Below are 56,140 nucleotides of genomic sequence, written 5' to 3' on the forward strand. Positions count from 1 at the left end.
TGCCGGCGCCTCTCCAAAGACTTCGAACGCACTGCCGCTACCGAGCTCGCTTGGCTGCTCGCCGCCCATCTAAGGCTCCTAATTCGCCGTCTAGCCAGACCTTGATAGCGTCCACGCGCTTTTTGAGTCAGGCTCTCAGGAGGCTCACGCAAATCGAGTTGCCGCCGCGCGGCCTTCCAAGCCACGTCATTTTCCGTCTTTGAAATGTTCAGCATGCGTACCAATATCTCAAAGTGCTTGCGAAAGCGGGCAATCGCGGTTGTGCTGACCGTGGTATTGGCGGACTTCTCCAGCAGCACCGGGTCGATAAACAGCGGTATGTCAACGTCTAGGAAAGGATCGATTAGCCCGGCAGCCGATAGAGCTTGTGAGGGAATGCCGAAATAGACTGAAAAAAGTATCGGGTTCTGGACGCGAGCCATAATTGACTGTAACTCGCGTGCAGATTGAACAAAGACGTCGATGCCAAATTGGTGTGGATAAGCCGCCAACCGGCGTATGGTCGGGCTGCTACCGCGAGCCGTGGCTCTATCGCGCCTGCATCCGAGCGAGCGGACGCCCAGCGGACTGTTCGGATGATACCAACGCGTATCCCTAAGGTGCGCGACATTCCCGGTTCCTCGTCCGAATGGAACAGCCGCGTCGCGATCAGATATCGGAACGAAAGCACCTGACAGGTTTTAGAAACACATGAGACCGCCGCTCGCCGGTACTAACACGGCGCATGTCGCGGGATAGCCAAAGGTCGCTGTGAGCGACCCGCTGTCCTGAATACAAGCGCTCGCGCAGATAGCCAAAAGCGGCGGTCTCCGGTTCTTTTAGTAGGGCAGCCGTGCTCGCGGGCGGAGAAGCTGCGAAAGGGGCAGGCAGGAGGTTTTGTTGTGCCCCGCCGCATTGACATAGACCACAAACACAGCCGAGCCATAGCTAAAGAAATTGCCGAGAAATTGCGCGCAGCGCTAAAGCCTGAGCGCGCAGCGCTAAAGCCTGAGCCGGACCCACCGGAGAGGCTTAAAAAGCAAATCGACCGGCTCCGGAACTTAGAGGAGCGCTCACCGTCAATCGTTCCCGGGGTAGAGCATAGGAAAAAACCTCGTCGTTGAGCCGCAGATGGCTCGCCGAACATGGACGAGCAATGCCATCGGTGAAACGCCGTGCATCAAGAATTTTGAGTGAGTACGGTGAGGCGCAGTCCGAATTGATCGGCAAAGCTGTCGTGCTCACCGATGGAAAGGCAGGCACGGTGAAAATGTTTGGCTGGATGAATTGCACGGGCTTCGGATTTCGATCAAAGGCCATGACGGAAGATGGCCGGTCTCAACCATCAAGCTTGTGGAGGGCTAGAGACCTCAGATGGGCTCCGAGCCTTGCATCCGGCTATTCGTTGAATGCTTGCAGCGCCGCTTCTAATTCTGCGAGGATGTCGTGTAGGAGACCGAGTGCGAGTGGATCGGTGACGTCGTGCTCATCATACGGTACCGCATGATCTGATCTTGAAGCTCTTGCTGCTCTTCGTCGGCGTCCATAATCCGCTCCGCAATTGAGCAAGAGCCGAAGGGGGCCGACCCGATTAGGCGAAGAAAGTCGTGGGCGTTTGTCACGCAGGCTAGACGCCCTCAAGCGTGATCAGCATATCGAGATCACTCGTGCTCTCTTTGCGTAGCTTTATGAGCGGCTGATACTCAGGCGAGTTGTACCAAGCATCGAGCGATTGCTTGTCCGGGAATTCGATGATGACAACTCGATCCGGCTCCCAATGGCCGCCTTCGGGAAATTGATGTGCGCCGCCCTTTGTCAGATACCGTCCGCCATATTTTTCGATCATTGGCCCGACCTTGACCCGGTACTCCTCAAACACGGCGGGCTCGGTGATGACGTGCTCAGCAATCAAGTAAGCCTTCGGCATGGCCGCTCTCCGGCATGGTCTTCGGTCAGAAGCCTATCACGGATCGCGGAGAGCCGTGATTTCCGCTGCACGACCATTCAGAACATCCCGATCAAGATAGAAAGGCCGATCTCGACCATGAAGGTCACGGCCATGATTGCGATCGTGAGAAACACATCGCCCACCGGGAGAGGGGTCATTGGCGCGCCTCGCGCGTTGCGAAGCCCCCGAAGCCCAATAGCCAACCTCCCGTCGGTGAGAAATGTTTCGGTTCCAAGCGCGCGCGGGATGCCTAACGCATTTCAAGTTCCTTGATCGCCAAAGCCGCAATTTCTGCCGGATCACGGATGTCGGTTTGCGCAATCTCGATGATCTTCCTAGCGACGGCTTCCGCAAGGGGATCATTGTCGCCGCGATCCTCGATGCAGATGAGATAGAGCGCCTGCTCGTAAGCTGCCGTAACGCGGCTGACGATTTCCGGCTTTAAATCGGCGGTTTGTAATCGCAGGTAGGTAGACATTTCTTGCCTCCCAATCCCACGCGGGAGAGCATGATAGCATGGGAACCGGGTTGGCGATCGTAGAACTTCTGCTCGGAGCAGCGGGATCAAGGTGGGCATGTCGCACGTTACTAGGACGGCGGCAGGACACCCGTGCACGGCAACGAGGCGGTGCACGTTAAGAACAACGGTGGCAGCCATGGCAGTTACCCCTCAACTGCGCCCGTGGTCCAATCCGCCCGGTTTAGGTCATCCGGAGCATCGCCGGGCGATCTGCAACGAGATCGGTGAGCAACTTCGAAGCACCCTCACGGACAATCTCACCCCGCTACCACCGCGACTAGAAGGAATGGTGGAGCGGCTGACCGAATTGGACAATGAGGCAACGTCGGCCGCGCCGGATAGCGAGGACGATGCACCGTCCCGGCCACTCTGGAAGCTTGTGTCGGCGCTTTGGCGGGTCCTCCGAAACGGGCGTTGAGGGCCGGGACGCGCGACAGCCCGCTCTCCGCATATCTGGCGGCGACCTTTTCCGATTTTGGTGCATCCGGTACTCTCGCGAATTCAACGGGATAGGGCCGATGACCGAGCTAGAACGGGCATGGCGGGAGTGGCGGGCGCTTTCTCGGCGGGATCGGGCCGTATTCCTCGCGCTGTTGCGACAGGACTACGCCAGACAGCGCGCGGCAGCGCTGCGGCGACGCGGCTGCGCGCATGGCCTCACGGTATCGCGGCTCGCAGACTTGGCTCTGAGCGAGGCGGACCTCAACGGCACCGGCCATAAACCGCCGCCCATGCGTTCTAACGGCGAGGGCTACTCCGGGCCGACCCATTTGCGTAAATCGCGGTAAACGGCCTGCAGGTGATTTACCGGGACGGATGGCAAGTAGCCCCGTTACGGACAGGAGGTCGGCCTTTTCCGACCTCGCTGATCAGCTCGCCCTTAGACTGTTAATCAGATGCGAGTGCCCGCAATCGGGACTGCGAAAGAGACGAGCCGCGAGCGTGGCCTGCGGCACGCGCCGATGGTTCTCGTCGAGTACGCCAATCGCACCTGCAATCCGTCTTACGAAAAAACGAGCCTTAAGCCTTCAGGTCCGTGATCCTCATAATTGCGACCACATTCCCATCATTGAACGCCTGCTCTTTTGTATCCTTGTTGCAGGTCCACACGAAGTTCTTCTTGGCTGTAAAGGTCTTTCCGTCCTGATCAAGCCGAAGCTCCCCTTCGGTGATATGGCAGATCATGGCATTCATCATCGGCGGCCCCATGGTCTTCGATCCCGGCTGCATGATGATGTCGCGCATCGAGACGATCTTAAAGCCAGGGATGAGGGACGGTGTCTCGCCATTATAAGCGCGCACTACGACACCCGGCCACGGTGTCTCGTCTTTGTAGCCCGTGGTCTGAGCGGCGGCTGGCTTTATCATGGCCGCCGAAGCCGCTGCCAACCCGATACCCAACGCTGACCTTCTATCGATCTTGTTCATCGCTTTCTCCTGAGATTACAGCAACGAGCCGCCACAGAAGCGGCGCGCGCATTTCGTGGAATGTGAATTGTCGTGCGAACAGCAAAAAAAGCGTCGGTTTCTTAAGAGAGCGTGCCTGCCGATGACATCAATACCGCTCGTTCGCCCGGACGGCGATTTCGGCTGTCCCGTCTTATTCAAGGGCAACTAAATTATACGCCACCCGACGCGCCTTAGAAACAGCGTCGAAAATGCACAATGTCTCAAATTGGTTAGAGCCCAGGGACCGTAGACTGGATCGGGCTCGGCAGCTTCACTCCGACGACGGATATAGCAAGTCAGCGTAACTGACCGGGTCCCGCGCGGCTCATGCTCTTGCTAGATGATCCTGCACTCGACACCGTACGCGGCGGACAAGGAGCAACCGCCCACCCGCCGCGCCGAACGCGCCGCCTGCCCATGCGCAAAACCGGCGGCGCATCTCAGAACCTACGAGCCAATATGACGAACGATGCCAGCCTCGCCCGCATCTGCGCGCGGCTCCGGCGGCGGCGCGGCGGCCCACTCGATCTGCAAGATCGCGCGCGCGTCGCAATCGTCCCGGTAATCGGCCGGTAGACCCTGCTGCTTCGCGATCTCGATCAGCGCGCACTCCTCGCGCTCGACGAAAAGCAGGTCCGCGAGAATTTGCGTGATCCGCTCTCGCCGCTCCTCGTCACCGAGCGCCGCCTCATCGTCGGCACATTCGTCGATCTCGACGGATAGACGATCGATCAGTTGATCCTTGAACAACCACGCAATGAGCGCCTTAGGATCGATAAGCCGCCCGAACGCAACAGCGCCAGGAGCGACGTTGTGCACTTCGAACTGCCAGTTTGCGAGCGGCCACTCGATCGGCTCGCCATGCTCGATGCTGCTAGCCGCATCCGGCCGCCCTTGCTCGGCCAATGCTTCGACTTGAGCGACCATGGCAGCCTTGCGAACCGCGCTCGGACGGGGCGCGCAGCGTGCGCGGGCCTCATCGGCCCGCAGTTCGCGAGCGCGAGCGCGACGGCGCTCGATGGCATCGATCAGGTCGCCTTTGAACGACGGACGCTCGATCTCGATCATCCTGCCAACGGTCCCTGCTGGACGCGCCGTGATCATCTGCTCGATGTTGCGCAGCAGGGTGCCGAGCCGCTGGCTTTCGGTACCCCGCGCCTCCTTCGTGGCTAGCAAGCGGGCAAGGTCGCTGCGCTTCTGATCAAGCTTTGCCTGTTCGGTCGTGACCCGCATGTCATCGCTGCCGAGACCGAAGCCACCCCGTCCGCGCGGCTCCATCAATTCCGCAATGCGGGCCTCGTGCTTGAAGATTTCCGCGCGCAACATCTGCTCGTCCTCGAAAGCCGACCTGTACAGCGTGGTCACATCTGCGCGGCGGCGTTGCAGGTCCGCAACTTTCTCGCGGGCTTCCGCCGGAAGCACTTCCAGCGGATCACCGGCATTGATCACCATCATGCCGGTAGTGGGCCGGAGACAATGCTGCTGCTGGCGTCACCTGCCGGAAAGCTCGCCGCCTCGTTCCTAATCGGCGGCCGATCGCCGCCGAAGCCGAAATCCTGAAACCGATTGCGCGTCATGGCGTGCCTCGCTGAGAATTGTGAGCGGATCACACCACGTCTCGTTTGCAGCGAAATCAGTTAGCTCGCTGCAATGAGGCCAAAGCGGCATTTCTCCGACTAGGGCGCACGAGCCGATCAGCACGCGCAGAATGTGCGCTGTGGTGAGGGCCCGCCATATGTTGCGGTGACATCGGCGCTTCGAACACGATCAGCCGAATGTCGGCATAGATCTCCTCCAACTTATTTGGGCGAGGAGATCGGGCCTATCATTACTAGCTCTAGTAAAGATAAATCTGCATCTCCGTCGTCTAACGCCGCGCGCGATCGTAAGGTCAAGGTGGCGGAAGGCCTGAGCGAGCCGCAGTGCTAGCCGCGCCAAGCCAAGATATCGTTGATCGTCCGCACCGCCGGGACGTGGCCGCCACGCATTTTCAGGATTTGCCAGATTAGGCGGCGGCGATCGTCGCGGTGACGACATACGAGATCGGCCCGCGTCCTCGTCCACGTCGTCGAGGCATAGCGCGCAAGCTCGTCGTGGATGCGCATGGATTGTTGATGGCGGCAAAGACCGGGATAGCACCTTGCCGCCAACTCGCGGACCAACCGGTCGCGCTCAGCAAGCGCGGCCAAGGTTTCCGGCGTCCGCTGACCCGGCCGGGTCCGCAGCGCGTCCCGCAAGGCGGCCAACTCGTTTGCCGAGAGCGCGGCGAGATCGATCCGGACGGGCGCGGTCATGGCGTTCGCGAACCTCGATGCGACTAAGGTTCGTAAAGCTCGGGAACAGCGAAACAGCGACGACGCAAGGCCAATGTGCTCATGAACCGCCCCCTACCACCGCGCGATCTTTCGAGGAGTGTGAGTGCGAAACCATCTGCGACATAGAACGGGCCATTGCTTGCTCCTCTTATTTGTGGCGCGACAGTGTTGAACGAATTCATCCGCTAAAGCGTGAGTTTGGTCGTGTGAGAGGCCGAGACGCTGCGCGCAAGGCATCAATTCGGCGGTTCTTTCCTCGATACTTGTGCTCGCCAACCACTGATCGATTGTCGTCGCTCTTTCTTCCTTCCCTTCTTCAAAACCAATGCCGCGAAGCGGCCGCCGAGCGAAGCGAGGCGGAATAATAGGTGTTGAATTAGGTGTTCTATTAAGGTGTTTGTCAGCCACCGGTGGCGGAACGCGATCGGCCACCGGTGGCAGATCGCAATGCTCGATTTGGCTAATCGCATCCGGCTGATCATGCTTCCGTTCCGCCACAGGTGGCGGATCACCGCGATGGTTCCGTTCCGCCACGGATGGGTGCGGCTCTTGGCATCGGCACTCCGCTGCGATTTGAGGCGAGCTAGTCGGTCGTTCATCGCCACTATGTGATCGCTGAGCACGCGGTAGACATTCGCGCCACCCGTTCGTCTCCAATCGATCCAGCCATGTTTCCGAAGCGGTCCACGTCCCCTAGCGATCCCGCGCTCGGGAATGGCAGTCTCATCGCTGATCGCTCGATCGGAAAGGATCGCCTCGCCGGAGTGCTGATTGATGTGGCTAAGAATGCAGTTACCTATCACTTTGGCACGTGCATTGAGACGAGGATCAGCAGCCAGGGCCCTGATCCAACGAACTTGAAACTCGCGAAAGACCTGCGGGCAGTTTCGCTGTGACGGGCTTGCGCACCGTCGAGGCGCGCGATAGCCTTGCCGATGTCGGCCATTTTCGATCTCCATCGATGGTTGGCGAATTGCAGAAAGTACCCGCGCGCGGTGGCGGACCGTGGCGCGGGTTTTCTTTTGGGTGGTGCGTGCGAGGCTGGCGGAGACAGCGACGATCGGACAGGAACGAGCGTCGGCGGCACTGATCTTGCCAACGTCTCCGGCCACACCTTTGCACTGTCGATTGCAACGACTGCGTTGCTCACGGCGCGCGCCCCGCTATTGGACGGGCAGGCTGCCTGCCATCGCGCTCACAGTGGTCGTGCACCGGAGCGGCAGATCATTCAACGAGGCGAGATCGGCCTTGCTGAGGCCCCTGCATGTTATGTTGACATCAAAGTCATTCGTCGCGGCCGCTGATTTTGCCATAGGACTTTCCCTAGCGTTCGGCACGGCCCGGCGAATAGGGGAATGATCGCCGGGCCGCGCGTGGTGGCAACGGGAAGCCGATCAGGCATGACCGCGCGGGGTCGTGAACAGCATGCGATGATGTGGGCACGACGGCGAACCTCTCATGATGAGCATGCAGCTATCGCATAAAGGTGGCTCAGATTTTTGCGCGTGTCATGCATAAACTGCGCTCTGTGTCGGCCGATTGCGTAAATCGAAGCTTACAATGCTTCGTCCTGCGGCACCGCTGTTGCCTCTCGCTGCAAATTTCCTCACTATCGGCTTTTATTTGAGCGGACATATTGACTGAGCTGGCAAAGCAGATTGAGAATTCATCCATCAACGGGCGTTCGAAAATTGCGACAGCGCCCGTGCCACGGCGTCACTGCTGGCAGCTTCGTCTCAGCGGGCGGCACCACCCGACCGTAGACATTGGCGATGGACCCCGGATCACTTCCGGGGAGGTTGATGGCTGTCATGATAAGTACAGAGTTGGCGAACCGCGTTTGCGTGACATGCAATCAGGAAAAGCCAGAGACTGAGTACTCTTTGCTGGCCCGCGACAACGAGCGACACGGCATGCAGATCTGCGCCGAATGCCACGCTCTGGGTGAGGCCGAGACGAGGAACAAGGCACCTGATAACTGGCCCCGACCTCGACGCATGCTGAACGAAAAGCAGGTTCTTGAGATCGTTCCGGTCGGGCGCTCGACGTTGTGGCGAATGGAAAAGGCAGGTCGGTTTCCGAGATCGACCTATATCTCGCCGAACCGTCGGATTTGGTTCGAGGACGAGATCATCGCTTGGCAGACGGCGATAGCCGAGTGCGATCCGCATTTCGATCCCGCGCGTGGTCGTGGCAAAGGTCGGCGCAAGGTCCGCCAGCAAGCGGCGGTGCAGCGATGACCGGCGAGTATTTTCAAACAAGTACGAGAAAAGGTCGCGGCCGGGCGAAGCGCTCGCACGACATGATCAAGGCGATGTACAAAATCGTCGAAGACGCCCGGCCGATCACCGGACGTGGTGTCGGCTACAAGTTGTTCTCGCTGGGCTTGATCCCGTCCATGAGCAAGATGCAAGGCGTCTACCGCCTGCTGAAAGAGGCCCGCGAAGAAGGGACGATCCCATGGGAATGGATCGTTGATGAGACCCGCGAGCTTGAACGCGTGCCGACATGGGATGATGTCGCGGAATATATGCGGGTCACTGCGCGCGACTACCGGCGTGACTTCTGGCAGCAGCAGCCCGAACGCGTCGAGGTGTGGTCGGAGAAGGGTACGGTGCGCGGGGTGTTGCAGCCTGTCCTCGATGCCTATGGGGTCGGCTTCCGGGTCATGTGGCTTCGGCAGCGCCACCGTCATCAACGACATCTCGGAACGCGATAATGAGGACCATCCGGTGACAATCCTCTACATCGGCGATTACGACCCGAGCGGAATGTGGATGTCAGAGCGCGACCTTCCCGAGCGGATCGAGCGCTACGGCGGACACTACATCTCGATTGAGCGGATCGCGCTACTCCGCGACGATTGCGATGCACTCGGCAGCCGTCCTGCCTTCAATGTGGAAGAGAAGAGACTGGACCCGCGCGCCAAATGGTTTCGCAAGACCTACGGACAACTGTGCTGGGAACTGGACGCGATGGACCCAAATGATCTGCGCTCACGCGTGGAGGAAGAGATTAAGACGCATATCGAGCCCGTCGCATGGGAGCGCTGCCGCATCGTGTTTGAAGCCGAGTGTAAGTCTATGCGCGACTTTCTGGACAAGTGGCCGCACGCTGAGAACAAATAGCTGGCCAGCCACGACCATGATCACGCCCCGGCACCATCCGGGGCGTTTCATTTGAGTGTCGGCGAGTTTCAACCCCCGTTGCCCTCATGATCTAGGGCCTATTGGGGCCCGGTTGACAAAAACCCCGAAAATCTCGAGAAAAAGACCCTTGCAGCCAGGACCACACGGTTTTGCCGTACGCGCGGCTCGCCTGCGCCGCAGGGTTCGACGGCGTTGTGCACCTTGCCATCGAGATGCTGGCGCGACGAACCTGACAGCGCCGTCCGTCTGCGCGAAGCTTAAGGGCTCACGGAGAGCAATCCGCCCTGCCCCTGGCCTCTCGCGCCCGACGCTGCCGCGTCCACCGCAAGCCCGGCTCCGCGATCATCACGACACATGATCGCCCCTCTCGGATGAGCCGGGATGGCCGACACATACGTCATTTCCGAATTTCGGTAAAGGAGAATATTTTTCCGCTTAGGGCTTGACACCGACACATGTGGAAACGGTCGGGTGTTTTGCCTGACGGACCCGCGCCGGCCTGGCTAGTCTGTTTACATCCATCCACATTTCACCACCTGGGGCGCCTAGTCCCACCTTGCCCAGCCGGTGCGCGGGGCCATGGGCGCCTCTCCCCCGCCGGGGCCCGCTTGCATTTTTCACGAGCAGCCTGCGACAATTCGTGCACCGCTCGGACATAATGGCGCGGCAATCCTGGGGCTTGTCGGCCGCCCGCCCATGCTCCCCCGGAGTTCCCATGCTTTCTGCCGACCGGCCGGCAACACGCCTTGCGACCCGACTCGCCTTCCTCGTCGCGGGCTTCGGCATTGCGTGCTGGGCACCGCTGGTGCCGTTCGCGAAGACGCGCCTCGGCGTCGACGACGGCATGCTCGGATTGCTGCTGCTCAGCCTCGGCATCGGCTCGGTCCTCGCCATGCTTCTGACCGGCGTGCTGAGTGCGCGCTACGGCAGCAGACCGACCATCATCGCGGGCGGGCTCGGTCTCGCCCTGGTGCTGCCGCTGCTTGTGATTGCGAGCTCGCCCGGAGCGCTGGCGCTGGCGCTCTTTGCGTTCGGGGCCGCGCTCGGCTCGATCGACGTCGCCATGAACATCCATGCGGTGGAGGTGGAGCGCGCCGCAGCACGTCCGCTGATGTCCGGCTTCCACGCGCTGTTCAGCATCGGCGGTTTCGCCGGCTCTGCGCTGATGACGGCACTGCTCTCGCTGCAATTCGGCGCGCTCACCTGCGCGCTGGTCTGCTCTATCCTGATGCTGATCGCGATGTTGGTGAGCTGGCCGCGCCTGCTCCGCTCAGCGCAGGTGCAGGAGGGCCCTCTGTTCGTGCTGCCGCACGGATCGGTGCTCCTGCTCGCGCTGCTTGGCGCCATCACCTTCCTCGTCGAAGGCGCGATGCTCGATTGGGGAGCTCTGCTCGTCATCGGCGCGGGTCTCGTCTCGGAGGCGCAAGGCGGCGCCGGCTATATGGTGTTCTCCATCGCGATGACCGTGGGGCGGCTCGGCGGCGACGCCGTCGTCGCACGCATCGGAGACCGCGCCACGCTGTTGTGGGGAAGCCTCATCGCCATCGCGGGCTTCGTGGTCCTGCTCACGGCTCCGGTAGCGGCGGTTGCCATAGCCGGCTTCCTGCTCATCGGCCTCGGCGCATCGAATCTGGTGCCGGTGCTGTTCCGCGGGGCGGCCAAGCAGAAAGCCATGCCCACGGGCCTCGCCGTCGCGGCGATCACGACCGCCGGCTATGCCGGCGTCCTCATCGGTCCCGCCGGCGTCGGCTTCGTTGCTCGCGCCAGTGGGCTGCCAACGGCGTTCTGGCTGCTCGCCGCGCTGATGGGTCTCGTCACGCTGTCGGCAGGCATCGTCACGAAGGAGCAGCACCGGACATCGCGCGCCAGGGCGTGAGCGGCCGATGCTGCACGAGCGGTCCCGGATTACGCTCGCGCTCCATCCGGGCTTCGACGAATACCCTACACCGGATCGAACGCCCGGATCGGCGGCAGATTGCCCGTGAACTTTTCCACCTCGACCGCTGTCAACTGCCCCGTGCAACCCTGCGCCAGGGACGAGGTGCCGATGTCGCGGGTGAGCACGTTCGGATTGCCGTGCACGCAGAGCGGCGCGTCGTCCTCGGGATCCATCGGGTCATACCACGCGCCGGTCGGCAGTTGCACCACGCCCGGCGCGATGCCGTCGGTGACGTGGACTGCGGCAAGGCAGGCGCCGCGGTCGTTGAACAGGCGGATGATATCGCCATCCCTGATGCCGCGCGCATCAGCGTCACGCGGATTCATGCGCGCGACCTCGCGGCCGCGATGTTTGGCGGCCAGCGAATGTCCGCCGAAATCGAGCTGGCTATGCAGGCGCGTCACCGGCTGATTGGCGACGAGGAAGCACGGCGCACCCGGCTTCGGTGTGTCGGTCTTCTCCAGCCAGACCGGATGACCGGGACAATCCGCATCACCATGGCCTGCGATCTTCGCCGAGAAGATCTCGATGCGGCCGCTCGGCGTCGGCAAGGCGTGACCTGTGGGATCCTCACGGAAGCGGCGCAGCCTGCCGCCGTCGTCGGGCTGCTGCGGCACGATCAGGCTGCCGCGTTGCCAAAATTCATCGAAGCTCGGCGCCTCCAGGCCACGCTTGGCCAGCGAGGCGCGGGTCGGCTCATACAGATGCTCGAGCCACTGCCGCGAGCTGCGGCCTTCAGTGAAAGGTTCGCGCGCACCGAGACGCTCGGCGAGATCGGCGAAGATCTCATAGTCGTCGCGCGAAAGGCCAAACGGCTCGGCGATCCGGTGCATGGCGACCATGAGGGGATCGTTGGTGGAATAGCCGATGTCCTCGCGCTCCAGCGTCATGGTCGCGGGCAGCACGATGTCGGCATGCCGGGCCGTCGCGGTCCAGCCGAGCTCGTGCACGACCAGCGTGTCGACTTGCGCAAACGCCTTGCGCAGACGGTTGATGTCCTGGTGGTGATGGAAGGGATTGCCGCCGGCCCAGTAGACGAGGCGAATGTCCGGATAGGTGCGCGTCTCGCCATTGTAGCGGTAGGTAGCGCCCGGGTGGAGCAGCATGTCCGCGATGCGCGCGACCGGAATGAAGTCGGCAACGCCGTTGCGGCCCTGCCCCAGCGTCGGTCCTGGCACGTCGTTGACGCGGCGGCCGTAATAGCCGATCGCACCTAACGAATAGGCATAGCCACCGCCGGACAGACCGATCTGGCCGAGCGCTGCCGCCAGCACCAGCCCCATCCACACTGGCTGCTCGCCATGTTCGGCGCGCTGCAGCGAATGCGATACGGTGATGAGTGCGCGCTTTCCGGCGAGCCGGCGCGCCAGCGCGCGGATATTGTCGGCGGCGACGCCGCAGATCGGGGCGGCCCATTCGGCGTGCTTCGCTTGCCCATCGCTCTCGCCGGTGAGATAGCGCAGGAAGACGGGCCACCCCTCCGTATAGCGATCGAGGAAAGCCTGATCGTGCAAGCCTTCGCTCACCAGCGTGTGGACGATGCCGAGCATCAGCGCGGTGTCGGTGCCCGGCACGCAGCTCAGCCATTCGGCGCCGGCTTCGACCGGAAGATCGTCGCGCAGCGGGCTGACCAGGACGAACTCGCAGCCGCGCCGGCGCGCCGCTGCCATGGCGCCGCGCTCGACATGCTTGCTGATCGAGCCGCCGGCGACCATGGAATTCTTCAGCGCCATGCCGCCGAAGGCCAGCACGATCTCGGTGTCAGAGGCGATCTGCTCCCAGGTGACGTTGCGCTTGGTGATATCCTCGTATCCGGCCAGGATCTGCGGCAGCAGCACCGAGGACGCGCCGGAAGAATAGGTGTTGACCGAGCGCACATAGCCGCCCATCGCGATGTTGAGGAAGCGATGCACCTGGCTCTGGGCGTGATGAAAGCGGCCCGCGCTCGACCAGCCATAGGAGCCGCCGAACACGGCGCCGGGACCGTGCGTGTTGCGGACGCGCTCCAGCTCGTCGCCGAGCAGATCGAGCGCCTTCTCCCAGCTCACGGAGACAAATTCGTCGCGGCCGCGGCGATCGTCCGGGCCGGGACCGCGCTCGAGCCAGCCGCGGCGGATCGCCGGCTGGGCGATGCGGGCCTGATGCCGCAGTGCGCCCGGGAAATTGTCGATGATGCCGTTCGGATCGGGATCCCCCGCATAGGCCCTCACCTCGAGTCCGGCCTTGCCTTGACGCGCGGAAAACACGCCCCAATGCGAAGTATGCGGCTTGAAGCCGTCGGACAGGTCGAGGCCGGGGTCGGGGAAGCCAATCGTGTCGTCCATTAGATCGTCCTTGTTCCGGTATGTGGTGACAGTATAGCGATCCGCATCCCGATGTCATCGAGATCCGGGCTGATGCAAACGCCGGGCTCCCGTGTGTGAAGGGCAAGGCATCGAGCGGAGCACGAGCGCGGTACGGGGCGCGTATTGGTCGTGAACATGTGCGATATGCGTCCCTCCCCTCAAGCCACAACGGTCTCATCATGATCAAGCGCGTCTCGCCTTACGAAGGTCTGCTCCACGAAGTGGTCGAGCACAATGCGTGCTTTACATCGGTGGAATCGTTCCCGAGGACACGAGCCTCGATATGTCGGGCCAGGCAAACGACGTCCTCCGGCAACTGGCGCAGCTGCTGAAGACCGTCGGATCCGATCTGACCAACATCTTGCAGGTGACCATTTACATGACCGACCTGAAGGAGAAGGCCGAGTTCAATGCGGCCTGGAAGGCGCACTTTGCAGAAGCTCATCTGCCGGCGCGGGCCGCAATTGGCGTCGCCGATCTCGGCCCGGGCGTCAAGCTCGAGATGACCGCCATCGCTGCGCGACAATAGTGGTGCAGGCCCAATCCGCTGTGCGGATTCGCGTCGCGGCCCGCGTAGCGGTCGCAATGCGCATCCGCTTCCCTCAGGGATTCTGCGCTCGAAGCACACTGATGTAGATCCCTTGCGTTAGAATGGCTGCGGGCGTTGGGGACCTGTGTTGTTTGACTGGGATGATCTCAAGTACCTGACGGCGATGGCCTGTCGCGGCCAGCACGCTCGCGCCCGCAGAATTTCATAACGGCTGCAATACGCTCGCTGCATCACATCTCCCAAGGCTCGGAGCTTTCTTTGGTTAGGTGGTGCCGGGCGCCGCAAACGCCGCCGGTGGCTAGGACCTGCGGCTCCAGCGTTTCGCCCGAACGGCGTGAAAGCGCGCGTTCGTCTGGGGCTTGATGAACAGGGCTGCGACGCTCGGATGATGCTTGCGGATTTCACTCTCGAGCGAGATCACGCATTGCTCGATATCGTCGGCGCGCTTCTCGTCGGCGAACTCGACGCTGAGGGCGGCGACGATCTCGTCAGGGGATAGTTGTACCGTCAGGAGCCCGTTGGCTTGTAGCACACCCGGCGAGCGCCGCGCGATCTCGAGGATCGATCGCGCAAGCTCAGGGTGCGCCGGCTCACCGATCAATAGACTCTTGCTCTCGCGGGCGAGCCCGACGGACGTGATTCCCAGGAGAATCCCGATCAGGATCGAGCCGACGCCGTCCCACACCGGTTGCGCCAGCCATACCGCCGCCGCCGTTGCCGCGGCCGCAATGACGATGCCGACCAGCGCCGCACTGTCCTCGAGCAGCACCATGAAGGCGGGCGGGTCCTTGCTGCGGACAAAGGCCTGATAGTAGCCAAACCGCGCCGCGTCCGAGCGGAAACGGCGCAGTGCGACCAGCCACGAGGCGCCCTCGAACAGGAACGACAGCCCGAGCACGATGAAACTGACGATGGGATCCTCGATCGGGTCAGGCGCGGCGACATGCAGGACACCCTGATAGAGCGAGACGCCCGAACCGAGCGCAAAGATCAGCAGGGCGACGATGAAGCTCCAGAAATACAATTCGCGCCCATAGCCGAGCGGATGGGATTCGTCCGCTGGACGGCTGGCACGACGGTAGCCATAGAGCAGCAGCATCTCATTGGAGGTATCGACCACCGAGTGCACGGCCTCGCTGGTCATCGCCGAGCTTCCCGTCCATATGGCGGCGCCGATCTTGGTGACCGCGACGAGCAAATTGCCGGCAAGCGCGGCATAGACGGCGGTCTTCGATGATGATGCAGCGGCCATGTTCACCAAGGCCCGTCCTCCTCTGCAGTCGGCGGCCCCGCCGGTTACGCAAAGGTCAGCGCTTTCGCCGGCACAGCGGAAGGAACCAGACGCCGTCTACGGCAAGCCGTCGGTGCACTCACGCGCTACGATTTTGCCGTGCCCGGCTCGGCCATCTTCCGATGCTGCTTGGCCAGCATCTCGTTCGGCGTGATGTTGGCGACCGTCGTCTGGATCTTGTTCTTCAACCCGGTGACGATATCGGCCTCACCCCGCAGCATTGCATCGAAGCCGGCCTTGGCCACCTCGTAGGCGCCATCCTTCTGCTCGGTGCCGACCTTGGTGTCCATCATTTCGGCGCGGCGGAAGAATTCAGTGTCGGTGGCGCCAGGCATCAGGCAAGTGACGGTGATGCCGCTATCGCGCAGCTCTTCGCGCAGCGCGAAGGAGAACGAGTCAAGAAAAGCCTTGGAGGCGTTGTACACCGCCTGGAAGCTGCCGGGCGTGAAGCCGGCGACCGAGCCCGTGATGAGAATGCGCCCGGAGTTGCGGCGCAGCATCGCGTTGCCGACGCGATGGATCAGGTCAAGCGTGCCGGTGATGTTGGTGTCGACGACGCGCCTGATGCGTTGGAAATCCTGATCGAGGAAGGCCCGGCCGAGGCCGATGCCGGCATTCGCCAGCAGCGCGTCGATCGGGCGGTCGGCAATCGCGGCGCAGAGCTTATCGACACCTTCAGTGGTGGCGAGATCGGTCTCGACCGGCTCCACACTACCGCCGAGCCTACGCAGATCGACGGCCACCCGCTCGATCGCAGGCTCGTCCGCGGCGATGACGAGATTGAAACCTGCCTGGGCGCAGCACCTGGCGAGTTCCAGGCCAATACCGGTTGAGGCGCCGGTGACGACGGCGAGTTGATTGGCGGACATAGGGCATATCCTCGCGGATTGGGATGATGACGCCCAATCGCCCAACCGACCACCCTGTTCCAATTTCCGCCCCAGGCTCGTGCAGTGCGAGGAATTTGCGCCTCGCATAGCAACCATCGTTCATGCCTGGACTTAGATGCCACGTGATTGATAGCGGAGGACGGAGATGAAGGCGCTGGTATGGCATGGCAAGGAGGACATCCGGTGCGACAGCGTCACCGACCCGGAGATCCAGGACCCGCGGGACGCCATCATCAAGGTCACGAGTTGCGCCATCTGTGGTTCGGACCTGCACCTCTTCCACAATTTCATTCCAGGCATGCTGCCCGGTGACATCATGGGCCACGAGACCATGGGTGAAGTGGTCGAGGTCGGCTCCGGCGTCGACGGCAAGCTGAAGAAAGGTGACCGCATTGTCGTGCCGTTCACGATCATTTGCGGCGAATGCGACCAGTGCAAGCGCGGCAATTTCTCCGTCTGCGAGACCACCAACCGCAAGCGTCATCTGGCTGAGAAGGTGTTCGGTCATTCCTGCGCCGGCCTGTTCGGCTACACGCATCTGACCGGCGGCTATCCCGGCGGGCAGGCCGAGTATCTGCGTGTGCCCTACGCCGATGCCACGCACATCAAGGTTCCCCCCGGCATCCCCGACGAGCAGCTGTTGTTCCTCAGCGACATCTTCCCGACCGGCTGGCAGGCCGCGGTGCAGTGCGATATCGAGCCGACCGACACTGTCGCGATCTGGGGCTGCGGCCCGGTCGGACAGATGGCGATCCGCAGCGCCATCCTGCTCGGCGCCAACCAGGTGATTGCGATCGATTGCCTGCCCGAGCGGCTCAGCATGGCGGAAGCCGGCGGCGCCACCACGATCAATTTCGAGACCGAAAGCGTGGTTGAACGGCTAAACGAACTCACCGACGGCAAGGGACCGGAGAAGTGCATCGATTGCGCCGGCATGGAAGCGCATGTGATGGCCTCGCAACCGGACACGCTGCTCGACCGCGCCAAGCAGATGGTGATGCTGGAGAGCGACCGGCCCCACGTGCTGCGCGAGATGATCTATGTCTGCCGTCCCGGCGGCATCATCTCGGTCGCGGGCGTCTATAGCGGCTTCTCTGACAAGATGCCGATCGGCGCGTTCATGAACAAGGGGCTGACGATGCGGACCGGCCAGACCCACGTCAATCGCTGGACCGACGACCTGCTTCGCCGCATCGAGGAAGGCGAGATCGATCCGTCCTTCGTCATCACCCATACCGTGCCGCTCAGCCAAGGCCCCGAAATGTACCAGGTGTTTCGCGACAAGCGTGACTCCTGCGTCAAGGTCGTGCTGAAGCCCTGAGGAAGTCCGCCATGTTTCACTTCTCCAACATCGTCCGCACCAAGGGTGATCCGAAAATCCTCGAGGGCGGGCCGAGCCTGAAGCGCGCCGAAGACCAGCTCGCTCGCGCGCTCGGCTGGTTCAGTATCGCTCTCGGCGCCGTGGAATTCCTTGCGCCAAGGCGCATCACCGCGACGATGGGCATGGAAGGCCATGAGACGCTGGTCCGCGCCTTCGGCGTGCGGGAGATCCTTGCCGGGATCATGTCACTGTCCGTGGACAAGAACGCCGGCCTCTGGGCCCGCGTCGGCGGCGACGGCCTCGATGCCGCCGCGCTGCTCTCCGGACTGACACCCGACAATCCCAAGAAAGGCAATATCGCGCTGGCGCTCCTGATGGTCGGGGGCATCGCCATGCTCGACTATCGCGCCGCGCAGGACACCAGGCCGCGGCGGCCGCCGCGCGAAGCAAGGCGCAAGCTCTATCCGAACCGCAGCGGCTTCCCCAAGGGGCTGGAAAACGCCAGAAGCGGCGCGAAGCAGATCGCAGCGCACCCCATGCCCGAGCGATCCTGAGTTCGCGCGAGAGACAAACCGTAACGAGGTGAATCGAGGCAATGAACGAATCCCGTGACGAACGCGCGTGGTGGCAATCCGCAGTCGTTTATGAAATCGCGCCGATCTCGTTCCAGGATTCCAATGGCGACGGCAAAGGCGACCTCGCCGGCTTGATGTCGCGGCTCGACTACCTGAAATGGCTCGGCGTCGATGCGGTGTGGCTGACGCCGATCTACCGCACCCCCTTTCGCGATCTCGGCTATGATATCTCCGATTATTGTTCAATCGACCCGAGTTTCGGCACGCTCGACGCGTTCGATCGCCTCCTCAGTGCCCTGCACGCGGAAGACATCCGGGTCATTCTCGACTTTGTCCCCAATCATACCGCCGACGACCATGCCTGGTTCGTCGAGAGCAGCAGTTCGCGCCACAGCGCGAAATCCGATTGGTACGTCTGGGCCGATCCGGCCGAGAATGGCGGGCCGCCGAACAATTGGCTCAGTCGTTTCGGCGGCAGCGCCTGGGAATGGTGTGAGGCGCGGCGGCAATATTATTACCACTCCTTCCTGGTCGAGCAGCCGGACCTGAACTGGCGCAATCCGGACGTGAGAGCAGCGATCGCCGACGTCATGCGCTTCTGGCTCGACCGCGGCGTCGACGGCTTTCGCGTCGATGCCAGCGCCGTGCTGATCAAAGACGATCTCTTGCGCGACAATCCACCGAACCCGAAGGCCAAGGACAAGCCGCCGCCGCAACGCCATACGCCCGTATTTACCGACGACCGGCCGGAGACGATGTCGTGCATCGAATTCATCCGGGAGGTGATCGATGGCTATCCGGACCGGGTGTTGTGCGGCGAAGTTCAGGGCAAGACCGACCGGATCGGGCACTTCTACGGCAACGATCGACCTCGCCTGCACCTGCCGCTGAATTTTGCGCTGCTGGACTCGCAATGGGACGCGCTGTCGCTCCAGGCGACCATCGACGCCTATCTCAACGCCATCCCCAAGGGCGCTTGGCCGGTGTGGGTGATCGGCGGGCATGACAAGCAGCGGATCGCGAGCAAGATCGGTGCGGCGCAGATGCGCGTGCTCGCGGTGTTGTTGATGACGCTGCGTGGAACGCCGTTCTTCTTCATGGGCGACGAGATCGGCCGCAAGCGCGTTCCCATTCCCGCCGATCGCGTTCACGATCCCTTCGAGAAGCTCGTGCCGGGCTATGGACTTTGCCGCGACCCCGAGCGCGCGCCGATGCGCTGGGATGACGGCGAGAGCGGCGGATTCACCACCGGCAGCCCGTGGCTGCCCCTCGGGCCCGGCGATGCGCCAAACGTGGCGCAGCAGAGACGGGACGAGCGTTCGCTCCTGGCGCTGTTTCGCGCGCTGATCGCGTTACGGCGCGAGCATGCCTGTCTGCGCGACGGCAGCCACGCGCCGCTGCGCTCGCAAAACGACGTGCTCGCCTTCAAGCGCCTGGCGGGCCCAAGCGAAGTGCTGGTCGCGCTCAACATGGCCGCCGAGCCGCGAAGATGGCACTGGCAGGGCCGCGGCCGCCTGCTGATGTCGACGCACCTGGACCGGCCGCGCGAAGCATTGCGGGATGCATCGATCCTGCTTCGGGGCAATGAAGGCGTGATCATTGAGCTCGCGCGGCGATGATCGGAGGAACCATCGGCGCGCCGAGGAGTCTGATCAACGCCTCCGGCATCTCCCCCCGTGCTGCCGGACGCATTTTGGACGAAACCGCTAGCTCCGACGCTCATTCCCCCTTTGGGGGCCGGGGCGGCGGCGTGAGCTTGGAGGCTGCAATGGGCAAGGTGAAGGGTCTTAAGCAGCGGATCGCCGGCAAGGCGAAACAGGCCGTCGGCGAGATCGTCGGGGATCAGGAGCTCCATGAGGACGGCAAGGCCGAGGCGGAGCGCGGCCGCGACGAACAGGACAAACCGAGCGAGCTCAATCCGCTGAAGAAGCTCCAGCAGCTGACGTGAACGCGCCGTCCGAGCCGGCGCTTTACGTCACCAGGAGGCGACGCCGCTCGCGCTGGACCGCGGCCATCGCGCTCGGCCTGATCAGCAGCACCTTCTCGACCATCGTCAGCCAGCTCTTCGCCGCCCGGATCGGCCGCGATGCAGCGGTCGACTGGATGATTGTCGCCACCATTCCGGCGCGCGACTGGGCGATCAGCGCCGAGCCCTCATGGAGCGCGGTCGTCACCGGCATCGCGTTCCATCAATGGGCGGACTTTTCCTGGGCGGTTGTCTTCTTCGGCGTGCTGGGACGCTGGACGGCGGACTTGCGGCCGCTGACGATCCTGCTGCTCGCGCTGCCCTGGGCGGTGTTTTCCTCAGGCATGGAATGGCTCGTGCTGGTACCGCTTTTTCCGTTCTGGCAGCCCCTGTTCACGCTGCAGCAGCCCTACTGGATCGGGCTTCTGGTGCACGGCTCGTCGGCCGTGATGTATCCCCTGTTCGCGCGGCTGCGCTGGGCCCACGGCGATACGCCCGCCCGCGATGTGCGATTCACCAATGCCTGGATCACCGGCGCCCTGGTCGTGATCGCACTGCTCGGGACGACCGCCTTTTTCGGCCGCCATGGCTACGAGCTGCCGTGGATGGGACGCGACAGGGATGTCGACCAAGCCTATATCCGGCACATGACCACCCACCACGCGCAAGGCATCGAGCTTGCGCGGATCGCAACCGAGCGTGCGCAAGACCCGCATTTGCAGAAGCTCGCCATGCTGATGATCGCAAGCCAGACCGGCGAGAAAACAATCTTCGAGAACTGGTGGCTGAGCTGGTTCGACACGGAGATGCCGGACTGCACCGCGCAGGAGCGCTCCGCCATGCCGGGCTTTCTGACGCCAGCCGAGATGCGTCAAGTCAGGATCGCCGCGCCCGAGGCGTTCGCTCGCCTCTTTGTTGAGATGATGACGTTGCATCATCGGGGTGCGGTGAAGATGGCGGACCAGATGTGGCACAGCCGTGGCGATCCGCGCCTGCGTATCATGGCTCATGCCCTCCGCCATGAGCAGCAAGGTGACATCGCGCTGATGCAGGGCGTGAGCGGCGTCGCCGCGGTGGCGACGGCGTTACGCAACATGTTCGGCGATAACGCCAATTGAGCGCGCGGAACCTTGGCTCGCATCGATGCGGCAGGCCAGGAAGCCTCTTTGCGGCAAGACCGTCTTCAAGATCCACCTGACGCACTCGTGCGAGTGCGTCGCTCGATGCACAAAAGGCCGATCCGCTCGCCGCGGCTTCACGCCACCTTCAGCGCGGCCCCGCTGTCGGCGTCGAGAAATCCCGTAAGCCTACCCCTGATCAGTCGCTCGGCATCCGCCATGATGCGGTCGAGCAGCTCCTTCACGGTTGGAATGTCGTGGATGAGCCCGACGACCATGCCGCAACTCCAGGCGCCCGCGTCCATATCGCCCTCGATCATCACCTTGGGATAAACGCCAGCCACCTGATCATGGATGTCGTCGATCTTGAGGCTCTTGCCTTTCTCCCGCTCGACCCCGAGCAGCTGCTCGACACCCTTGTTGTTCAGGACCCGCTCGGTGTTGCGGAGCGCCCGCATGACCAGCCTTGTATCGAGCTCCGACGCCCGGACCAAGGCATTCTTGACGTTCTCGTGCACCGGCGCCTCCTTGGTGGCGATGAAGCGCGTGCCCATGTTCATGCCGGCGGCGCCCATTGCCAGCGCCGCAACGAGGCTGCGCGCGTCCGCCATGCCGCCGGAGGCAACAAACGGGATCTTCAGTTCCTCGGCGGCACGCGGCAACAGGATCATGTTGGGCATGTCGTCTTCGCCCGGATGGCCGCCGCATTCAAAACCATCGACGCTGACGGCATCGCAGCCGATCTGCTCGGCCTTCAGCGAATGCCGGACCGAGGTGCATTTGTGGATCACCTTGATGCCGCCCGCCTTCAAGGCCGGCATGTACTGTTCGGGGCTGCGCCCGGCGGTTTCGACGATCTTGACGCCGCCCTCCCTGATCGCAGCGATGTATTCCGGATAGGGCGGTGCGCTGAAGGTGGGCAGGAAAGTCAAGTTCACCCCGAATGGCTTATCGGTCATGTCGCGGCAGCGCGCGATCTCCTTGGCCAGCAGTTCCGGCGTTCGCTGCGTCAGGCCGGTGATGATTCCGAGCCCGCCGGCATTCGACACCGCGGCTGCGAGTTCGGCAAAGCCGACATAGTGCATCCCACCCTGGATGATCGGATGTTCGATGCCGAACAGTTCAGTGATCGCTGTCTTCACGAATGACCTCCCCGCGTTTCCGCTCAGTGAATGATTTCGAACAGTCCCGCCGCGCCCATGCCGCCGCCGATGCACATGGTCACCACGCCGTACTTCGCCTTGCGCCGCCGGCCCTCGAGAAGGAGGTGGCCGGTAAGCCGCGCTCCGGTCATGCCGTAGGGATGACCGATCGCGATCGATCCGCCGTTGACGTTGAGCTTGTCCGGGTCGATGCCGAGCTTGTCGCGGCAATAAATCACCTGCACCGCGTAAGCCTCGTTCAGCTCCCAAAGATCGATGTCGTCGATCTTGAGGTCATGGCGCTTGAGCAAGCGCGGGATCGCGACGACCGGGCCGACGCCCATCTCGTCGGGTTCGACGCCAGCGGCGACGAAGCCGCGGAAGATGCCGAGCGGCTTGAGGCCCTTCCTGGCCGCGATCCTGTCGCTCATGATGATGCAGGCCGAAGCACCGTCCGAAAGCTGGCTGGCATTGCCCGCGCTGATCGTCTTGCCTTCGAACACCGGCTTGATCTTGGACAGGCCCTCGGCCGTGGTCTCGGGGCGTGGACCTTCGTCCTTTGTTAGCGTCACCTCCTGGTAGGTGACCTCCTTGGTGTCCTTGTTGACAAGCGCCATCCTGGTCGTGAATGGCACGATCTCATCGTTGAAGCGGCCGGCCTGCAAAGCAGCGCCGACGCGCCGTTGACATTCGAGACTATATTCATCCTGCTTGTCGCGACCGATCTTGTAGCGCTCGGCGACGATCTCGGCGGTCTCGAGCATCGACATGTACATTTCGGGCTTCATCGCCATCAGCTCATCGTCGACGGCGTGGAACTTGTTCATGTGCTCGTTCTGCACGAGACTGATCGACTCGATGCCGCCGCCGATCGCGACTTCGACGCCATCGAGCATGACCGACCGCGCTGCAACTGCGATGGCCTGCAGCCCCGACGCACATTGGCGGTCGATGGTGGTGCCGGCGACGGTGACCGGCAGGCCAGCGCGGATCGCGCCCTTGCGGGCGACGTTCATCACCATGGTGCCTTGCTGCATCGCGCAGCCCATCACCACGTCCTCGACTTCGCCGGGCGCGATGCCGGCCCGCTTCACCGCTTCGGCCATCACATGCCCGGCCATGGTGGGGCCGTCCGTGTTGTTGAGCGCGCCGCGATAGGCTTTGCCGACGGCGGTCCGAGCCGTGGAAACGATGACTGCTTCAGTCGTCATGCTGGCCTCTCTGTTTACGCGGCTGCGTCCAGCTGCGCGTAGCGCAGCACGTGGAACGCGGGATCGCCGAACTGGATGTTGATGGAGGAGATTCGCTTGAAATAATGTCCGACGTTGAGCTCGTCGGTCATTCCCATGCCGCCATGAAGCTGTACCGCCTGCTCGGCGACGAACTTGCCGGCATAGCCGATCTTCGACTTGGCGCCCGAGGCGAGCCGCGGGAGTCCCACATCGCCCGCAGCGAGGCTGAGGTTGAGATGTTGCAGCAGGGAGAGCGCCTCCTGATGCGCGATGAACATGTCGACCATCCGATGCTGCAGCACCTGGAAGGAGCCGATGGTGGTGCCGAACTGCTTGCGGGTCTTCGAATATTCCAGTGTGGCGGAATTCAGCTCGCCCATCGCACCGACGCCTTCCGCGCAGAGCGCGCCGATCGCGCGATCGCGGCAGGCCTCCAGCGCGGCAACGCCCTCGCCTTCCGGTCCGAGCAATTGCCCGCGAGCCTCGCGCAGGCTGATCTCGGCGGCGCGGCGGCCGTCGATGGTCTTGAAGCTCTGAAGATCGACGCCGGCGGCGCGGCGATCGACCACGAACAGGCTGACGCCGCCACGGTCACGGTCATCGCCGGAGGTCCGGGCCGAGACGATCAGATCGTCGGCCCACGGCGCGGCGATCACCATGGTCTTCGCGCCGCTCAGGATGTAGTCATTGCCCTCGCGCCGCGCCGTCGTCGTGACATTGCCAAGATCGAAGCGCGATTCCTTCTCCGTCCAGGCCAGAGCCCAGGTCTTTGTGCCGTCGATGATGCCGGGGATGAAGGCTTGTTTCTGCTCCGGCGTGCCAATCTGCTCGATCAGGCCGCCGGCCAGCACCACCGTTTCGACGAAAGGCTCGATGACGAGGTGCCGGCCGAACTCATGCATGATGATCATGGTCGACAAGGGACCGCCGCCGAGACCGCCGACCTCCTCGGAGAACGGCGCCGCGAGCAACCCGAGCTCCGCGAAGGCCTCCCAATGCTTCCGGCTGAAGCCTTGCTCGCTCGCCACGATCTTGCGGCGCGTGTCGAAATCGTATTGGTCGCGCAGCAAACGCTGGACGCTGGATCGCAGCATGTCCTGCTCTTCCGTAAACTGGATGTCCATCCGATCCTCCCGATGCGCCGCGCCTAAAGACCGAGCACTGCTTTGGCGATGATGTTTCGCTGGATCTCGTTCGATCCGCCGTAGATGCTGAGCTTGCGCGCGTTCAGATATTTCTCCGACGCGGTATGAGCGTACTCCGGGCCCGGCATGAAGTGGTTGGTGCTGATCGGATGCTCGCGGATCGCAAGGCCGTAATTGCCAATCGCGCGATGAGTGAGTTCGGTGATGCTCTGGAATATCTCGGTGCCGCGGATCTTGAACAGCGACGCCGCCGGCCCCGGGTCGATGCCGCGCGCCATCTGGGCGACCACGCGCAATTCGGTCGCCTCCAGAGCCAGGACATCGAGCTCGATGCGGGCGATGTCCCGCAGAAACTCGAGATGTGCCGGATCGTGCGCTGGTATCTCGGCCTTCACGATCTGCTTCAGCTTCCCGATGTAACGGGTCGACCGGCCGACGCCCGCCATGCTGGTCCGCTCGTTGCCGAGCAGGAACTTGGCGTAAGTCCAACCTTTGTTCTCCTCGCCGACGAGGTTCTCCACCGGCACGCGGACGTTCTCGAGGAAGACGTCGTTGACCTCGTGGCTGCCTTCGATCGTGATGATCGGCCGCACGGTGACGCCGGGCGACTTCATGTCGATCAGCAGGAAGGAGATGCCGGATTGCGGCTTCGCGTTCGGGTCGGTCCGCACCAGGCAGAAAATCCAGTCGGCGTGCTGCGCCAGCGTGGTCCAGGTCTTGTGGCCGTTGACGATGTAGTGGTCGCCGTCGCGCACCGCCTTGGTTCTGACGGTCGCAAGGTCCGAGCCGGAGCCCGGCTCCGAATAGCCCTGGCACCACCAATCGTCGCCGGAGAGAATCCGCGGCAGGAAGCGCCTCTTCTGCGCCTCGTTGCCGAACGTGTAGATCACCGGCCCGACCATGGTCACGCTGAACGCGAGCGGCGGCAGCGTTCCGGCCCGGGAGGTCTCCTGCTCGAAGATGAAGCGTTGCGTGATCGACCAGCCCGGACCGCCATACTCCTTGGGCCATAACGGCGCGATCCAGCCCTTATTGTAGAGAATGCGATGCCAGAGCAGCGACTGCTCCTTGGTCAAATCGGTCTCGGGATTCGGAACGCGCATTTCCGCCGGATAATTCTCTGCGATGAAGGCGCGCACCTCATCGCGAAAGGCAGCGTCCTCACTGGAAAGATTGAGCTCCATCGCAGCGGTCTCCGCTACCACTTCTCACCGAAGGGGCGGATCTCCAGCTCGAAGGTCCAGGCGCTGCGCGGCTGCTGATACAGCAGCCAATAGGATTCCGCGACCGACGACGGCGGCATCAAGAGATCGGGATTGTCGAGGGCGTCCGGACCGAGCGCCTCGACCCGCCGCTGGCGCACCCATTCGGTGTCGACCCCGGAGTCGATGATGAGATGCGCAACGTGAATGTTCTTCGGCCCCAGTTCGCGCGCCGCGGCTTGGGCAACGGCCCGCAGACCGAACTTGGCACTGGCGAAGGCGGCATAGCCGATGCCGCCGCGCAGGCTCGCCGTGGCGCCGGTGAAGAAGATGTTGCCCTTGCCGCGAGGCAGCATCAGCCGCGCGGCTTCGCGGCCGGCGAGAAAGCCGGAATAGCAGGCCATCTCCCAGACCTTGCGGAAGACGCGCTCGGTCGTTTCCAGGATAGGGAAGTTGACGTTGGCCCCGATGTTGAAAATGCAGACCTCGAGCGGCGCATGTTTGTCGGCGTCTCCCAGGAAGGAAATGATCTCCTCCTCCTTGCGCGCGTCGAGCGAACGCGCGTGGATTTCGCCGCCGGCCGCCTCTATCTCCTTGACGAGCGGATCGAGCTTGGCGCCGTTGCGGCGCCCCGCAAACACTGTGAAGCCCTCCGAGGCAAACTTCTTTGCGATCTCGCTGCCGATATAGTCGCCGGCACCAATCACGGCCACGGTTGCGTTTCTCTTCTGCAAGGGTCGTCTCCCGGATTAGGTTAGATCTGTTGAAGCTGCTCTGCCGGTGCCGGAGCATCCCGCATAATGCGCTGTCCGCGCACCGTGATCACCCGGTCGCCGGCAATATCGACCGCGCCTGAAAGAGCTCGCCACTGCCAACCTCCCGAACGATCGGCCCGGTTCTTTGTCGAGGCCTACTCGAATTGGAGTTAACGTTCTTTTTTAGAACTCGTCAATTGCTAAATTGCCATCTGGCGATTTCGGCCGGAACGGCAGAGCAGCTGTCGCTTTTTTTGGACTTACAGAACGTCGTTTACAACATTGCTGCGAACGGCTAGCTATAGGTATCAAATAAGAACTTACAGGGAGAAGCGATCATGGAAGGTCCCGGCGTGGCGATCCTGGTGGGCGCGGGCGATGCGATCGGGGCCGCCGTCGCCCGGCGCTTTGCCAAAGGCGGCTACACAGTTTGCATCTGTCGGCGTGACGCAACCAAATCCCAGGCGCTGGTGGACGAGCTGACGGCTGACGGCCATCGCATCCATGCCTTCAGCGTCGATGCGCGGCAGGAAGCCGAGGTCCAGAAGCTCTTTTCCGATATCGAAAAGAAGATCGGACCGATCGAGGTCTGCCTTTTCAATGCCGGATCGAACGTCAACAAGCCTCTCGTGGAGACCTCCGAAAAACTGTTTTTCAAGGCCTGGGAGCTGGCCTGCTACGCCGGATTTCTCGTCGGGCGCGAGGCCGCGCGCGTCATGCTGCCGCGCGGGCACGGCACCCTTTTCTTTACCGGTGCGACGGCCAGCATTCGCGGCGGCCAGGGGTTTGCGGCGTTTTCGTCGGCGAAGTTCGGGCTTCGCGCGGTGGCCCAGGCCATGGCGCGCGAGCTTGGGCCGAAGAACATCCACGTCGTCCATCTCATCATCGACGCCGGTGTCGACAGCGAAGCCATCCACCAGCGCATGAAAGCGGCGAAGGGGATTGAGGCAAGCGAGATCCCGCCGGACAGCCTGACGAAGACCTCCTCTATCGCAGAAGCCTATTGGTTCACGCACCAGCAGAGCCGCGACGGCTGGACCCATGAACTCGATCTTCGCCCGTCGGTGGAGAAGTGGTGATGAGTACGACACCCGACCTCACCCTGTGGGGTGCCGGAACAAGCCGCACCATTCGTGCACATTGGGCGATGCACGAACTCGGCTTGTCCTACAAGGTCAAGCCGATCGGACCACGGACAGGCGAAACCAAGACCGCTGAATACACCCGGCTCAATCCCCGCCAGAAGATTCCGCTGTTGCAGGATGGCGACTTCTGCATCGGTGAAAGCGCCGCGATCGTCGCGTACCTGTCGCGCATGTATTCCACGCCGGAGCGCTCGCTGATTCCGGAAGCCACCCGCGACTATGCCGCGTGGCTCGAATGGTGCTTCTTTGTCGTGGCCGAGCTCGATTCGACGAGCCTCTATGTCATGCGCCGCCACCGGGCGGATGCGCTCGGACACATCTATGGCGTCGCCCCCGAGGTCGTCGCCCAAGCCGGCCAATATTTCCAGCAACAATTGCGGCATGTGGAGGTCGCGCTGATGGATGGGCGCCAGTTCCTGATGGGCGATCAGTTCACCAGCGCCGACCTCCTGCTCACGACGTGCCTCGATTGGGCCATCGCTTATGGGGTCGACATTTGCGACAATGCGCACCCATACCTTGAGCGCATTCACGGGCGGGACGCGTATTGCAGAGCCCAGGCGGCGAATGTTCCCGTGGCGCCAATTACGCCGGTATCGGCAACCGTCTGAGAGCAATCGCCGGTGCGCGCTTCCGTCTATACGGCCGCGCGCACGCTGCGCTCGGCGATCATCTTGTCGATGGCGCGGTCGTCGTAACCCAGATCGCGCAGTACCTCGCGCGAATGCTCGCCGACCCGGGGGGCCGGCCCGCCGATCGCGGCCTGGTTGACCTCGAAGCGAGCTGCCGGCCTCGGCTGCCGCACCCGGCCGACCTTCGGCTGATCGAATTCGGCGATGATGCCGCGGGCCAGGACCTGTTCGTTGTGGATGATCTCGGCCCGACGCAGGATCGGCGCGCAAGGCACATCCGCTGCGTCGAGGCGTTCCAGCCATTCGGCTGTCGTATGCTGGCTGATGTATTCCGCCATCTTGTTGATCCGCGCGGTGGCATTGACCGAGCGCGCCGCTGGGGTCGCAAAGCGGGAATCCTTGGCGAGCTCGGGGTCACCGGAGGCACGGCAAAAGCCCTGCCATTCGGAATCGGAGATGGTACCGGCGGTGATGTAGCCGTCGCTGGTCTTGAACACCAAGTCCGGCCGATCATTCGGATCGGCCGCGGCTGCCTCGGCGCCGACCACCGTGTACTGCATCATTCCTTCCGGCCAGAGGTAGGAGATCATCGTATCCAGCATCGCCACTTGGATGTGGTCGCCCTGCCCCGTCTTCTCACGGGCATAGAGCGCAGCAGCCACGGCCTGCGCGGTGAACACCGCGGTGGTCTTGTCGCAGACGATGGTGCGGATCATCTGCGGGCGGTTCGTGACCGGCTGCGACTGGATATCGGCGAAGCCGGACAAGCCCTGAATGATCGGATCATAGACCCGTTTCTTCACGTAGGGGCCGCTATCACCGACGCCGCTGATCGAGACGTAGATCAGGCGCGGATGGCGCTGGCGCAATTCCTCGACCCCGAGACCGAGGCGTTCCATGGTACCTGGCCGGAAATTCTGCACCAGGACATCGGACTGCGCGATCAGCTTGGCGAGCACCTCGCGCCCGGACGCGCTCTTGACGTCCATCGACAGCGAACGCTTGCCGCGGTTTGACGAGATGAACAGTGCGGAGAACTCGCCCTCCTTGTCGATGGTGGCACGGCTGCGGCGGGTGATGTCGCCACCGATTGGCTCGATCTTCAGCACGTCGGCGCCCTGGTCCGCCAGAAACATGGTCGCGAACGGACCCGACACCACGCCGGTCAAATCGAGTACTCGAACGCCGTGAAGTGGTCCGGGCATGGGCATTCTCCCTGAATTTGCGTTTGCTTTGGGTCCGAGTGGCTTTCGCCACTCAACCTGGACAGTCGGCGCCGTCAAGCCGTCTTGGAAACAGGTTGTCTGGTCTGCTCGAGGATCGACTCCTCGACGTCGCGGATCTGGTCCTTGCCGAAGAACATCTCCTTGCCAACGAAGAATGTCGGTGCACCAAATGCACCGCGGCTGACGGCGTCATTGGTCAGATCGATCAGCCTCTTCTTGACGTCATCCTGCTGCGCGCGCGCAATCAACCGGTCGATGTCGATCCCCGAGGACACGAACGCGCTCCGGAAAATTTCCGGATCATCCATCTTCTTGGGCTCTTCCCACATATGATGATAGGCAGCACGGAAGTAGGGCTCGAACATACCCTCGAGCTGGGCGGCGACAGCGCTACGCATCAGCATCAGCGTGTTGACCGGGAAGAATGGATTCTGGCGAAACTTCGTGATGTTGTGGCGGCGGATGAACCGCTGGGTCTCCAACGCCTGGTATTCCGGCTTGTTTTTGATCCCGCGAAGCGAGTCGAACGGCGACATGTTGCCGGTCGCCTTGTAGATGCCGCCGAGCAGAACCGGGACATACGCGAACTTCACGCCGGTGCGCTGCTCGATGCCGGGAATGGCAACTTCCGCCAGGTAGGCGTTCGGGCTGCCGAAATCGAACTGGAATTCAATCGTCAGGGTCATCTGGGCCTTCTCCCGGAGAGCGAATGGCGGTCACCGGCGATCCGATCGCCAGCCCGAGGTTCCGCTAATCATATAGTTCTAAAATAGAACTGTCAAACACACCTGCAATCTGCTGATTTGGCCTACCAGGAGGGGTATTGTTTGGAATTCAGTACCTATCTAGAATGCGAAACCGCGCGGCCGGCCTCCGTGACGATTCGAGACGGCCCATGCCAGGACGATTGGAGTGGGTGAATGAAGTGGAAAGAGCTCGAGGAAGAGCCATGTTCGATGGCCCGAACCATCGGCGTGATCGGCGATCGCTGGACTCTTCTGATCCTGCGCGAATGCTTCCTGCGCACGCGCCGCTTCGAGGGATTTCAATCGGCGCTCGGGATCACGCGGCACTTGCTCGCCGAACGGCTGAAGAAGCTGGTTCGGCAGGGCATCCTGCGCCGCATTCCCTACCAGGACTCCCCCAAGCGCCACGAATATATCCTGACCCAGAAGGGCCTCGACCTCTATCCGATCATGATGGCGATCGTGCATTGGGGCGATACCCACATGGTCGACGAGCGCGGCCGGCCCTTGCTGCACCAGCACCGCAGGTGCGGAAAGGACTTCGATCCGGTCATGGTGTGCTCTGAATGCGGCGAGCCGCTCTCGGCCAAGGAGGTTCATACTCACCCTGGGCCGGGTGCGCGCAGCACTCCGGCGACGGCGGTGCCGGAGGTCCGAAAGACAAAGGCGCGCTCGCGCGCCGCTTGAGGCCTGCGCATCGCGGCCTCGTGCCAGAGAGATGGCAATACGAGGAGGAAAGCGGCGTCGGCGCCCATTGAACCTGCTGCCACACACTCTGTCCTGATCTGGCGGCCCGAAGGCGGGCGTCTCGTTGAATGTCGCAGCGAAGCGGTCTTCCAAATGCGATTGCCCTGCCCTACACCCGCGCCACATCCCGGCATGGTTCGTTCATATAGAGACGTTCAACCTGCTCGGCGCGAGCTTTGAGCACCGCGCGCTGGTTGACATAGGCCTTGTCGGTGATTTCTCCTGCTGCCATTGACGGCGGATCCTTCAGCAGGGAGAAGGCGCAGACTCGTTCGCTGCTTCCGACCGCCTCGTTGTATTCCCGAAAGCGGTCCTTCAGAAACTGAACCACGACAGGATCGCAGGTCAAATCAACGGCTGCAATCTTGGATATCCGGCCTGCCTCGGTCGGGTTCAGCCAGCACAGCAGCGCGCACGTCTCGCGATTTTCGCCGGCAACAACGATGTCCAGCAAGACGCCACGTGTGGCAGCCAGGATTGCCGCACGCATGTTTCCGATTGAGACCCAGGTGCCATTCGCAAGCTTGAAGTTCTCGGAAATTCTACCGGTAAAGCGAAGGCCCCGCTCCGGCCTCTGCGGATCCAGAAACGAGACGGTATCGCCAATGCGATAAAATCCTTCCTCGTCGAAGGCCTTTTCCGTCAGATCGGGCCGTTCGAGATAGCCGGGCGTAACGTTGGGGCCCTTGACCCGGGCCTCGTAGGTATCGGAGACCGGAATGAGCTTGAGCTGCAGCCCCGGCGCGGGAAGACCGATCTCTCCGGGCTGATCCGTTGCCCAATGCGTCGTGCTGATCGTCGGCGCGGTTTCGGTCGTGCCGTAACCCGACATGACCGGAATTCGCCGGCCGGTGGCGGCAAATGTCAATCGATAGAGTTTCTCGAGAGTGTCCTGAGAAATTGCGGCGCCAGCATAGCTCAATCGGTCCATCCGCTTGAACACGCTGGCACCAAGGTCGAGGTCGTTCTCGATTGCATCACATAAGAGGTTATACCCGGCAGGCACGTTGAACATGGCGGTTGGCGAGATCTCCCTGAGATTCTCGACCGTTTTGTGAAAGAGATGCGGCAGCGGCCGGCCATCATCGATATAGAGCGTCCCGCCATTCCTGAGGATGCCGTGAAGGATGACATTACTACCCATCGTATGGTGCCAGGGCAGCCACTCCACCTGGACCGGCGCATCGGGCGGAGACACCAGCAGACTTCCCATTTGCAGAGAGCTTGCCATCATGCGGTGGGTGTTGAGCACGCCCTTGGGGAAGCCGGTCGAACCGGACGTGAAGAGAATTTTCGCGACGACGTCACAAGGCACCTCCCGCGATGCGCGCTCGAATCCTTCGCGCCCGGTTCGCGCGGCCAGAACCTGAAAAGGCACTGTGTCCGGCGCACCATCGACGCTGATCCAGGTCGCGGCTGCCAATTCGGGAATGGCGCGGCCGGCGGAAAAGTCGCGTCCGCTTTGAACGAACACAAAGCTCGGACGCAGCACTTCCGCGATGTCCTTGAGACGTGCGAGGCCCCCCGGCATCACGGTGTAGTTCGGCGAAATCGGCGCCAGGATGACCCCGATCGACATCGCCGCAAACGAGATCACCGCGTTCTCGATGGAGTTTCCGGAAAGGACCGCCAGCTTGTCGGCTGGCCTTGCGCCCATATCGATCAGGCCTTGGCCGACCGCCTGAACCTGCGACCATGCCTCACCATAGGTGATCTCGTCCCATCCTCCCTTCGCATTGCGTTGCGCAAGGAAAACCCGATCCGGAACGGCATTGGCCCAGCGCGGCAGAAAATCGGTGATGCGCCAGTCGCACGGCGTCCATTCAAGAGGCGAGCTCAAGATGAGCGTGCCGTCGGGGCGACGCTCGATCGAAACCTCGCGCGGGGCAAACGTCAGTGCCGTCGTCGACATCGAAAATGATCTCCCGAATTGCTGAAGGACGACCACATGCCGTGCATTCCCGTAATGCCCAGCGGCGGCCTACCGGCGCATTGCAAGCTTGGGACGCAGCTCATGCGGCATCTGGCTGGGGCGAGTTCATTCGGACCTGGCGTCGAGCACCTCGCCGAAGGCTTCCCAGGTCGATCCGGTCCATCGTTGCAAGCGCATCTGCGTCCAGATCATGTTCTCGGATTCGCTGGTGTTCACCTTGATCCCGGGCAGCGCGGTCGGGACGACGAAATCCCTGAGGTTCTTGGCCTGCGCCAGAATGTTCTTGCGGGATAGATCATCGCCGCATTGCTTCAGGATCTGCTCGAGCAGGATGCCTTGCTGATAGCCGGTCAGATAGCTGCCGTTGGTGATATCGACGCCGGCCAGGTACTTGTCGAGAAACGCCCGATAGGTCTGCATGGCGGGATCGTCTTTCCATGTCGGATCCACGACGTCCTTGTTGATCGTCCCGACGATCACGCCGACTGATTTGTCGAGGCCAGCCGGCGCGAGCGTGCCCCCGACCGAACCGGATGGAAAGTTGATGATCAGCGTCGCCTTCCAGCCGATCACAGAAGCCTGCCGGATCGCCTGCGCGGCGAACTTCGGCGTTCCCGCGATCACCAGGGCGTCGGCACCGGAGCTTTTCAGGTTTGTGATCTGTGAGTCGACGGTCGGCTCGGTGACCTCATAGGACGCGCTGACGACCTTTCGATCGTAGTCCTTGCCGAGAAAGGCCTTGAAGGCATTGACGTAATCTTTGCCGAGATCGTCGTTCTGATAGAGAATCGCATATTTGGCGTTCGGCAGCGTCCTGGTCAGATATTTCGCGTAGATTTTTCCTTCGGTGTCGTAGCTGACAAGACCTGTCGTGGTCAGCGGGTAACTGGCGACGTCGGTGAACTTGGACGAGCCGCTGATGATCGCGATGCTCGGCACGCCTTTCGCTCTCAGGTATTTTGCCGTGGCCGAAAGGCCGGGCGTGCCGAGCTGACCGAACATGAACGCCACCTCATCGCTCTCGACGAGCTTGCGGACGTGCTCTACCGCTTTCGGAGGGCTGTAGGCGTCGTCATAGGCGATGTAGTTGATCTTGCGGCCGTTGATGCCACCGCGGTCATTCACCGATTGAATGTAGGCGATAAGGCCCTTGCCGACGAGACCGATCGATGACGCCGGTCCGCTGAACGGAAACACCCCGCCAATTTTGATCTCGGTCGCAGTAACGCCGACCTCGTCGGCCGCAAACGCCGGACCATTCAAAAGCAAAGCCAGGGCCGCAACGGCCTTCCATTTCGTCAACATTGTCCGTCCTCCCAAACCCGCACCTTCCTGGTACGTGGTCCTGTTTATTCGCGCGGCTGCACGCCCCGCCTCACCCGCAGGCCTGAGTTGGTCCGGCGCGGCAATCCGTAGAAGGGGCGGCCGTTATGATCGGCCATCTTCTCGGTCCATCCTACAGTTCTATTTCAGAACTGGTCAAGCGATTAGATGATGGCTCGCGGAAAGTCCGTGACGCGCCCGGGAGGTGCCGAACTCGACTGTTAATACCCGTGCAAAAGCCATCATTGCACAGTGCGACAGCTCTGATCACCGGGCAGGAAGCCTCGGCGCACAGCGGTAAACATAAATTCTAATATTGAACTTACTTCCTCGACCTTTGTGCTCAGCGACGATGTCAGTGATCGAAGTCGAAGTCCGATGGGTAACCGACGAGTTCGAGGCACTTGCCCGCCGGCCGGGATACAAGCGGGCCGCACGCAAGGTGCTGGCGGGCTGGAGGTTTTGGAGCAAGGCGATATCGGGCCAGATGGTCCGAAGTCAGCAGCAGGCGCGATCACAGAAGCCTCGTTGCTGGCTCGGCCCAATCGCCAAGATCAAGGTCCCCCGGATGGCCGCGGCGGCGCAATCCGGCGTAGCCCTCGAGCACGCGCACGGCACGGCACGACAATGCAGTGTTCCGCTTCCAGCCGCAGCAGCCATGCGTATCCGAAATCACGCCAATTCTGATCACAGCGCCTCTCCTGGCGTCCTGGTGATACACAAGGGTTAGGAACCACGACAGCACGCTCGCATTTCCCGCACGTCTGACGGGAGCACTCAAACGGGCAATAGCGGCGTCGGCGTGCTTTTGGCATTTGCTCCGCAACGAGCGCGCAATGGGAGCGAAGCACCGAAGCCGCACGATCCACAAAAGCCGATGGCAAGGTGATCGAAACGCAAAGTCGAGGATGATCAATGCTTGAAGACCTTCGCGCGATTACTGAGCCAGGGGCGATGATAGCCGTCCTGATCGTCCTGCTGCTGATGGCCGTGGCCGATGCGGCAATCTTCATCGCGACCAGAGGATGGCCGTTTTGAGACGCTGTGAACCAGCCATTTCGCGGAGATAGGAACCTTCATACGATTGACCGGTTCGCCCTCGAACAGGGGAGCACGGCGAACATCGATGCCTGTCCGGATGCGAACGGCTCTGGTGCCATTTGCGACGTTGCCGCTGGCCGCTTGCGCCGGCCGGCAGTCCGTGCTCGACCCGCAGGGACTTCAGTCCAGCCAGATCCTTCATACCATCTTCATCTTCCTGACCGTTGCGGCCGCCGTCTGGATCGCCGTCGTGGTCGTGCTTGGCGTCAGTTTGCTGCGCCGAAAGCGCCCGGCCGACCAACCACTCGCGCTGCACCAGCCGTTTGAGCGGACGAGCGGTCGCGTCATCTTTGTCCTGGGGCTCGCAACCCTCGTCGTCATGCTCGGACTCTCCATTGTCAGTTATGCCGGTCAGCGCACGATCTTTGCCAAGGACGAGAACGCCCTCACGCTCAAGATCATTGGCCACCAATGGTGGTGGGAAGTCCACTATGAAGCTGATAGTCCGCATCGGAGCTTCGCGACCGCTAACGAGATCCGCATCCCGACCGGCCAACCGGTGAAGGTCGAGCTGGAATCCGCCGATGTGATCCACAGCTTCTGGGTGCCGAGCCTGACCGGTAAGATGGACCTCATCACCGGGCAAAAGAACGAGCTGCAATTCACGGCGAAGAATGCCGGCGTCTATCGCGGGCAATGCGCCGAATTCTGCGGCCTTCAGCATGCGCATATGGCCTTCGCCGTGCTTGCGCTGCCGCCGGATGAATTCGGCCGCTGGCGCGACCACGAGAACCAGAGCGCGAACAGCCCTACGGATCAGCTCGGCAAGCAGGGCGAGGCACTCTTCCGGGCCCGCGGATGTGCCTTGTGTCACAACATCAGCGGCACGCTGGCCGGCGGGCAGCTCGGCCCGGATCTCACGCATATCGGCAGCAGAACGACGATCGCGGCAGGAACGCTGCCGAATACGCCGGCGACGCTCGCGGCCTGGATCGCCGATCCCCAGCACATCAAGCCCGGCAATCTCATGCCAAAGATGCCGCTGCAGTCGGGCGAGCTCATCGCGATCCTACACTATCTGGAGCAGCTCAAGTGAGCATCGCCGCTGAACCACGTGAGATACGGGACGACGTCCTGAATGACCTACAGCTGTCCACGCAGCTGGAGCGGGTGTGGCGCACGCCGTCCGGATGGACGGGTGCGCTCACGTCGGTGGACCACAAGGTCGTCGGCCGCCGGTATATCGTCACCGCTTTCGCTTTCCTGCTTCTCGGCGGCATTCTCGCGATCCTGATGCGCGTTCAGCTTGCCGGACCGGAGAAGACGTTCCTGTCGGCCGACAAGTACAACCAGATCTTCACCATGCACGGCTCGACGATGATGTTCCTGTTCGCCGTGCCGGTCATGGAGGCGTTCGCCGTCTATCTCGTGCCGCTGATGGTCGGCACGCGGAACATCGCCTTTCCGCGCCTCAATGCCTTCAGCTACTGGATATTTCTGTTCGGCGGGTGCTTCCTCTGGATTTCCTTTGCGCTCAATGTCGGCCCGGACGTCGGCTGGTTTGCCTATGTCCCGCTCTCCTCGCTGCAATACACGCCGACGAAGCGCCCGGACGTGTGGGCGCAGATGATCACCTTCACCGAAGTCGCTGCGCTTGCAGTCGCCGTGGAGATCATTGTCACCGTTTTCAAGCTCCGTGCGCCCGGGATGACCCTTGACCGCATTCCGCTATTCGTGTGGGCCATGCTGGTAACGGCGTTCCTGGTGATGTTCGCGATGCCCTCGGTCATGGTCGCATCGACGTCGCTGATCCTCGACCGGCTCGTCAACACCCGCTTCTATGATTCATCCTCCGGTGGGCATCCGCTGCTCTGGCAGCATCTGTTCTGGTTCTTCGGCCATCCGGAGGTCTACATCATCTTTATTCCAGGCACCGGCATGGTTTCAGCAATCCTGGCGACCTTCGCGCGCAGGCCGGTGGTCGGCTATCCCGTCGTCATTCTCTCCCTGATCGCGACTGGCTTCCTATCGTTTGGCCTGTGGGTCCACCACATGTTCGTCACGGGCCTGCCCCAGCTCGGCGCCGGCCTATTCACGGCGTCCAGTATGCTGATCGCGGTGCCGAGCGGGCTGCAGATCTTCTGCTGGCTGGCAACGCTCTGGGACGGACGGCCGGTCTACCGCACCCCGCTCCTGTTCGTGATCGGTTTCATCGTGATCTTCGTGCTCGGCGGCCTGTCCGGCGTGATGGTCGCCTCGGTCCCGATCGACACCCAAGTGCACGACACTTACTTCGTCGTTGCGCACTTTCACTATGTCCTGATCGGCGGTGCGGTGTTCCCGCTCATCGGTGCCGTCTATTACTGGTTTCCGAAGATCACTGGCAGGATGCTCAGCGAGAGCCTCGGCCGCTGGAATTTCTGGCTGGCCTTCATTGGCTTCAACGTCGCGTTCTTCCCGATGCACATTCTCGGGCTGATCGGAATGCCGCGTCGGGTCTACACCTACACGGCCGACATGGACTGGGCGCACTTGAACCTGTTGTCCAGCGGCGGCGCGCTCGTTTTCGCGCTCAGCTTCGTGCTGCTTCTGGTCAATGTGATCTACAGCCTGCGCAAGGGTGAGCTCGCGGGCGACAATCCTTGGCACGCTTCAACATTGGAATGGGCGACGTCCTCGCCACCGCCGCCGCAGAATTTCGACCGCATTCCGGTCGTCAAACACCGCGATCCGCTGTGGGCCGATAGCATGAGCCTGCCTGTCGTCGCGGGTCTGAGCGCGGAGCGGCGCGAAGTCCTGCTCACCTCACTGGCAGAGGCCGAGCCGCAAATCCGCGAAGCATCGCCCGAACCCAGCATCTGGCCACTGCTCACAGCCATCGCAACCACAGTGTTCTTCATCGGTTCGATCTTCACGCCGTGGGCGGTGCTCTGGGGCACGCCGCCGATGGCCTTCGCCTTGATCGGCTGGTTCTGGCCGACCGGCAGCAGGGAGGACGAGGAGTGAGACAGACCATCGTTCGCAGTGTCGCCGAACTGCCGACTTACGGGTACGGCCCACGCAGTGGACCATGGTGGGGCGCCATGGGCTTCATGGCGCTCGAAGGCATGGGGTTTGCCATCGCGATCGGCGCCTATCTTTATCTCTACGCCGTCAATCCGAACTGGCCGATCGGCGCCGCGCCGCCCGATCTTTGGCCAGGCACGGCCGAGGTCGCGGTCTATCTGCTCAGCATCATCCCGAACGAGATTACCAATCGGGCCGCGCACCGGCAGGATCTTGCGAAAGTGCGGATCGGTCTCATCGTGATGGCCGTGATCGGCACCGCCCTTCTTGTTCTGCGCGGCTTCGAGTTCGCCCATCTCAATACGCGCTGGGACAATTCCGCCTACGGATCGATCGTGTGGCTCATTCTCGGATTGCACACGACCCATCTCGCCACCGATGTTGGCGACACGATCGTTCTGGCCGTCCTGATGTTCACGAGGCACGCAAAGCCGCGCCGCTTCAGCGATGTAACCGACAACGTCTTCTACTGGAACTTTGTCGTGCTTGCCTGGCTGCCTCTGTACGTGCTGCTGGATTGGGTGCCGCGCCTATGACCGAAGCTGACGGACATTCCAGATTACTGTATTGGGCCGGCGTTGCCCTGGGGCCCATTGCATGGGGTATTAATTTGCAAGGTGTCTACGTGTTCGCGCACTTCTCGTGCGAGAAGACGAGGATCAGCGGAGCAATCCTGAGCGCTGTTCTGGCCATCCTCGCCTTGGCAGGCACCGTCATATCGGCACTCGCGGTTCGGCGCGGTGCCAGCGCCGAATGGTCCGATGCGCAAGGTGGCGGTCCCAGGACGTTCATGGCGTGGCTCGGCGTCGGCTCCGGCGTGCTGTTCGCGCTGGTCATCGCGAACCAGCTCGCCGCGTCGCTCATGATCAGCCCATGTCTGCGCTGAGTTTTGCGGCGTGGTTGCTTGCGCTGCTCGCGCAGCCCGCCGCCGCGCACGGCCTATCCGATGTCGATTCGGGATCACTCTGGAGCTACGACCCCTGGCTCATGGCCCCGCTCTATGCCATGGGCATTGGCTTCTACGTTGGAACGCAGCGACTCTGGCGGCACGCAGGAGGCGGCCGCGGCGTCAGCTTCCGGCAGGTCGCCGCGTTCTGGACCGGCTGGCTCGTCCTCGCGCTGGCGGTGACCTCGCCGCTGCACTGGCTGGGCGAGCGGCTGTTCACCGCGCACATGGTCGAGCACGGCTTGCTCATGCTCGTCGCGGCGCCGCTGATGGCGTTTGCCCGGATCAACGGCCCGCTGCTGTGGAGCCTACCAGCCTCGTTCCGGCCATCGGCGGGCCGAATTCTCAATCTGCCGATGCTGGTTTGGCCGTGGACCTTTGTGAGCCACCCCATCAGCGCGACCATCTTCCAAGGCGCGGCGCTCTGGATCTGGCATGCACCACCGCTCTACGCGTGGGCGCTCGACAACGCCGGGATCCATCGCCTCCAACACGTCAGCTTCTTTGTGACCGCGCTGTTGTTCTGGTGGGTGCTGCTGCATGGCCGCGGACGGGGCCGCAGCACCCGAACTCGCGACGGCATCGCCGTCGCCTGCCTGTTCATCACCATCCTGCATTCCGGTGTGCTCGGGGCCCTGCTGACCGTATCGCCGCGGCTCTGGATCCCGGCCCAGGGCGCCCTCGCCGGGGAATTCGGCCTTTCGCCCCTTGAAGACCAGCAGCTCGCAGGCATCCTGATGTGGGTGCCCATGGGCATACTCTACACAGCCGCCGCATTGTTCTTTGCTCACCGGTGGCTGACCACGAAGGCTGGCCACTCGCACCTGCCGCTCATGAGCGGTCCTGCATAGGAACCGCAACTTCTCTTCGGACGTTCGCCTGCTGAGTGCGACACTCCACGGAGGCCACATGGGCAAACGATCTGTCATGGCGGCAACGGCTGTCTTGTCCACGGCGTTCTTGGCGCCTGCGATCTCGAACGCGCAGGACCAACCCCGGCCGGCTATGTCGTGTCCGGTCGACCATGAGCAACTCGCCGATATCCTCAAAAAGAGTGTGAAGCCCGGCGGTGGGCCAGGCAATGGAGGCTTCGACAACAACGAATGGGCTGCTGTCGTCAATCGACAGGGTCTTGTCTGCGCGGTCGCCTACAGTGGCAGCAAGGTCGATGATCAGTGGCTGGGCAGCCGAGCAATCGCAGCCGAAAAGGCGAATACGGCGAATGCGTTCAGCCTGAAGGACAAGGCGATCGCCACGGCCAACCTCTACGCGGGCGCGCAACCTGGCGGAATTCTGTTCGGCGCAGGTCTCAGCAACCCACCATCGTCAGAGGTTCTGTACTCGGGCTCGCCCGACGAATTCGGTACGGCGCACGATCCAATGGTTGGAAAACCCGTGGGCGGCGTGATCGTCTTTGGCGGTGGGCTGGCGCTCTATGACGGCAACGGGATCGCCGGTGCGCTTGGTATCAGCGGCGACAGTTCCTGCGCCGATCACAATGTTGCCTGGCGCGTCCGCCACCTGCTTGGACTTGACCGCGTGCCGGCCGGAGTCAGTCCCAATATGAAGGACGCGATCATCTATGACATCGGCCCGGACGGCAAAAGCCCGTCAGGATTCGGCCACCCCAAGTGCAACGGCAAGGAGGATCAGATCGCGGTCGATCTCGGCGCAGGCGTATCGGGCAACGTCGTGAGATAGCTGCGAATCCCTCCTTTTGGAACCAAGGGGAAGCGCAACGTTTGTACGTTCGCACCGGCCTGCAACGCGGCATGGCCTCATCACCGCCATGGAGTGCTTTACACATGTTAGTGCGTGGTTTCGCGCGGTTGCTGAGCGTCCTTTGCGCATTCGGCGCGCTGCTGTCGTCGGGGTCGGCACAAACCGATCTCGCCAGCCGCATGAAGGATCCGGGCCAATGGCCCATGGCCGCGCGCGACTACGCCAACACGCGCTACAGCGAGCTCGACCAGATCAACGCGACCAACGCTTCGCGCCTCCAGCTTGCGTGGACCTTCTCGGTTGGCGCCGATCGCGGCCAGGAAGCGGCGCCGCTCGTCGTGGACGGCACTATGTACGTGGTCGGCCCTTATGCAGGCCCCTACCCCAACCGTGTGTTCGCACTCGATGCCACGACAGGTGAGTTGAAGTGGTCCTACGCGCCGAAGCCAGAGCCGGCGGCCGCGGGCGTCGCCTGTTGCGATGTCGTCAATCGCGGGCTCGCTTTCGACAACGGCAAGGTCTTCCTCAATACACTCGATAACCACACCGTGGCGATCGATGCGAAGACCGGCAAGGAGCTCTGGCACACCAAGCTCGGCGAGATCAACAAGGGCGAGACCATCACGATGGCACCCATCGTGGTGAAGGGAAAGATTCTCGTCGGCAACAGCGGCGGCGAAATGGGCGTTCGTGGCTGGGTCACGGCGCTAGATGAGAACACCGGCGCCATCGCCTGGCGCGCCTATTCGACGGGCCCCGACAAGGAGGTGCTGATCGGGGACGATTTCAAGCCGTTCTATGACAATCTCAAAGGCACGGATCTCGGCGTGAAGAGCTGGCCGGCCGATCGCTGGCAGGTCGGCGGCGGTACGGTCTGGGGCTGGATCTCCTACGATCCTGATCTGAACCTGATCTACTACGGTACTGCCAATCCAAGTCCCTGGAATGCCAACCAGCGCAGCGGCGACAATCTCTGGAGTACCACGATCTTTGCGCGCGATCCGGACACCGGTCGCGCCAAATGGGCCTACCAGATCAACCCGCACGATCTGTTCGACCACGATGAAGTCAACGAGAACGTGCTTCTCGACCTCGAGCTTAGCGGCCGGACCCGCAAGGTGCTGATCCATCCCGGCCGCAATGGCTACATGTACGTCATGGATCGCGCGACAGGCGAAGTGATCTCGGCGGACGCCTATGAGTTCGTCAACAGCTACAAGGGCGTCGATCTGAAGACCGGCAAGATCATCCCAAACGAGGAGAAGACGCCCCTGGTCGGCAAGACCGTCGAGAACATCTGCCCGAGCGCGCCCGGCGCCAAGGATTGGCAACCGTCGGCCTGGTCACCGCGGACCAAGCTGCTGTACGTCCCGCATCAGCACCTTTGCATGGACTTCAAGGCCTCGCAGGTCGGCTATATCGCCGGCACGCCCTATGTCGGCGCGGACGTTGATATGTATGCTGGCCCTGGCGGCTATCGCGGCGAGTTCATGGCGTGGGACCCGGTCGCGCGCAAGAAGATCTGGGAGATCCACGAGAAGCTTCCGGTCTGGAGCGGCGCGCTGGTGACGGCCGGCGACGTGGCGTTCTACGGCACGATGGATCGCCTTTTCAAGGCGGTGAACGCCAGGGACGGGCGTGTGCTCTGGCAATTCCGTGCCGGGTCCGGGTTCATCGGCCAGCCGGTTTCCTATCGCGGCTCCGACGGACAGCAATACATCGCGATCCTCTCGGGCGTCGGCGGTTGGCCGGGGGTGGTGGCCAATGCTGAGGTCGATCCGCGCGTGCGCAATGCCGCACTGGGCTTTGCGGGCGCGACGCAGGATTTGCCGTTTTACACCGCCGGCGGGAGCGAGTTGCTGGTGTTCAAGCTTGGAGACGCAAAGGGTGAGGACACCAGCCATGCGCCCTCGAAGTAATTGTCCGGGCATCGCCCTCGGCATCCTGATCGGGCTCGCGAGCACCGGAGCGGCGGCATCGGACGGCGAACTCCGCGTCTGTGCCGATCCGAACAATCTGCCGTTCTCGAACAGCGCGAAAGCGGGATTCGAGAACAGGCTCGCAGCCATGGTCGGCGAGCATTTCGGCCAGCAGGTCGCCTACACTTGGTGGGCGCAGCGGCGCGGCTTCGTCCGCAACACGCTCAATGCCGGCAAATGCGACGTCGTGATGGGCGTACCGGTCGGCTATGATCTCGTGGAGACGACAAAGCCGTATTATCGCTCGAGCTACGTGTTCGTGGCTCGACAGGATAAGCAGCTCGATCTTTCGTCCCTGCTCGACCCGCGTTTACATCACCTCGTGATCGGCGTGCATCTGATCGGGGACGACGGCAACAATCCACCGCCTGCGCAGGCGCTCGGCGAACAGGGCATCGTCGACAATGTCCGTGGCTATTCTATCTACGGCGATTATCGCCACGCTGATCCGCCCGCGCGCCTGATCGAGGCAGTCGAGAACGGCGAGATCGATGTTGCTGCCGCCTGGGGTCCGCTGGGTGGCTATTTCGCGCAGCGCTCTTCCGTCCCGCTGACGGTCACGCCAATTCGGGATTACGAGCGCTTTGGCCCCCAGCAGTTCCAGTTCTCCATTGCCATGGGCGTACGCAAGGACGACCACGCGCTGCGCGACCGGCTGAATGCATTCATCGACGAGCATCGATCCGAGATCATGTCGCTGCTGCGCAGTTTCGGCGTGCCACTGGTCGAGAAGCCGGTCACGGCATCCGGAGGGCATGAGTGATGCCTGCTCCAGCATTACGCATGAGCTTCCTATCGTTGCTCCTCGCGATCGTGTCGAACGGCGCCGGAATTGCCCAGCAAACTCTGCCGCAGTCACAGGAAGCGCAGATGCCGATGCCGGCACCGCGCCCGAATTTCGGCGGCAGCGTCGGCAACGGTAGACCCGGCGTCTTCATGCAGGTCCCGGTCAGCCACCTCTTCCCCGGCGCGCAGCCGGACCGACCCCAGATCATGAATCCCGTGCAAGGCGATCCCAATGCGGAGCAGCGCGGGATGACTTATTACGTCAGCTTCAATTGCGTGGGCTGCCACGCGCCAAACGGCGGCGGCGGCATGGGGCCGGCGTTGAGCAACAACATCTTCACCTATGGCTCGCAGCCCGAGAGCATCTATCTGTCGATCTACCAGGGGCGGCCCAATGGAATGCCGGCCTGGGGCGGCGTGCTGCCCGACAGCGTGATCTGGGACCTCGTCACCTATATCGGCAAGATCAGCAACGAGCCGAACCGGCAATGGGGCCGGACCTTCTCGGCAAATCCGCTATCCCCTGAAGTGGAGCAAGTCCCGAGCGAGCAGGTCTCGACGACCGATCCGTGGTCCGCCACCAAGTCCTTCAATTTCGGCCGAAAACCCTGATCGGGAAAGCGGAGCAGCCGATGGGGACTCCAACGACACGATCGCTCATCGCCTCCCTGCTGGCCCTGACGGCGGTGGCCTGCGACAAAGGCACGGCTGCCGGCCCGGACAATTTCATGGGCGATGCGCGCCGTGGCACCGACCTCGTCAAGCAATATCAGTGCGGCGGCTGTCACGACATTCCCGGCATCGCCGGTGCCGACGGCAACGTCGGCCCACCTCTGCACCGGATCGGCACGCGGACCTACATCGCCGGCTACATCCAGAATTCGCCGGACAATATGGCCGACTGGATCGAAGATCCGCAGCGGACGTTGCCGGGCAACGCCATGCCGAGAATGGGCATCCCGCAGAAGGACGCGCGTGATATCGCGGCGTTTCTCTATACGCTGAAGTAGGAAATATGACCCCCATCCACTTGTTCCGTGACGCGCCACTGCTCGCGATCACCATTGTGATCGTCGCTATCATGGGATTGGCCCTCGCCGGCGGCGGCGCCTGGCTCGCTGTGCTTGGCGGCTCCTTTTACTATCTCGTCGCCGGGGCCATGCTTCTGCTCACAGCGTGGCTGCTTACGCGCCGGCGTGCCGAGGCGCTCTGGGTGTATGCCGCGCTGCTGCTTGGCACGATGGCGTGGGCAATTTGGGAGGCCGGGCTCGATTTCTGGTCCCTGGCGCCGCGCGGCGACGTGCTTGCGCCGCTGGGCGTCTGGCTGTTGTTGCCCTTCATTACGCGTCGTTTGGCACCTCACTTGCGTGCCGCGCGATGGGCGCTCGGCCTCGTACTGATGGCGGCGGCCGCCGTGCTCGCCCTCTCCCTCACGCGCGATCACCACGATTTTGCCGGCACGGTGCCGGAGAGCGAAACGACGGGCGCCATTGCGTCCTCCGAAGCAGCCCCGCCCGCCGCCGGCGAAAACTGGACGGCCTATGGCGGCACTGGCTGGGGCACGCGCTATTCCTCGCTCAGCCAGATCACCAAAGCCAATGTGAAGGACCTCAAGCTCGCCTGGGAATTCCGCACCGGCGACCACAAGGGACCCGATGATCCCGATGAGATCACCAACCAGGCGACGCCGCTCAAGATTGGCGATCTCCTCTACACCTGCTCGCCACACCAAATCGTGTTCGCGCTCGATGCTGCGACCGGCAAGTTGCGCTGGAAGTTTGACCCTCAGATCCAGCACAACAAGGCGTTCCAGCACATGACCTGCCGCGGCGTGTCCTATCACGCGACAAAACCTGGCGCGGTCACGGCCGACGGCGCGCCGGCCCCAAGCGATTGTCCGCAGCGCATTTTCGTGCCGACGAATGACGGCCGGATGTTTTCGCTGGATGCCCAGAACGGCACGCCCTGCGCCAGCTTTGGCAACCAAGGTCAGATCGACCTCAAGGAGGGAAGCGAGATCCAGACGCTCGGCTTCTACGAGGGTACCTCGCCGCCCGTGGTGACCGAGAAGGTTCTGATCGTCGGTGGCGCCGTCATCGACAATTATTCCGACCGCGTGCCTTCAGGCGTGATCCGCGGCTTCGACATCTATTCCGGGCGACTGATATGGGCGTTCGATGCCGGTAATCCCGATCCGAACGAGATGCCCTCCGCCTCGCATCATTTCACGGCCGGTTCACCCAATTCGTGGAGCATCTCGGCGGTCGACGAAAATCTCGGGCTCGTCTACGTCCCGCTGGGCTCAAGCTCTCCGGACATCTGGGGCGGCGGCCGCTCGTCGGACAAGGAGCGTTACGATTCAGCGCTGATCGCGCTCGATATCGCCAGCGGAAAACTACGCTGGTCGTTCCAGAACGTGCACCATGATCTCTGGGATATGGACATGCCTTCGCAGCCGAGCCTGGTCGATCTGCGTTCGAATGGCGGCACGACGCCGGCGATCTACATTCCGGCAAAGACGGGCGACATTTTCGTGCTCGACCGCCGCGACGGGCATCAGCTGGTGCCCGCACCGGAGAAGCCCGTGCCGCAAGGCGCCGCACCCGGCGACCGGCTGTCCCCCACCCAACCCTTCTCGGAATTGAGCTTCCGCCCACCCGGCATGCTGACAGACGCGCAGATGTGGGGCAGCACGATGTTCGACCAGCTCGCCTGCCGTATCAAGTTCAAGCGTCTCCGTTACGAAGGGCCGTTCACGCCGCCTTCGGAGCAAGGCACGCTGGTGTTCCCGGGTGATTTCGGCATGTTCGAGTGGGGCGGAATTGCCGTCGATCCACAGCGACAGATCGCGATCGCAAACCCTCAATCGATTCCGTTCATTTCCCGCCTGGTGCCGCGTGGAAGAGATAATCCGGCCGCGCCGAACGCTGCGCATCCACCCGGCACCGAACTCGGCGTTCAACCGATGTACGGCGCTACCTATGGCGTCGAACTCGGCATCTTCCTGTCGCCGCTCGGCATCCCCTGCCTCGCCCCGCCCTGGGGGAATATCGCGGCCATTGCCCTCAAGACGCACAAGGTGGTGTGGCAACACCGCATCGGCACGATCCGCGATCAGGCCCCTGTCCCGCTTCCGTTCAAGCTGGGCGTTCCCATGCTGGGCGGGCCGATCGTGACCGCGGGAGGCGTCATCTTCATCACGGGGACAATGGATGATTATATCAGGGCATTCGACGTCGGTGATGGCCAGCAGCTCTGGCAGGACCGCCTTCCCGCTGGCGGCCAATCAACGCCGATGACTTACGAGACCGGCGGCAAGCAATACGTAGTGACGGTCGATGGCGGCCACGGCTCGTTCGGCACCAGGCTCGGGGACTACGTGCGGGCCTACGCGCTGCCATGATGTCCGTCGGTCAAGACGGCCTTGCTGCGGTACGTCCCGTCGGCGTCCGGCGGCACCTGGTCCTGATCTGCGGCCGACGCGGCCGGACGGCTAGCGAGGCCACCAAAGCCACACACGCAGCCATTCCCACAACTGCAAGCCCCTTGCTGATGACCCCAGCCGGTGGAAGCTGCTTCCGCCCCAGCCATCCCCCGTCTACCGACGTGCCGAGCGGCGAGGCTTCGATGATACTTCCCTCGCTGATCGGTGCGCGTCCGGCGCGCGACAGGAGGAATCGGAATGCGCCACCCAACAGATTTTCTGTCAATTTCGGCGCGATGGCATAGGCGATCTGGCCACCGCGCGCGAGCCAGCCGACGGCCACTTCATCGCGCGGCGCGCGAACGAGGCTCAAAAAGGCCTGAGCGACATCTTCTGACTGGTACAGCAGCGGCCCCGGATCGAGCCTCTTCCCGGACATGTTGGCGCCGTGGACGAAGCCCGGCGTATCCACCATCGCCGGGAACACGCCGCAGACATGGATGTTCGGATGCGCGCCGAGTTCCTGGCGCAGGCTCGCCGTGAAACCGCGCAGGCCGAACTTGCTTGCGGAATAGGCCGCCGCAAACGGCGTCGGCACCCACCCCCCCAGCGAGATGTTGTTGATCAGGATGCCTCGGTTCTGGCGGAGAAAAATCGGAAGCACCGCGAAGGCGCCGTGCATCATTCCCAGGAGATTGACTTCAATGGTTCGGCGGTGAAGCGCGAAATCGGCGTCCTGATAGGCGCCGAATACACCGGTGCCGGCGTTATTGATCCAGACGTCGATACCGCCGAATACATCGTCAACCTGCGCTGCCAATCGCTGCACCGCTTCCGCATCGCTGACATCGGTCTGGACCGCCAAGGCACGGCCTCCCAGCGCCTCGCACTCTGCCGCGAGGCTTGCCAGGATCTCGCCGCGACGTGCGGCAAGCGCCACGCTCGCCCCTTCCTGCGCAAACGCCAGCGCCGCCGCTCGGCCAATTCCGCTGGATGCTCCCGTAATGACGACCCGTGTGCCCGCCATTGGCCGCGGCGAAGATCCCGAGGCATCCATTGGGACAAGCCAGCGCAACGACCGCCGGAGGCGCACGGCCGCATCCGCTTTGAACCAGTCGCCATGCGCGAAGATGACCCGCTCGGGCGCCAGGCGCACGAGCCGTTCGGCCGCGGCCTGTACCGAACGGCCGCCGAGGCGCAACAAGAGCCGAAGATAAATCGGCGCCTTGCCGTCAGGCTTGGCGATGCCGAGCAGGTTTGCGGCGGCCTGATTTGACGCGGAAAGATCATGGGAATCAAGGTTCTGCACGAGGTCCGTCAGGATCAGTGTGCGGCTCCGCTTGTCGAATATCTCCACCTCGGAGAACATCGGGGCATGCACCGAGACTGTCTCAAGTTCGGCGGCCCACTCTCCGGGGGTGGTGTCGCCGACCTCGCGGTCAACGCGAAGTCCGGCCTCTCGCACCTGTTTCCGCGCAGACAGTCCTCGCGCTGTAAAGGTCAACGTTTGCGACAGATGCCTTTGCCAGGCAGGCAGAAACATCCAGTGCGCAACGTTCGGCGCGACCAGATATTTGATTGATCCCAACCGCTCCAGCTCATTGCGCAGAGCAGGCGAATATCGCACCGGCGAGTGCAGCATGAGGTCACCATTCGACAGCCGAATGACCGTCATGCGAACAGGCAGACGCAGACCGACCGCGCTGATTGGCGCATCGTCCGCGATCCAGATGTCATCTGTCACCCTCGTGAGGGCGGCGGTCGATGAAGCGGCGTCAAATCTGTCCATGAGCGTCTTCCGGTCGGGACCTTGCTCAAATCCCTGACATGACGCTCGTTCCTAGCCAGGGCGGCCCGGCGCAAAAGCTTCGATGACTCAAAGATGTACAGGAGCGAATCCGTTCAGGGGAGCCGCGCAGGTGCCGGCGTCGCAAGTTCGCCACGGCCCCGTTCCCGCCCGTTACCGCCGCATGGCTGAGGCTTCGGACAAAGCCCTGGAACCGGCCTTCGGAGGATCGCCAGGAGAGGTCTGTCCCTTGTCGCCATCGTGTCGGTGTCAAACAGGGGACCGCCTCGCGCGGAAAGACCTCACACTAGGGCAATGGCGCCCGCGAAAGATTGCGGGCGCTCGAAGTGCGGACGATTGCCGCTTTCCCTGACTTCATTTCACAGGAACATTGAAGACTGGCGAACGTCGACTCGCACCAATCGATCATACCCTGGTCGAGGGAGCGTATCACAGGTTAATGCCTGCCCTTTGCCATTTGGGTCAGAGTTGCGGTAGGCGGCGGGCGATCGGATGACCGATGCAGACGGGATTTGCCTTTTCCAAGCTTGCCGATCACCTGGCGAGTATCGGTGACGTGACCGCCGACGACCTCGATCTGCTGGCAGAAATGCCGAGCACGATCGCGCACTTCAGTTCACATCAGGCTATCCTGCGCCACGGCGATGACAGCCATCAATGCTGTCTGCTGCTCCAGGGCTACCTGTCCTGGCAGGACGCCCAGGCCGCAGACGGGCAGATCACATCGATCTCGGTCCCCGGCGACATCGCTGACCTCCAGACCCTCTATCAGCCCCGCATCAATGGCAACCTCATTGCGCTCGGACCTGCCGTGGTCGCGCTGGTGCCGCATCGCTTCTTTCGCGAACTATCGGCGCGCTCGCCCGCGATGTCGCGTACCCTCTTGCTGATGCTGCTTGGCGACCACGCCAGACAGCGCAACTGGGCCGTAAACCTCGGCAGCCGGGACGCCTTGACGCGTGTAGCGCACCTGCTCTGCGAGATCACGACACGCCTGCAGAATGTCGGGCTCGCAAAGGACTTCAGATTGGCTTCGCCGTTCACCCAATCCGACCTCGCGGCGGCCTGCAGCATCTCCCCAGTCCATGTCAATCGCACCATCCGGGAGTTGCGCCGCTGCAACCTGCTGCACTGGCACGGCAAGACCTTGATGATCTCCGACTGGCCCGGACTGGTCCGGCTGGCAGGCTTCGATCCCGCGTATCTAGGCATCCGGCCACCTGATCAAGGCCGCCGACCAGTGCAACTGGAATTGACCAAAGGTGCCGTCGCGTCGGCCAGATGATATTGTGTAACCTTCTGCTCACACCTCACGCGCTCCTGTAAGGCTCTGCGCACTTCCAGAATGACAGCACCCCAATCGCCGGCTGTCTTTTGACGAAACAGGCGCAGGCTCGGATACCAAAACGTACGGCACCCGGATGAAGGCCAGCGCCAGTCGCAATCGGCGTGCAGCAGCACCCAGGCTTCGCATCCGAGTGCTCCCGCGAGGTGTGCGACCATGGTGTCAACGCAAATGACGAGATCGAGCTGACAGAGAAGACGACCGAGAGCCGCGATATCGGGCGTGCTGATGTCGCGAGCGCCGATCTGCGCGAGCTCTTCGGTCGCCGCCTCTCTTTGGAGCGAATAAAGCGCTACGCCAGGAACGGCGAGACGACGCAACAATGCGGGGAGAACAGCGCGCCGCTTATCCCATTGGCCGACCTCCCAGACCAAGCCGACGGCCAGACCTTCGCAGTCGAGCGACACAGGCATGCTTCTCGGCGGCAGCGTCAAATATGGCGCGCTCATCTCGATCTCCTCTCTCCCCACCCTGAGCGCGTGCGGCACCTCCATGATCTCGATGTCCACGTCGAAGTCAGCTTCAGGCGTGCCCGAATGGAGCGCAAGCGCGCAATCGGCGCCTGCCGTGCGCTCGACCAGCGGCAACAGTTCGGGCTGACACCAGACCGTGACACTGCGCGCTATGCCGCGAAGAGGTTGCATGAAACGCAGGAACTGGATCGTGTCGCCGAGCCCGTGATAGCACCGCACGAGCACGTGCTTGTTCGCAAGCGACTCCCCCCGCCAGATTCGCTGAAGGTGACGCGGACCGGTATGCTTGGGCGGGTACCCAGACGTCGCGAGATCTTCGTCATTGATGGCCCAGGCACGCGCAAAATCGCCTGCTCGCATGGCCTCCACCCAGCCGTTCGTCACGTCCCGAGATCCGGCTAGCGACGGACGAATTTGTGGAAGCGGCTCAGCTTTCCGTCCTTGGTCCGGTCCTGGTGCAGGAAGGCAATGCCGGCCTCGTCGAACTTCTCGAAGAACTCATCCCAGCCGATGCGGTCCAGCCCCTCATCCGGCGGATCGAAATCGATGCGCAGGATGCCGGCGTGTCCATCTTCTTCGGTCGCCTTGACCGTCGCCGGCTGCCCACCGCGCTCTTCGATCCATTTGCGGATCGCGGCGTGATCGGTGGTCTGCTGGGCTTCGTTGTTCTGCGTCTTGGACGTCATGTGGCACCTCGCTTGTGCAGGCCCGGCAATGACACGGCCATCGCCGAAGCCATTTGCGATGAAACGCGGGCCGGCAGGATTTGTTCTTCACGCGCGGCGGGGCCGACGCCGGACAACCAGCATCATCTTCTTCATCTTCATCCAGGATGATCTTCGTTCCGTTGATCCGGCTGCGGATCTTATCCCAAGTTAAGCGCGCTGCATTTTTGTTGCCCTGAATCGATGCGCACGCCGGCTCGGCGGCTCCAGCACAGGAACGAACATACCTTCCGACACGTTCGCCGATCTACTTACGCTGATGCCATCGTCTTCCCGGAGGTCTTAGTCCATGCATTCCCGTCTTCAGGACAGGCGCCGCGTGCGCGTCGGCATCGTCGGCGTCGGCAATTGCGCAAGCTCCTTCGTCCAGGGGCTCACCTATTACCGAAACGCCAAATCGAACGAGCCTGTGCCCGGCCTGATGAACGTCGATCTCGGCGGGTATCACATCAGCGACCTCCAGATCGCGTCAGCTTTCGACGTCAACGCCGGCAAGGTCGGACGCGATGTCGCCGACGCCATCTTTGCCAAGCCGAACAACACGCATCGGTTCTCCGATGTCGAACAGACCGGCGTGATCGTTCAGCGCGGCCCGGTCATGGACGGCATCGGGCACTATCTCGAAGATGATGTTCCGGTCGCCGACGTCCCGGAGGCCGATGTTTCGGAGGTCCTGGCGATGTCACGCACCGACGTGCTGGTGTCCTACCTGCCCGTCGGCTCGCAACGCGCAAGTGAATGGTACGCAGCGCGCGCCATCGAAGCCGGCTGTGGCTACGTCAATTGCATCCCCGTTTTCATCGCCTCCAATCCGGACTGGCGGCAGCGGTTCGAGAATGCAGGCCTTCCGATCATCGGCGACGACATCAAGAGCCAGGTCGGCGCAACCATCCTGCACCGCGTGCTCGCCAATTTGTTTCGTGATCGCGGCGTGCGGCTGGACCGCACCTACCAGCTCAACGTCGGCGGCAATACCGATTTCAAGAACATGCTCGAACGAGAGCGGCTGACCTCGAAGAAGATCTCCAAGACTCAGGCGGTCACCAGCCAGTTCGACGTTCCGATCGATCCCGACAACATCCATGTCGGGCCGAGCGATCACGTGCCCTGGCTGACCGATCGCAAGCTCGCTTTCATCCGGCTCGAAGGCACGACATTCGGCGGCGTGCCGCTGAGCGCCGAAGTCAAGCTCGAAGTGTGGGACTCCCCGAACTCCGCGGGCGTCGTGATCGACGCGGTTCGCTGCGCAAAACTTGCCATGGATCGCGGTCAGGGCGGCGCCCTAACCGGTCCCTCCAGCTATTTCATGAAATCGCCGCCGCAGCAGTTCACCGACGAAGAGGCCAGACGGCGAACGCGCGCCTTCATCGAGGACAAGGTGTATTCCTGATGGCGAGGATCATTCATCTCGTGCGTCACGGTCACCATGCTTTGCTCGGCCGCACGCTATGCGGCCGGATGAATGGCGTCACGCTCGACGACATCGGCTGCGAGGAAATGGCGCGCTGTGCAATCACGATCAGCCCGTGGCCAGCCTTGATCCAGTCGAGCCCGCAGCGGCGCTGCATGCAATCAGCCTCCATTCTGGCGGCGCACTTCGGACTGCCGATCGAGATCGTTCCCGCTCTCGACGAGCTCGACTATGGCGAATGGAGCGGCCGGTCCTTCGAGGAGCTCCGTCAGGACCCGCAATGGTCGCGCTGGAACAGGCGACGCGGGGTTAGCCGCCCACCCGGGGGCGAGAGCATGCGGTCGCTCCAGAATCGCGTCGTCGGCCATCTGGAGCAGCTGCGCAACGATCATTCTGCTGGCACCGTCATTGCCGTCAGTCATGCCGAGCCGATCCGTGCGGCGCTCTTGCATTACGCGCGCATGCGGCTTGACGACTTTCTCTCGATCGAAATCGACCCATCCAGCATCTCCACTCTCAGCGTGGACAGCCGCGGGTTCAGGATCACCGGGATCAATCAGCGGGTGCCGGCGTGAAGATCGTCATTTTCGGGCTGACCATCTCCTCCTCCTGGGGCAACGGCCACGCGACCCTGTGGCGCGGCCTCTGCAAGCATCTGACACACCTCGGCCACAGGGTCGTCTTCTACGAGCGCGATGTGCCCTATTACGCCGGCGCCCGCGACTTCAATGAATTGCCGGGCGGCCAGCTGCGGCTGTATTCGAGTTGGGACGAGACCCGCTCCCTCGCCCGCGGCGACGTCGGGGATGCCGATGTCGCGATCGTCACGTCTTATTGTCCCGACGCGATCGCGGCGACCGACCTGATCATGTCGGAAAGACGCGCCGTTCCCGTCTTCTATGATCTGGATACCCCGATCACGCTGGCGCGGCTCATGGAGGGTGGATCCGTTCCTTATATCAGCCCGCGGGGCCTACGGGATTTCGCGCTCGTCCTCAGCTTCACCGGCGGGCCCCGCGTTGCCCACGAATTCCGCGACCGGCTCGGCGCCCGCGACATTCGCCCCCTATACGGCCACGTCGATGTCGATATTCATCGCCCGGTGCCGCCCCGACCGCACTACCGCGCAGATCTCTCTTATCTCGGCACCTATTCCGAAGACCGCCAGCGCGGACTTGAAGCGCTGTTCGTCGAACCGGCACGCGCGCGGCAGGACCTGCGCTTCCTGATCGGCGGGGCGCAATATCCTGACGACTTCCCATGGTCGCCCAACATCTACTTCGTGCGGCATCTGCCGCCATCGGAGCATGCGCCTTTCTTTGCGTCCTCCCGCTTGACCCTCAACGTCACACGCAGAGCCATGGCGGAGATGGGCTGGTGCCCCTCCGGCCGTCTGTTCGAGGCGGCTGCCTGTGGCGTCCCGCTCCTGAGCGACGACTGGCCGGGTATCGAAGAGTTCTTCGCGCCTAGCAGGGAGATCCTGATCGCCCGCGACGCGCAGGACACATTGGCGGCATTGGCGATGCCGAGCGCCGAGCTCCAATCCATCGCTAGATGCGCCTATGAACGGACATTGGATCAGCACACATCCGACAAACGCGCGCGCGAGCTGGTGTCGCTGCTCGAGCAGGCGGCGTCCAGCGGCACGCATCGCCAGCAATCCGAGGAGGCCTGACCATGTGGGGCATCGTTCCGGCCGCAGGCCGCGGCAGCCGCATCCAACCGCTGGCGTTCTCCAAGGAGCTGCTGCCCGTCGGCAGCCGGCGCGACGACGGCACGGAGCGCCCCTGCGCGGTCTCCGAGTATCTCCTGGAGCGCCTCATCCTCGGCGGAGCGGACAAGATCTGCTTCGTCATTTCGCCGGGCAAATCCGACATTCTGGAATATTTCGGCGATCACTACGGCAGCGCTCAGCTCGCCTATGTGGTCCAGCCCGACGCATCCGGCTTATGCGACGCCGTCTTCCGGGCCGGCACCGTGGTCGGACATGACGAGCACGTCGTCGTCGGCCTGCCCGATACCGTGTGGTTTCCAAAGGCCGCCTTGCAGGCTCTGCCCGATGCCGACCTCTCCTTCCTCCTCTTCCCAGTCGAGCGCCCGGAATTCTTCGACGCCGTCGTGGTCGAGGGAGACAGCGTGCGGGAGATCCAAGTCAAGCAGCCGACCCCAACTTCGCGGTGGATCTGGGGCGCTTTCAGGATGTCGGCCACCGGCTTCCGCGAATTGCATGCGCTCTGGAACGCGCGAGACCGGCGAGACGAATATTTTGGGACTTTGGTCAATGCCTACCTCCAGGCAGGCGGCGTCGGCATCGGGATCAAGGCGGGGGAGTCCTATGTCGATGTCGGAACCGTCGACGGCTATCGCAAGGCTATGGCTCTTCTCGCGGACAGCGCCGGCGCTGACGGCCGGTCGAGGTTGCGGGTCGGCACCTCGTCGGATGGAGCTCGACCGATCCCCGCGATGGACAACGGAGCGACTGCATGACGAGAGCGCTACTTACGCGCGAGGAAATTCGCAAGCGCGTCGATGCGCTCGGGCCGTGGTTTCACAATCTCGACCTGAACGGCGTGCCGACCGCCCCCGCCCACTTCCTCGGCGACTATCCCAGCGTGAAATGGCGGCGATTTTCCGGAATCATTCCGGACCGCCTCGAAGGCAAGACCGTGCTCGATATCGGCTGCAACGCCGGCTTTTACGCCATGGAGATGAAGCAGCGGGGCGCCGAGCGCGTGCTTGGACTAGACACCGACGAGGAGTACCTGGCGCAGGCGCGCTTCGCCGCCGAAGTGAAAGGCCTCAGGATCGAATTCCGCAAGATGTCGGCCTATG

56 protein-coding genes and 2 pseudogenes (1 of these 58 cut by a window edge) are annotated in these 56,140 nt (G+C 62.7%); 36 read left to right on the top strand and 22 right to left on the bottom strand.

The window, feature by feature from the left end; translation table 11 throughout:
* Positions 1-105, top strand: a pseudogene (locus IVA91_RS33320) (IS5/IS1182 family transposase); the annotation flags it as partial.
* Positions 106-1,135: 1,030 nt separating this feature from the next.
* Positions 1,136-1,344 (top strand): annotated as a pseudogene (locus IVA91_RS33325) (PRC-barrel domain containing protein).
* Between the two features lie 262 nt (positions 1,345-1,606).
* On the opposite strand, the gene IVA91_RS33330 reads toward IVA91_RS33325, so the two are convergent.
* Both IVA91_RS33330 and IVA91_RS33335 read right to left on the bottom strand, forming a co-directional pair.
* Positions 1,607-1,906 carry a DUF1330 domain-containing protein gene (locus tag IVA91_RS33330; protein WP_247460334.1) on the bottom strand — a complete coding sequence of 100 codons (300 nt, stop codon included), beginning with the start codon at positions 1,904-1,906 and terminating at the stop codon, positions 1,607-1,609.
* 271 nt (positions 1,907-2,177) lie between these two features.
* Complete coding sequence (locus tag IVA91_RS33335) at positions 2,178-2,405, bottom strand: hypothetical protein (protein WP_247460336.1); 228 nt, start codon at positions 2,403-2,405, stop codon at positions 2,178-2,180.
* 560 nt (positions 2,406-2,965) lie between these two features.
* On the opposite strand from IVA91_RS33335, the gene IVA91_RS33340 reads away from it, so the two are divergent.
* Positions 2,966-3,235 (top strand): hypothetical protein, encoded by a 270-nt coding sequence (locus IVA91_RS33340; RefSeq protein ID WP_247460338.1) that lies wholly within the window; start codon positions 2,966-2,968, stop codon positions 3,233-3,235.
* A gap of 232 nt (positions 3,236-3,467) precedes the next feature.
* Here the strand turns inward: IVA91_RS33340 and IVA91_RS33345 are convergent, their stop codons facing one another.
* The 5 genes from IVA91_RS33345 to IVA91_RS33365 form a co-directional block, all read right to left on the bottom strand.
* Positions 3,468-3,875, bottom strand: a complete 408-nt coding sequence (locus IVA91_RS33345) for a hypothetical protein (RefSeq protein ID WP_247460340.1) — start codon at positions 3,873-3,875, stop codon at positions 3,468-3,470.
* A 468-nt stretch (positions 3,876-4,343) separates the two neighbouring features.
* Entirely contained in the window at positions 4,344-5,348 is a 1,005-nt protein-coding gene (locus tag IVA91_RS33350) for a hypothetical protein (protein WP_247460342.1), read from the bottom strand.
* Positions 5,349-5,821: 473 nt separating this feature from the next.
* A complete protein-coding gene (locus tag IVA91_RS33355; RefSeq protein ID WP_247460344.1) occupies positions 5,822-6,190 on the bottom strand; it encodes a hypothetical protein in 369 nt (122 codons plus the stop codon).
* A 257-nt stretch (positions 6,191-6,447) separates the two neighbouring features.
* Complete coding sequence (locus IVA91_RS33360; RefSeq protein ID WP_247460346.1) at positions 6,448-6,816, bottom strand: hypothetical protein; 369 nt, start codon at positions 6,814-6,816, stop codon at positions 6,448-6,450.
* Between the two features lie 194 nt (positions 6,817-7,010).
* Positions 7,011-7,157 (bottom strand): hypothetical protein, encoded by a 147-nt coding sequence (locus IVA91_RS33365; RefSeq protein WP_247460348.1) that lies wholly within the window; start codon positions 7,155-7,157, stop codon positions 7,011-7,013.
* Between IVA91_RS33365 and IVA91_RS33370 the strand changes: the two genes are divergently transcribed.
* From IVA91_RS33370 to IVA91_RS33390, 5 genes are all read left to right on the top strand, one after another.
* Entirely contained in the window at positions 7,147-7,515 is a 369-nt protein-coding gene (locus IVA91_RS33370) for a hypothetical protein (protein ID WP_247460349.1), read from the top strand. The two genes, IVA91_RS33365 and IVA91_RS33370, sit on opposite strands and share 11 nt — an antisense overlap.
* A 498-nt stretch (positions 7,516-8,013) precedes the next feature.
* Positions 8,014-8,451 (top strand): AlpA family phage regulatory protein, encoded by a 438-nt coding sequence (locus IVA91_RS33375; protein ID WP_247460351.1) that lies wholly within the window; start codon positions 8,014-8,016, stop codon positions 8,449-8,451.
* Positions 8,448-8,930 carry a hypothetical protein gene (locus tag IVA91_RS33380; protein ID WP_247460353.1) on the top strand — a complete coding sequence of 161 codons (483 nt, stop codon included), beginning with the start codon at positions 8,448-8,450 and terminating at the stop codon, positions 8,928-8,930. The genes IVA91_RS33375 and IVA91_RS33380 overlap by 4 nt, the downstream gene beginning before the upstream one ends.
* Positions 8,931-8,943: 13 nt before the next feature.
* On the top strand, positions 8,944-9,339 hold the full coding sequence (locus tag IVA91_RS33385; RefSeq protein ID WP_247460355.1) for a hypothetical protein: 396 nt from the start codon (positions 8,944-8,946) through the stop codon (positions 9,337-9,339).
* A gap of 736 nt (positions 9,340-10,075) precedes the next feature.
* Positions 10,076-11,236 carry an MFS transporter gene (locus tag IVA91_RS33390; RefSeq protein ID WP_247460357.1) on the top strand — a complete coding sequence of 387 codons (1,161 nt, stop codon included), beginning with the start codon at positions 10,076-10,078 and terminating at the stop codon, positions 11,234-11,236.
* 65 nt (positions 11,237-11,301) lie between these two features.
* Here the strand turns inward: IVA91_RS33390 and IVA91_RS33395 are convergent, their stop codons facing one another.
* Positions 11,302-13,623, bottom strand: coding sequence for a molybdopterin guanine dinucleotide-containing S/N-oxide reductase (locus tag IVA91_RS33395; RefSeq protein WP_247460359.1), 2,322 nt, complete (start codon positions 13,621-13,623; stop codon positions 11,302-11,304).
* 304 nt (positions 13,624-13,927) lie between these two features.
* Between IVA91_RS33395 and IVA91_RS33400 the strand changes: the two genes are divergently transcribed.
* Complete coding sequence (locus IVA91_RS33400) at positions 13,928-14,173, top strand: Rid family hydrolase (RefSeq protein WP_247460361.1); 246 nt, start codon at positions 13,928-13,930, stop codon at positions 14,171-14,173.
* Positions 14,174-14,492: 319 nt separating this feature from the next.
* Here the strand turns inward: IVA91_RS33400 and IVA91_RS33405 are convergent, their stop codons facing one another.
* A complete protein-coding gene (locus tag IVA91_RS33405) occupies positions 14,493-15,446 on the bottom strand; it encodes a cation diffusion facilitator family transporter (protein WP_247460451.1) in 954 nt (317 codons plus the stop codon).
* Positions 15,447-15,571: 125 nt separating this feature from the next.
* Entirely contained in the window at positions 15,572-16,354 is a 783-nt protein-coding gene (locus tag IVA91_RS33410) for an SDR family NAD(P)-dependent oxidoreductase (protein ID WP_247460363.1), read from the bottom strand.
* 166 nt (positions 16,355-16,520) lie between these two features.
* On the opposite strand from IVA91_RS33410, the gene IVA91_RS33415 reads away from it, so the two are divergent.
* From IVA91_RS33415 to IVA91_RS33435, 5 genes are all read left to right on the top strand, one after another.
* Positions 16,521-17,696, top strand: a complete 1,176-nt coding sequence (locus IVA91_RS33415; protein ID WP_247460372.1) for a zinc-dependent alcohol dehydrogenase — start codon at positions 16,521-16,523, stop codon at positions 17,694-17,696.
* A gap of 11 nt (positions 17,697-17,707) precedes the next feature.
* The gene (locus tag IVA91_RS33420) at positions 17,708-18,250 is read left to right on the top strand and encodes a hypothetical protein (protein ID WP_247460374.1); all 543 of its coding nucleotides are present in this window, start codon (positions 17,708-17,710) and stop codon (positions 18,248-18,250) included.
* A gap of 41 nt (positions 18,251-18,291) precedes the next feature.
* Positions 18,292-19,890 (top strand): alpha-amylase family glycosyl hydrolase, encoded by a 1,599-nt coding sequence (locus IVA91_RS33425; protein WP_247460376.1) that lies wholly within the window; start codon positions 18,292-18,294, stop codon positions 19,888-19,890.
* A 149-nt stretch (positions 19,891-20,039) separates the two neighbouring features.
* Complete coding sequence (locus IVA91_RS33430; protein ID WP_247460379.1) at positions 20,040-20,219, top strand: CsbD family protein; 180 nt, start codon at positions 20,040-20,042, stop codon at positions 20,217-20,219.
* Positions 20,216-21,355, top strand: a complete 1,140-nt coding sequence (locus IVA91_RS33435; RefSeq protein WP_247460381.1) for a DUF305 domain-containing protein — start codon at positions 20,216-20,218, stop codon at positions 21,353-21,355. The genes IVA91_RS33430 and IVA91_RS33435 overlap by 4 nt, the downstream gene beginning before the upstream one ends.
* 137 nt (positions 21,356-21,492) lie before the next feature.
* Here IVA91_RS33435 and IVA91_RS33440 read toward each other — a convergent pair whose 3' ends face one another.
* From IVA91_RS33440 to IVA91_RS33460, 5 genes are read right to left on the bottom strand one after another with little or no spacing between them, the layout of a single operon-like run.
* Complete coding sequence (locus IVA91_RS33440) at positions 21,493-22,497, bottom strand: nitronate monooxygenase family protein (protein WP_247460383.1); 1,005 nt, start codon at positions 22,495-22,497, stop codon at positions 21,493-21,495.
* A 23-nt stretch (positions 22,498-22,520) separates the two neighbouring features.
* Positions 22,521-23,708 (bottom strand): acetyl-CoA C-acyltransferase, encoded by a 1,188-nt coding sequence (locus IVA91_RS33445; RefSeq protein ID WP_247460385.1) that lies wholly within the window; start codon positions 23,706-23,708, stop codon positions 22,521-22,523.
* Positions 23,709-23,722: 14 nt separating this feature from the next.
* Positions 23,723-24,853, bottom strand: coding sequence for an acyl-CoA dehydrogenase family protein (locus IVA91_RS33450; RefSeq protein ID WP_247460387.1), 1,131 nt, complete (start codon positions 24,851-24,853; stop codon positions 23,723-23,725).
* A 23-nt stretch (positions 24,854-24,876) separates the two neighbouring features.
* On the bottom strand, positions 24,877-26,058 hold the full coding sequence (locus tag IVA91_RS33455) for an acyl-CoA dehydrogenase family protein (RefSeq protein WP_247460388.1): 1,182 nt from the start codon (positions 26,056-26,058) through the stop codon (positions 24,877-24,879).
* Positions 26,059-26,072: 14 nt separating this feature from the next.
* Entirely contained in the window at positions 26,073-26,810 is a 738-nt protein-coding gene (locus IVA91_RS33460; protein ID WP_247422315.1) for an SDR family oxidoreductase, read from the bottom strand.
* Between the two features lie 359 nt (positions 26,811-27,169).
* On the opposite strand from IVA91_RS33460, the gene IVA91_RS33465 reads away from it, so the two are divergent.
* The gene (locus IVA91_RS33465) at positions 27,170-27,910 is read left to right on the top strand and encodes an SDR family NAD(P)-dependent oxidoreductase (protein WP_247280444.1); all 741 of its coding nucleotides are present in this window, start codon (positions 27,170-27,172) and stop codon (positions 27,908-27,910) included.
* Complete coding sequence (locus IVA91_RS33470) at positions 27,910-28,587, top strand: glutathione S-transferase family protein (protein WP_256464860.1); 678 nt, start codon at positions 27,910-27,912, stop codon at positions 28,585-28,587. The genes IVA91_RS33465 and IVA91_RS33470 overlap by 1 nt, the downstream gene beginning before the upstream one ends.
* A 26-nt stretch (positions 28,588-28,613) precedes the next feature.
* On the opposite strand, the gene IVA91_RS33475 is transcribed toward IVA91_RS33470, so the two are convergent.
* Together IVA91_RS33475 and IVA91_RS33480 are read right to left on the bottom strand one after the other, a co-directional pair.
* Positions 28,614-29,813 carry a CoA transferase gene (locus IVA91_RS33475; RefSeq protein WP_247460390.1) on the bottom strand — a complete coding sequence of 400 codons (1,200 nt, stop codon included), beginning with the start codon at positions 29,811-29,813 and terminating at the stop codon, positions 28,614-28,616.
* 74 nt (positions 29,814-29,887) lie between these two features.
* Positions 29,888-30,520 (bottom strand): 2-hydroxychromene-2-carboxylate isomerase, encoded by a 633-nt coding sequence (locus tag IVA91_RS33480; RefSeq protein WP_247460392.1) that lies wholly within the window; start codon positions 30,518-30,520, stop codon positions 29,888-29,890.
* 234 nt (positions 30,521-30,754) lie between these two features.
* On the opposite strand from IVA91_RS33480, the gene IVA91_RS33485 reads away from it, so the two are divergent.
* Positions 30,755-31,267, top strand: coding sequence for a helix-turn-helix domain-containing protein (locus tag IVA91_RS33485; protein WP_247460394.1), 513 nt, complete (start codon positions 30,755-30,757; stop codon positions 31,265-31,267).
* A 169-nt stretch (positions 31,268-31,436) separates the two neighbouring features.
* Here the strand turns inward: IVA91_RS33485 and IVA91_RS33490 are convergent, their stop codons facing one another.
* Entirely contained in the window at positions 31,437-33,239 is a 1,803-nt protein-coding gene (locus IVA91_RS33490; RefSeq protein WP_247460396.1) for an AMP-binding protein, read from the bottom strand.
* Positions 33,240-33,365: 126 nt separating this feature from the next.
* Positions 33,366-34,565, bottom strand: coding sequence for an ABC transporter substrate-binding protein (locus IVA91_RS33495; protein ID WP_247460398.1), 1,200 nt, complete (start codon positions 34,563-34,565; stop codon positions 33,366-33,368).
* A 376-nt stretch (positions 34,566-34,941) separates the two neighbouring features.
* On the opposite strand from IVA91_RS33495, the gene IVA91_RS33500 reads away from it, so the two are divergent.
* From IVA91_RS33500 to IVA91_RS33555, 13 genes are all read left to right on the top strand, one after another.
* Entirely contained in the window at positions 34,942-35,313 is a 372-nt protein-coding gene (locus IVA91_RS33500; protein ID WP_247460400.1) for a hypothetical protein, read from the top strand.
* A gap of 185 nt (positions 35,314-35,498) precedes the next feature.
* Positions 35,499-35,621, top strand: a complete 123-nt coding sequence (locus IVA91_RS36925; RefSeq protein ID WP_256466429.1) for a hypothetical protein — start codon at positions 35,499-35,501, stop codon at positions 35,619-35,621.
* Between the two features lie 88 nt (positions 35,622-35,709).
* Positions 35,710-36,720, top strand: a complete 1,011-nt coding sequence (coxB, locus tag IVA91_RS33505; RefSeq protein ID WP_247460402.1) for a cytochrome c oxidase subunit II — start codon at positions 35,710-35,712, stop codon at positions 36,718-36,720.
* Complete coding sequence (gene ctaD / locus IVA91_RS33510; protein WP_247460404.1) at positions 36,717-38,630, top strand: cytochrome c oxidase subunit I; 1,914 nt, start codon at positions 36,717-36,719, stop codon at positions 38,628-38,630. Before coxB ends, ctaD begins: the two co-directional genes overlap by 4 nt.
* Complete coding sequence (locus IVA91_RS33515; protein WP_247460414.1) at positions 38,627-39,226, top strand: cytochrome c oxidase subunit 3; 600 nt, start codon at positions 38,627-38,629, stop codon at positions 39,224-39,226. The genes ctaD and IVA91_RS33515 overlap by 4 nt, the downstream gene beginning before the upstream one ends.
* A complete protein-coding gene (locus IVA91_RS33520) occupies positions 39,223-39,576 on the top strand; it encodes a hypothetical protein (RefSeq protein ID WP_247460416.1) in 354 nt (117 codons plus the stop codon). The genes IVA91_RS33515 and IVA91_RS33520 overlap by 4 nt, the downstream gene beginning before the upstream one ends.
* Positions 39,564-40,487, top strand: coding sequence for a cytochrome c oxidase assembly protein (locus IVA91_RS33525; RefSeq protein WP_247460418.1), 924 nt, complete (start codon positions 39,564-39,566; stop codon positions 40,485-40,487). Before IVA91_RS33520 ends, IVA91_RS33525 begins: the two co-directional genes overlap by 13 nt.
* Positions 40,488-40,545: 58 nt before the next feature.
* Positions 40,546-41,337 (top strand): heme-binding protein, encoded by a 792-nt coding sequence (locus tag IVA91_RS33530; protein ID WP_247460420.1) that lies wholly within the window; start codon positions 40,546-40,548, stop codon positions 41,335-41,337.
* A gap of 104 nt (positions 41,338-41,441) precedes the next feature.
* On the top strand, positions 41,442-43,277 hold the full coding sequence (locus tag IVA91_RS33535) for a methanol/ethanol family PQQ-dependent dehydrogenase (RefSeq protein ID WP_256466430.1): 1,836 nt from the start codon (positions 41,442-41,444) through the stop codon (positions 43,275-43,277).
* Positions 43,261-44,100, top strand: coding sequence for a substrate-binding domain-containing protein (locus tag IVA91_RS33540; RefSeq protein WP_247460421.1), 840 nt, complete (start codon positions 43,261-43,263; stop codon positions 44,098-44,100). Before IVA91_RS33535 ends, IVA91_RS33540 begins: the two co-directional genes overlap by 17 nt.
* Positions 44,100-44,735: a cytochrome c gene (locus IVA91_RS33545; protein ID WP_247460423.1), complete on the top strand. Its 636-nt coding sequence runs from the start codon at positions 44,100-44,102 to the stop codon at positions 44,733-44,735. The genes IVA91_RS33540 and IVA91_RS33545 overlap by 1 nt, the downstream gene beginning before the upstream one ends.
* A 20-nt stretch (positions 44,736-44,755) precedes the next feature.
* Positions 44,756-45,133: a c-type cytochrome gene (locus IVA91_RS33550; protein WP_247460425.1), complete on the top strand. Its 378-nt coding sequence runs from the start codon at positions 44,756-44,758 to the stop codon at positions 45,131-45,133.
* Positions 45,134-45,138: 5 nt separating this feature from the next.
* Entirely contained in the window at positions 45,139-47,526 is a 2,388-nt protein-coding gene (locus IVA91_RS33555; protein ID WP_247460427.1) for a membrane-bound PQQ-dependent dehydrogenase, glucose/quinate/shikimate family, read from the top strand.
* 10 nt (positions 47,527-47,536) lie between these two features.
* Here IVA91_RS33555 and IVA91_RS33560 read toward each other — a convergent pair whose 3' ends face one another.
* Entirely contained in the window at positions 47,537-49,336 is a 1,800-nt protein-coding gene (locus IVA91_RS33560) for an SDR family oxidoreductase (RefSeq protein WP_247460430.1), read from the bottom strand.
* Positions 49,337-49,853: 517 nt separating this feature from the next.
* Here IVA91_RS33560 and IVA91_RS33565 point away from each other — a divergent pair.
* A complete protein-coding gene (locus tag IVA91_RS33565) occupies positions 49,854-50,639 on the top strand; it encodes a Crp/Fnr family transcriptional regulator (protein WP_247422344.1) in 786 nt (261 codons plus the stop codon).
* Here the strand turns inward: IVA91_RS33565 and IVA91_RS33570 are convergent.
* The gene (locus IVA91_RS33570; RefSeq protein ID WP_247422346.1) at positions 50,579-51,556 is read right to left on the bottom strand and encodes a hypothetical protein; all 978 of its coding nucleotides are present in this window, start codon (positions 51,554-51,556) and stop codon (positions 50,579-50,581) included. The genes IVA91_RS33565 and IVA91_RS33570 overlap by 61 nt on opposite strands.
* A gap of 14 nt (positions 51,557-51,570) precedes the next feature.
* Positions 51,571-51,858: a hypothetical protein gene (locus IVA91_RS33575; protein ID WP_247280424.1), complete on the bottom strand. Its 288-nt coding sequence runs from the start codon at positions 51,856-51,858 to the stop codon at positions 51,571-51,573.
* A 328-nt stretch (positions 51,859-52,186) separates the two neighbouring features.
* Between IVA91_RS33575 and IVA91_RS33580 the strand changes: the two genes are divergently transcribed.
* The 5 genes in view from IVA91_RS33580 to IVA91_RS33600 are tightly spaced (at most 2 nt apart) and all read left to right on the top strand, a layout consistent with a single transcriptional unit that may run on beyond the window.
* Positions 52,187-53,287 carry an inositol-3-phosphate synthase gene (locus tag IVA91_RS33580; RefSeq protein ID WP_247460432.1) on the top strand — a complete coding sequence of 367 codons (1,101 nt, stop codon included), beginning with the start codon at positions 52,187-52,189 and terminating at the stop codon, positions 53,285-53,287.
* A complete protein-coding gene (locus IVA91_RS33585; protein ID WP_247422350.1) occupies positions 53,287-53,883 on the top strand; it encodes a histidine phosphatase family protein in 597 nt (198 codons plus the stop codon). Before IVA91_RS33580 ends, IVA91_RS33585 begins: the two co-directional genes overlap by 1 nt.
* The gene (locus IVA91_RS33590; protein ID WP_247422352.1) at positions 53,880-54,983 is read left to right on the top strand and encodes a glycosyltransferase; all 1,104 of its coding nucleotides are present in this window, start codon (positions 53,880-53,882) and stop codon (positions 54,981-54,983) included. Before IVA91_RS33585 ends, IVA91_RS33590 begins: the two co-directional genes overlap by 4 nt.
* 2 nt (positions 54,984-54,985) lie before the next feature.
* Positions 54,986-55,795, top strand: coding sequence for a sugar phosphate nucleotidyltransferase (locus IVA91_RS33595; protein WP_247460434.1), 810 nt, complete (start codon positions 54,986-54,988; stop codon positions 55,793-55,795).
* Positions 55,792-56,140, top strand: partial view of a TIGR04290 family methyltransferase gene (locus tag IVA91_RS33600; RefSeq protein WP_247460437.1) — the 5' end (the start) only. 419 nt of this gene lie beyond the right edge of the window; only the first 349 of its 768 coding nucleotides appear in the window; the start codon lies at positions 55,792-55,794; its stop codon lies beyond the right edge, outside the window. Before IVA91_RS33595 ends, IVA91_RS33600 begins: the two co-directional genes overlap by 4 nt.

The sequence above is a fragment of the Bradyrhizobium sp. 153 genome (assembly GCF_023073835.1).
Taxonomy (GTDB): Bacteria; Pseudomonadota; Alphaproteobacteria; order Rhizobiales; family Xanthobacteraceae; genus Bradyrhizobium.

Coding starts and splice junctions, on each gene's coding strand:
- IVA91_RS33330 (WP_247460334.1), bottom strand. CDS start 1,906: ATGCCGAAGGCTTACTTGATTGCTGAGCACGTCATCACCGAGCCCGCC.
- IVA91_RS33335 (WP_247460336.1), bottom strand. CDS start 2,405: ATGTCTACCTACCTGCGATTACAAACCGCCGATTTAAAGCCGGAAATC.
- IVA91_RS33340 (WP_247460338.1), top strand. CDS start 2,966: ATGACCGAGCTAGAACGGGCATGGCGGGAGTGGCGGGCGCTTTCTCGG.
- IVA91_RS33345 (WP_247460340.1), bottom strand. CDS start 3,875: ATGAACAAGATCGATAGAAGGTCAGCGTTGGGTATCGGGTTGGCAGCG.
- IVA91_RS33350 (WP_247460342.1), bottom strand. CDS start 5,348: ATGGTGATCAATGCCGGTGATCCGCTGGAAGTGCTTCCGGCGGAAGCC.
- IVA91_RS33355 (WP_247460344.1), bottom strand. CDS start 6,190: ATGACCGCGCCCGTCCGGATCGATCTCGCCGCGCTCTCGGCAAACGAG.
- IVA91_RS33370 (WP_247460349.1), top strand. CDS start 7,147: ATGTCGGCCATTTTCGATCTCCATCGATGGTTGGCGAATTGCAGAAAG.
- IVA91_RS33365 (WP_247460348.1), bottom strand. CDS start 7,157: ATGGCCGACATCGGCAAGGCTATCGCGCGCCTCGACGGTGCGCAAGCC.
- IVA91_RS33375 (WP_247460351.1), top strand. CDS start 8,014: ATGGCTGTCATGATAAGTACAGAGTTGGCGAACCGCGTTTGCGTGACA.
- IVA91_RS33380 (WP_247460353.1), top strand. CDS start 8,448: ATGACCGGCGAGTATTTTCAAACAAGTACGAGAAAAGGTCGCGGCCGG.
- IVA91_RS33390 (WP_247460357.1), top strand. CDS start 10,076: ATGCTTTCTGCCGACCGGCCGGCAACACGCCTTGCGACCCGACTCGCC.
- IVA91_RS33395 (WP_247460359.1), bottom strand. CDS start 13,623: ATGGACGACACGATTGGCTTCCCCGACCCCGGCCTCGACCTGTCCGAC.
- IVA91_RS33400 (WP_247460361.1), top strand. CDS start 13,928: ATGTCGGGCCAGGCAAACGACGTCCTCCGGCAACTGGCGCAGCTGCTG.
- IVA91_RS33405 (WP_247460451.1), bottom strand. CDS start 15,446: ATGGCCGCTGCATCATCATCGAAGACCGCCGTCTATGCCGCGCTTGCC.
- IVA91_RS33410 (WP_247460363.1), bottom strand. CDS start 16,354: ATGTCCGCCAATCAACTCGCCGTCGTCACCGGCGCCTCAACCGGTATT.
- IVA91_RS33415 (WP_247460372.1), top strand. CDS start 16,521: ATGAAGGCGCTGGTATGGCATGGCAAGGAGGACATCCGGTGCGACAGC.
- IVA91_RS33420 (WP_247460374.1), top strand. CDS start 17,708: ATGTTTCACTTCTCCAACATCGTCCGCACCAAGGGTGATCCGAAAATC.
- IVA91_RS33425 (WP_247460376.1), top strand. CDS start 18,292: ATGAACGAATCCCGTGACGAACGCGCGTGGTGGCAATCCGCAGTCGTT.
- IVA91_RS33430 (WP_247460379.1), top strand. CDS start 20,040: ATGGGCAAGGTGAAGGGTCTTAAGCAGCGGATCGCCGGCAAGGCGAAA.
- IVA91_RS33445 (WP_247460385.1), bottom strand. CDS start 23,708: ATGACGACTGAAGCAGTCATCGTTTCCACGGCTCGGACCGCCGTCGGC.
- IVA91_RS33450 (WP_247460387.1), bottom strand. CDS start 24,853: ATGGACATCCAGTTTACGGAAGAGCAGGACATGCTGCGATCCAGCGTC.
- IVA91_RS33455 (WP_247460388.1), bottom strand. CDS start 26,058: ATGGAGCTCAATCTTTCCAGTGAGGACGCTGCCTTTCGCGATGAGGTG.
- IVA91_RS33465 (WP_247280444.1), top strand. CDS start 27,170: ATGGAAGGTCCCGGCGTGGCGATCCTGGTGGGCGCGGGCGATGCGATC.
- IVA91_RS33470 (WP_256464860.1), top strand. CDS start 27,910: ATGAGTACGACACCCGACCTCACCCTGTGGGGTGCCGGAACAAGCCGC.
- IVA91_RS33475 (WP_247460390.1), bottom strand. CDS start 29,813: ATGCCCGGACCACTTCACGGCGTTCGAGTACTCGATTTGACCGGCGTG.
- IVA91_RS33480 (WP_247460392.1), bottom strand. CDS start 30,520: ATGACCCTGACGATTGAATTCCAGTTCGATTTCGGCAGCCCGAACGCC.
- IVA91_RS33485 (WP_247460394.1), top strand. CDS start 30,755: ATGAAGTGGAAAGAGCTCGAGGAAGAGCCATGTTCGATGGCCCGAACC.
- IVA91_RS33490 (WP_247460396.1), bottom strand. CDS start 33,239: ATGTCGACGACGGCACTGACGTTTGCCCCGCGCGAGGTTTCGATCGAG.
- IVA91_RS33495 (WP_247460398.1), bottom strand. CDS start 34,565: ATGTTGACGAAATGGAAGGCCGTTGCGGCCCTGGCTTTGCTTTTGAAT.
- IVA91_RS36925 (WP_256466429.1), top strand. CDS start 35,499: ATGCTTGAAGACCTTCGCGCGATTACTGAGCCAGGGGCGATGATAGCC.
- coxB (WP_247460402.1), top strand. CDS start 35,710: ATGCCTGTCCGGATGCGAACGGCTCTGGTGCCATTTGCGACGTTGCCG.
- IVA91_RS33520 (WP_247460416.1), top strand. CDS start 39,223: ATGACCGAAGCTGACGGACATTCCAGATTACTGTATTGGGCCGGCGTT.
- IVA91_RS33525 (WP_247460418.1), top strand. CDS start 39,564: ATGTCTGCGCTGAGTTTTGCGGCGTGGTTGCTTGCGCTGCTCGCGCAG.
- IVA91_RS33530 (WP_247460420.1), top strand. CDS start 40,546: ATGGGCAAACGATCTGTCATGGCGGCAACGGCTGTCTTGTCCACGGCG.
- IVA91_RS33535 (WP_256466430.1), top strand. CDS start 41,442: ATGTTAGTGCGTGGTTTCGCGCGGTTGCTGAGCGTCCTTTGCGCATTC.
- IVA91_RS33540 (WP_247460421.1), top strand. CDS start 43,261: ATGCGCCCTCGAAGTAATTGTCCGGGCATCGCCCTCGGCATCCTGATC.
- IVA91_RS33545 (WP_247460423.1), top strand. CDS start 44,100: ATGCCTGCTCCAGCATTACGCATGAGCTTCCTATCGTTGCTCCTCGCG.
- IVA91_RS33550 (WP_247460425.1), top strand. CDS start 44,756: ATGGGGACTCCAACGACACGATCGCTCATCGCCTCCCTGCTGGCCCTG.
- IVA91_RS33555 (WP_247460427.1), top strand. CDS start 45,139: ATGACCCCCATCCACTTGTTCCGTGACGCGCCACTGCTCGCGATCACC.
- IVA91_RS33560 (WP_247460430.1), bottom strand. CDS start 49,336: ATGGACAGATTTGACGCCGCTTCATCGACCGCCGCCCTCACGAGGGTG.
- IVA91_RS33565 (WP_247422344.1), top strand. CDS start 49,854: ATGCAGACGGGATTTGCCTTTTCCAAGCTTGCCGATCACCTGGCGAGT.
- IVA91_RS33575 (WP_247280424.1), bottom strand. CDS start 51,858: ATGACGTCCAAGACGCAGAACAACGAAGCCCAGCAGACCACCGATCAC.
- IVA91_RS33580 (WP_247460432.1), top strand. CDS start 52,187: ATGCATTCCCGTCTTCAGGACAGGCGCCGCGTGCGCGTCGGCATCGTC.
- IVA91_RS33585 (WP_247422350.1), top strand. CDS start 53,287: ATGGCGAGGATCATTCATCTCGTGCGTCACGGTCACCATGCTTTGCTC.
- IVA91_RS33595 (WP_247460434.1), top strand. CDS start 54,986: ATGTGGGGCATCGTTCCGGCCGCAGGCCGCGGCAGCCGCATCCAACCG.